Here is a 57,671-nt window from a genome sequence, read left to right as displayed (position 1 = left end):
TGTGAAGGTTGTCATAGCGACAACCTTTTGTTGTCGGTTCATACATCGAACCATGAAGTATTACCGGGTATTATAAAGAAGTCAAGAGGACAAACCGGTTTGCCAAAGACATACATCAGATTCAATAGGAGGAATAAGAGTATGGCTGAGGCTAATGTATTAGAAAAATATGCAGGTTTAACACCTGAGAAGAGAGTGGATTATATCTGTAAGAACTATTCAAGATTTACAGGAATCATTGAGAGCTATACACAAGGATTAGTGTACATGATTGAGGAAGAGCAGGACTTCAATCGCAGAGAAGACAGAGGAGATTTAGGAGTACGTGTTCAAGGTGGAGGCTTCCATAGTGACCGTACAGCAAACCAGGCTATTAGAAATGTATCATTAAGAGATGCAATTATAGCTTGTGATTTCTCAGATGGAGTGCTGGATGATACAGATCATGATGAGGAATTCATGAGAGATGCAGCAGTGCTTCGACAGATGCGAAGAGACTTTGAATTGTTTAACAGCCAGATGCAGCAGCTGAAGGAGAATGACATGTTGTTGATTCAAAGCTTCTTATTAAAGGAAAAGGATTTAACAGCGATAGCAGACGAGCGAGGCATTCAGTACGAGTCAGCATATCAGAGGGTTAGAAGAATTAAGAAAGAAATAAAGGCAAATGTAATAGCGTTTACAAGCGTGAGATATTCAAAGGTGCAGGGGGTATAGCAAATGGATCAGGAAATCAAAAACAAGAAGTTTGTAAGATATAAAGAAGGTGCAGAAATGTACTCCATGTGTCAAAAGAAGTTTGAAAGAATGGCCCATGATGCAGGCGCAGTGTATAAGCTGGACAAGCTTTGTTTGGTAAACACAGAGGTGTTCGACCAGTATTTGGAATCATTTAGATTGTAGAAAGAAACTCTTGCGTTATTGTATTACAAAAACTATAATATTTGTTGTAGGAGGAATATTGATGAGCGAGGAAAAGAACAAGGGTGGAAGGCCTAAGGCTGATGATCCTAAGAACAGAATAGTGACGCTTCGTTTAACAGCGGAACAGTATTCTCGCTTAGAAGCATATTCCAAACAGAAATCATTAACAAAGACACAGGTTATTTTGGAGGGACTTGAAAAGGTTTATTCAGAATAGCTAAGGCAGGAGCTTCTTTCTTATTAGTAAGAAGGAGGCAGTTATGGCAAAGGCCAGAAAGGATAATAAAGGAAGAGTACTTAGAACAGGTGAACAATATAGACCAAAGGAAGGTCGCTATCTGTACACTTACCTAGACTCACGTAAAAAGCGCAGGACTATCTATTCAGTAGACTTGATGAAGCTGCGCGAACGAGAAGACGAAATCAAACGAGACCAGCTAGATGGGATTGATAATTATATAAGAGGACATGTTACAGTAAACCAGGCATTCGACAGATACATGGCAGTAAAGACCAATCTGAGAATGACAACTAAGACAAACTACGAGCTTATGTATAATGCTCATGTTAGAAAAGGCTTTGGTGAAAGGCTGATTGGAGATATCAAGTTCTCTGATGTTAAGAAGTTCTATCAGCAGCTAGTCGAGGACGACAAGATAAAGCCTAATACAGTAGGAACCATACATTGCTGTTTGCATCCTACATTTCAGATGGCAGTTAGGGATGAAATAATAAGAAGTAATCCATGTAATGATGCTTATCATGAGATGTCAGCTGAGCTTGGTAAGAATAAGGGTGTTAGAAATGCTCTTACTATCAACCAGCAGAAGGCTTTTATGGATTTCATTGATGGTCATCCAGTATTTGATCATTGGAGTCCAGCTTTTACAGTATTATTAGGTACTGGTTGTCGTTGTGGTGAGTTTATAGGGCTTCGTTGGGAAGATATCGATATGGAAAATCGAATGATTAGCATTAATCACGCATTGGTTAGAGCTAAGAAAAGTCGATTTAATAAGAAGGAAAGAATGACGGTATCACTTCCAAAGACTGAGGCAGGTATTAGAACAATTCCGATGCTGGATCAGGTATACGAAGCATTTGATAGAGTGTACAAGGAACAGTGTGAGACAGGCTTCAATGAAACAGAGATAGATGGAATGAGCGGTTTCATTTTTAAGAATGAACAGGGAAATGTTCTATCAGAGCAGAATATCAATGCAGCTATCAGACGTATCACAGAGGCTTACAATATGAAGGAAGAGGTACGAGCAGCCAGAGAGCGAAGAGAGCCAGAGTTGTTACCACACTTCTCATGTCACTATTTGAGACACACCTTCTGTACTCGATTTTGTGAGAACGAAACTAATTTAAAAGTGATTCAGAGTGTAATGGGCCATAAGAACATCAAAACCACTATGGAAGTATACGCTGAATGCACTGATGAAAAGAAGAAGGAAGCGATGCAGAATCTATCTGCGAAATGGAAGGATTTTTAGAAGGAGCTCTTTCTTCGGACATATATATAATGAAAGTACATATCTATAGACCTATTTTTTATGGTTTATAAAGACTAATAGTACTTAATAATGCTTTTATCTATTTACGAGTCGGGGGCATAGTTACCAATAGTGACTGAGAATGCGTCCTTATTATTGGACAGTAAGTCGCGTTGCACTTATGCCATACGTACAGGATTAGAAGCGTAGCTACGAGAAGTAGCAGCATATAAAAAGAGGAGTCAAATCTGATGGAAATTTATTTCCAAGAGGGTTTGGCTCCTCTTTTTATGTGGGGTACGGCGACAGCAGTATCCTCTGAGAAATTCGAAGCATTTCTCAGAGTGACTGCTATATTTTAGTATGCTAAAATTATAGAAAGATAGTTTTGGCACACGTGTGTGCCAAAATAGAAAACGTATAACATAAGAACCTAAAACTGACATAATTTTATTGTATTATTAAGCTGTTACTATATATTGTCTGTAAATTATGAGGGAATCTTATGGTCATAAAAAATATAGTTAAACGTTCTGATATGATTAGTTGCGTATTATGTTATGACGGACCATGCAATATGGCCTGCGTATTTATGCAGCCAGGCGAGATATTAAGACATGTTTGGTTTGGTAATGAGGACATCGCTGCTCTTGAAATTCCATTAGAGAATCCCTGTGCTAATTGTGCTGCACCATGCGAAAAAGCATGTGTAAAAAGCGGTGATGTAAAAATAAAAGATTTGATGACAAGACTGCATGAGACAGTTCGACCTGAAGTAGAGATTGAGATACCAGCAGATGAGAACAGATTAAAGTGTGAATTATGTGGAATTCCACTGGATAATCCTTTTATGCTCTCTTCATCGGTAGTGGCATCAACTTATGATATGTGTGCCAGAGCCTTTGAAGCGGGGTGGGCCGGAATATGCTTTAAGACCATTTGTTCCTTTGAGATACATGAGGCTTCGCCTCGTTTTTCAGCAATAACAGGAGACAATGGAAGTATAATCGGTTTTAAAAATATCGAGCAGCTTTCTGACCATAGCGTAGCTGAAAACATGGAGATTTTTAGGAGATTAAAGAAGAATTATCCTACAAAGTTCATTTTGGCTTCTATCATGGGACAGGATGAAGCAGAGTGGGGGGAGTTGGCGCGATTGTGCCAGGAAAATGGAGCGGATGCCATCGAACTTAATTTTTCCTGCCCGAATATGCAGGAGGATGGACTAGGCTCGGATATAGGGCAGATTCCAGAGCTTGTGGAACAATACACCAGGGCTGCAAAAAGCAGTTGTTCAATTCCAGTTCTTGCAAAATTAACTCCTAATGTTGCCACAATGAGTCCAGCGGCTGAGGCTGCTCTTAGAGGGGGCGCAGACGGAATCGCTGCTATAAATACAATCAAAAGTATTACTGGTGTTAATCCTATTACATTTGTTCCTGAACCAGCAGTGCATGGGCAGTCTGCATTGGGTGGATATAGCGGAAATGCGGTAAAACCAATTGCTCTGAGATTTATATCAGAAATAGCTCAGAATCCAAAACTCAAGAGCATACATATCAGTGGAATGGGTGGTGTTGAAACCTGGAAAGATGCTCTTGAATTTATTACCCTAGGAGCAGGGTCAATTCAGATAACTACTGCAGTAATGCAGTATGGATATAGAATAATTGATGATTTGAAGGCTGGATTGAATTACTATCTTACTCAGATGGGATACAATTCAATAAAAGATATAATTGGAGCGGGAATTGATTTAGTCAGCGATAGCACCGACGTTTTGGAACGAGATACGATTCTGTTTCCTAAGTTCATTTCGGATAAGTGCATTGGCTGTGGACGCTGTATGATTTCCTGCAATGATGGTGGCCATCAGGCTATCAAATTTGAAAATCGTATACCAAAGCTAGATGGCAGCAAGTGTGTTGGTTGTCATCTTTGTCTATTAGTGTGTCCACAAAATGCGATTACTCCTGCTAAGAAAAGAATTAAAAGAACGAAGTCTCTATGAAGTTGACAGCAGCTCTTCTAATCCATTAACAGCAATATCGTGGTTTTTATTTTCAACCCAAACCGCATTCATTCCAAATTCTCTGGCTCCGATGACGTTTCTTTCACTGTCATCAAGAAATACACATTCTGAGGGATTAAGATTGTACTTATCAACAATGGTCTGGTAGATAGCGTGGTCTGGCTTGATAAGTTTCACTTCGTATGAGAAGACACCACCATCAAGAAGAGGCAGGAAATCAAGCTGCTTTACTGCAAGCTCTCTTAAGTGTGATGACCAGTTGGAAAGGAAAAGGACTTGATAGCCTCTATTTTTAAGTTCATTTATCCAATCTTTTGCAAAATCATACTGCCAAAGGGCATTTCCAGCAGTATGCCAAAAATGAAGAATTTCTTCTTTAATCTCGGGAGCATCTTTGGTAAAGAGCTGTTCAAGTTCTTCGTTCGTAAGAACACCTCTATCTACTTCATCCCATTTATGATTGCCAAATACATTAGCTTTAATTTTTTCTACAAGAACTTCATCATAATCAAATTCCTTCATCAGATATTTAGTCCAGTCGTATCCGATTAGAACGCCACCAATGTCAAAAATTATTGTTTTAATCATAATGTACCTCTCAAGAATTAGTTTATTCAGTGAAATTATAGGTATTATTTCTTTGAATTACAATTACGGAATAGCTATAATTTAAGGAACAGATTTGGAGATAAAGTATAGACAGAGAAAATAAGGAGGCACCAGGTGAAGCTTATCAAAAGATTTATCCCATATTACAAACCATATATAGGTGTATTCGTTTTAGATTTGATATGTGCTACAGTACTTTCAATCATTGATCTTACATTTCCGCAGTTTCTAAGGATATTAAGAGCTACTCTTTTTCTTGAGGCTCCAGAGGTAATCCTCAGTAAGCTTGGAATGATTGCGTTTCTGTTGCTTGCTATGTATATCGTTAGAAGCGCATGTAGATATTATGTCAGTTATCAAGGGCATATGATGGGAGCCCAAATGGAATCTGGGATGAGACGTGAGCTTTTTGAACGATATGAGGCATTCTCTTTTTCATATTATGACAATCACAACACTGGAGAGATGATGAGTAAGCTGGTATCTGATTTATTTGATATTTCGGAGCTTGCACATCATGGCCCAGAGAATATTTTTATTTCAGTAATTAAGATAATTGGTTCATTAATTCTTTTGATGAGAATTAATGTGCCAATGACTAGCTGTCTGATGGTAGTGGTATTCTTTATGGCGATATTTGCAATTAAGCAGAATAGGAAGATGCGTGCTACATTTGCAGATAATCGCAAGAAGATTGCTGGAATTAATTCATCACTTCAGGATACTCTTGGTGGAATCAGAGTAGTAAAGTCCTTCACGGGTGAAGATATTGAGACAGAAAAGTTTGATAAAAGCAATATATCATTCCTATCTTCTAAGAAACAGAATTACATCCTTATGGGAACCTTTAATGCGGGAAACAGCCTCTTTGAAGGACTTATGTTTATAACGGTATTAGTGGCAGGAGGATGCTTCATTGCTAAAGGACAGCTGACGGGCGAGGATTTGGCCATTTATGCCCTTTATATTAATATTTTTATTAATCCAGTAAATGTACTTGTGGAATTTACAGAACAGCTCCAAAAGGGGTTGGCTGGATTTGAACGTTTTATAGAGGTCATGGATACAATGCCTGAAATAGTAGATAGACCAGATGCTAAAGAGCTTAAAGATGTTACTGGTGTGATTGATTTTAAGAATGTGTCATTCTCTTACGAGGAAGAGGAGACAGTTCTGGAAAATATCGATCTCCATGTTGATGCAGGAAAATCAGTGGCCATTGTAGGACCTTCTGGAGGAGGAAAGACTACACTTTGTGCTTTGATACCAAGATTTTATGATGTGACTGGAGGACAGGTGTGCATAGATGGAGTAGATGTAAAGACGGTTACACAGAAATCCCTTCGTTCCTACATTGGCATCGTACAGCAGGATGTTTATCTGTTTAACGGAACTATAAAGGAGAACATAGCTTATGGAAAGCCAGATGCCACAATGGATGAAATAGTAGAGGCTGCAAAGAACGCGGACCTTCTTGATTTCATAGAAAGCCTTCCAAATGGTTTTGACACAGAGGTAGGTGAGCGAGGAACAAGGCTTTCTGGAGGACAAAAGCAACGTATATCTATTTCACGTGTATTCCTAAAGAATCCGCCGATTCTTATTTTGGATGAGGCCACTAGCGCCCTTGACAACGAAAGTGAGCGATACATACAGGAAAGCCTTGATAAGCTTGCAGTGGGAAGGACAACTATAACTATTGCTCATCGCTTATCAACAATCCTTGGTGCAGATGAAATAATTGTATTAGATGGTGACGGAATAAAAGAACGTGGAACACACAAGCAGCTGATAAAAGAAGGCGGCTTATATGAAAAATATTACAGAATGCAGTTAGGGGCTATTTAATGAAGTATAAAGAAATTGTTGAAGCAAAATTCTTATCTAGGCCAAATCGATTTATTGCACAGGTTGAAATAGAAGGCAAGGAAATCACAGTTCATGTGAAAAATACAGGCAGATGTAAGGAACTATTAATTCCTGGAAGGACAGTATATTTAGAAAAGGCAAATAACCCTGAACGCAAAACACTTTATGATTTGGTGGCAGTAGATACCCCAATTGGGATAATAAATATCGATTCACAGGCCCCAAATGCGGTAGTAAAAGAATGGCTGATGAAGCAGGATTATGATTTGGTTATTCCTGAATACAAGCATGGAAATTCAAGAATTGATTTTTATATGGAAAAGGGCGAAGACAAGTATTTGCTTGAAGTGAAAGGCTGCACGTTGATAAAAGACGGAATTGGTTATTTTCCAGATGCTCCGACAGAACGTGGAGTAAAACATTTACGAGAGTTGGCTGGGGCAACTAAAAAGGGATATAAAGCCATGGTTGCTTTTGTGATTCAAGTGAATAGCATAACGGAGGTGAGACCTAATATTGAAACACATCCAGAGTTTGGAGTTGCATTAAAAGAGGCTATAGATATTGGAGTAGAGGTATTGAACCTCCCTTGCCATGTGACAGAAAATGAAATAGTGATATTAGAAAAGCTGCCTTAAATAGGCAGCTTTTTGAATAGGATAGGATATAAAATTGTGGAGATAATAACTCCAAACATAGCCTGAATTATATTTGGAATGATACTCGCAGCAGAAGCTATTGTTGAAGCTTCAAGACTTGTATCATTCAAAACTGATAGCATAAAAATTTCAAAAAGAAAATACCCAGCAACCATAATGAACTCCCCTGCGATACCGCCTAAAATAAGCTGCGGTGCATTAGTATTAGTACCAATAAGTCGAAGTAGAAAATGAAAGACATAGTAACCAACTAAAGCTGTGAGGGATTTAATAATAAAGGTGGCAGGAACATAAATGAAATAGCCTCCAATCAAATCTGAAAGGGCTGAGCCGATACCAGCTGCAAGAGTTCCCCAAACTGGACCAAGCAATAAACTGCTAAGTAGAACAAATCCGTCTCCTGGATGAATGTAGCCATTAGTAGGTGTAGGAATTTTGATAATCATCGTAGAGACACAGGTAAGTGAGGCAAAAAGCGCTGCAAAAATCATTTTTCTAGTCTTATCAGTGTTTGTAATAGATAATGTTGTGTCGCTCATGATGAATCCTCCTATGTCGTAAAATGAAAAAGTACTTTTCCTGCTCTTATGTTGGAGCTATAATACCATCAAACTGTTATCGAAGAAATGCTCAAATACAATTATTTTTTAGGGGACAGATATGAAGATATATGAAAAAGTATATGAATATTACATAAATCAAATACGTAATGGAGGGCTAGAGATAGGGCAGAAAATGCCATCTATAAGAGAGTGCGAAAAATCACTTGATGTAAGTAAGACTTCAGTTGAAACAGCATATCAACAGCTCGCAGCAGATGGATATATATATTCTGTAGAGAAAGTCGGTTTTTTTGTTTCGGAGATGGCTAAACGCAACCATCTGGAGGATAAAGCAGCCACAAACTCAAAAATAAGCGAAGACAGAATAATAAAATATGATTTTGCTACTATTGGAGAGGATAAACTGGTGTCATGCCTTGATTTGTGGAGACGGTATATGAAATCTGCTCTGAGACAGGAAGACAGGCTTCTTTCATATGCCGACAATCAAGGAGAGGAGGATTTGAGGGAGGAGATTGTAAAATATGTGCGTCGCACTAGAAATATAATCTGCACAAAAGAGGATGTTGTTATTGGAGCTGGCTTCCAAAATCTTTTGCAAATACTAATTGCTTTGGTACCAGGTGAGCGCACTATTTCTTTTCCTACAAAGGATTTTATCGAGGGTGCCACAACCTTTAAAAATGCAGGATTCGAGGTGGCATACAGAAATAAAGAGTCTCATGTAATTTATGTTGCTCCATCTTATATGACAAAATGGGGAGAGGTTATGACCATGAAGCGTAGGAGAGAGCTTATTAATCATGCAATTAAAAATAATCATTTGATAATAGAGGATGATTATCAAAACGATTTTGTATTTTCAACGAAAGCCACACCAAGCTTATATGCTCTTACCGGAGGTGAGAATACTGCTTTTTTGGGATCATTTTCAAGAGTATTATTACCTAGTGTGCGAATTAGTTACCTCATTTTGCCTAAGGGGGTAAGAGAAAAATATCAAGGGATAAAACCATATTATAATCAGACGGCATCTAAGGCAGAACAGATTGCTTTAAGTCAATTTTTGCGAGATGGTCATCTGAGAAGGCATTTGAAAAAGATAAAAAGGCTGTACGGAGAAAAAAGGCAAAGATTGCAGCAATGTGTTGAAAAGAAATTTGGAGATAACACAGAGATTCTATTCGGGGATAGCGGAATGGAGATGGGAATACTTATCCGCGAACCTAATGTGAAGGAGAGATTAGAGAAATCGTCAGTGAAGGTAACAATCTTGCAAAAAGAAAAAGATGATGTGCTAATATTGTTGTCTTGTAGTAAAATTTCAGAAGAGAATATAGAAAAAGGTATCGAGGAATTACAAAAATCAATTTCTAAAGAGTAATTAAGAGAGGTAGATTATGAAGATAGTATTTTTAGACAGAAAAACAATAGGAGAAGATATTGACTTATCGGCTTTTGAAAACTTTGGAGAAGTGGTTATCTATGATTATTCATCTTCTGAGGAGGTACCTGAGCGAGTAAAAGATGCAGATATTATTGTACTAAATAAGGTGCTTGTAAATGAGGCTACAGTGGGACAGGCCAAGAATCTTAAGCTTGTATGTGTTACAGCAACTGGTACTAACAATCTGGATAAGGAATTTCTTGCAAGCAGAGGAATAGAATGGCGCAATGTGGCTGGATATTCTACTGAGGCAGTGACACAGCACACATTTTCATTAGCTTTTTATTTGCTGGAGCATCTTAATTACTATGACAACTATGTTAAGAGTGAGAAATATGTAGGTGACAAGATGTTTACCCATTTTGAAAAGCATTTCCACGAGCTTAGTGGAAAAAATTGGGGAATCATCGGTCTTGGGGCTATAGGAAAGAGAGTTGCACAGGTGGCAACCTGCTTTGGTGCAAATGTTTCTTACTACTCGACTAGTGGTAGAAATCATAACAATGAGTTCAAGGAAGTGGATTTTGATACACTTTTGAAGGAATCTGATATTATTTCAATTCATGCACCATTGGATGAGAATACTATGCATCTTATGGATGCAGCAGCTTTCTCAAAAATGAAAAAGTCAGCCATTCTAATAAATGTTGGCAGAGGTCCAATTATTGTGGAAAAAGATCTTGCAGAGGCTTTAGAAAGTGGACAAATTGCTGCAGCAGGCTTGGATGTACTTGATGTTGAGCCTATGTCACCAGATAATCCTTTGGTAAGAATCAAAGATAGCGATAAATTTATTATTACACCTCACATTGCATGGGCTGCAGTTGAAGCCAGACAGCGTTTGATGAAGATTATTGAGGGACAGGTTGAAGAGTTCCTTAAATAAAGAGATAAAGACATCATTTCTTCAAACTAATTTGTTAGACTAGTACTACTGGGAGAACTCTAGAGGTATTATTCTATGGGTTGGAATTTTGAAGATGAGAGTAAACCATATAGTTCCGACGATGCTTACGAAGATTTGGAAGCTATAAAGGCAATGCTTCATGAGGCTAAGAAAAAGATAAATCGAAGTAAGCTTGAAGATAGTGGTATAGACATAAGTTTAAATATAGAATTAGACGATGATAATAATCATTAAAGGGCAACTGTTCACAACGTTACAACAGTTGCCTTTTTTTACACTTTTTTCACAGTTTGTACGTAGTTATAGGCTATAATCCAAATAGTCGGTTTTCTAGCCTTGTAGAGTAATACTGTTCAATCGGCCAAGGGAGAGAGTAAACGGAGGTCGAATATGGAGAGCAAGGAAAATGTACGGACAATGGATAAACTAGCCAAAATGGTAAAGCTTTCGTCATTGAGAACAGCTATTTTGGGTTTATTAATTGCGTCGTTAGTATGTGTAGGCGTGGCAGCCACAATTGTTGGTACTACAAATATGCGTCGAGGCATGGAATACGAAGTTGAAACTGGCGTAATGGCCACTTGTGCATCATATGCCCAGGTATTAGGCTATATGGCAGAGACCGTAACTGCAGAGGATGCAGTAAGCATTACTCTTGAGCAGGAAATGCATGAAGAAACGGGTTATGATTATACTTTCTTTAGAGGGGACACTCGTGAGCGCTCAAGTATCGAAGGCGCAGTAGGTACAAAAGCTGGCGACGCTATAATCGAAGAAGTATTAAATAAAGGAAACCGATATTCTGCAGAAAACGTAATGATTAATGAGCAGCCATATTATGTAGCGTATATTCCTTTAAAGGATAATGATGGTGCTATTTATGGAATGGCATTTGTTGGTTTAAGAAAAATTGAAGTTACAGAGTACATAAGTAAGAAAGTAGCTTGGACTGTTACTATTTCATTTGGAATTATTATCGTATTTGCAATAATTGCAGTGCTTTACATTATACAAATCATTAAGGCTATTGATGAAAACGTTAGAGCTGTTCGTCAGATGTCAACAGGTGATTTGGAAATCAGACTTTCCGATAAGGTTAAAGATCGAAAAGATGAATTGGGTGAGATGTCTAATGCTCTTTTCGATATGGCAGCAAAGATTCGAGAAGTTATTGGAAATGCCAGGGTATCATCGAATGAGGTGGATGATTCAGCAGGATATCTTAACGAAACTGTTCAGACTATCGCCGAAACAGCAGATAATGTAACAATAGCAGTAACTCAGGTTGCAACTGGTGCTTCAAGTCAGGCAGATGCCCTTCAGGAAGCAGTTGAGAATGTCAATGATATCAATGACGCAGTTCAATTGATTACAGCTAATACTGAGGAGATGCAGGGCCTTGCAGATTCTATGCAGGAGAACTCAAAGGCCAGTCAGGATAAGCTTACTGAGCTTAGAATGTCAACACGAGAAAGTATTGCAGCAATTGATGGTATTGTTGATTTGATTGGAAATACAAATACTGCTGTTACAACTATTAGTGAAGCAGTTCAGATTATTGATGCAATTGCAGCCCAGACAAATCTTCTTTCGTTAAATGCAAGTATTGAGGCAGCAAGAGCTGGTGAAGCTGGTAAGGGCTTCGCAGTAGTAGCAGATGAAATTCGTCAGCTGGCAGATCAGTCTGCAGCAGCGGCTCAGAATATTCAGGAGGCTATGAAGGGTCTTGCATCAGATTCTAACAAGACCATGGCTGAGGCCGGTAGTGTACAGGAAGCTATCAGCAAGCAGCGAAGCACAATTCACAGAACAATCGAGCAGGTTGACTTATTGATTGACGATATTAATAAGTCAGTTGCTCTGACAAAAGAAATTGTTGAAAATGTAGACAAGACAGAAGCAGCAAGTAATTCTATCTCAGATACAATTACAAACCTGTCATCTATTTCACAGGAGAATGCAGCAAGCTCTGAGGAAACAAGGGCTTCAATGCAGGATCTTTCAGACACAATGGAGGTTCTTTCAAGCAAAGCTAATGGCTTGAATGAGATTGCTAAAGTATTGGATGAGGAGATGTCATTCTTCCGCTAGAGGGACAAGATGGATAATAGTGGAAAAGATTTGATGGGTAATGCTGAATTTTCAGCTCAGGATATTCTATATATGCTCAGAGATTTGCCTGATGCATGCTGTGTTTTTAAAGTGGTGACTGATCCTTTTGGAACGGTTAAGGATATGTTGTTCCTGTTTGTTAACGAGAAATATGCCTCGCTTGTTGGAAAACCGACAAGCGAGCTTATTGGTTCAACTTATTATACAACCGTAAGCAATCGCGATGAGGATTGGATTAAACTCAGCTATCAGGCAGCTATCATGCGCCAATCGGTAATTAACAGCACCTACAACACACAATTTAACAGATGGTTTGAATTTTGGGCAGTCCCAGTTTATCAAAAGGGATTTTGTGCCTTTATTATTCATGATGTAACCGCAGAAAAACGTAAGGAAGAAAAGCGTGTAATTACAACGAATTCTACTAACGTTATTTTAGATTGCGCAAAAGAGCTTTCAAGAAATGAATTCAAAAAAGGTGTGAAGCATGCGTTAAATGAACTTGGCAAGGTTTTACATGCTGATAGAGTTGGAATCATTGAAAGCAAGCATGGTAAGCTGGGAGAAATACATTTCTGGTCAGACAGGGTAAGTGGAATAGGACTGCCAACAAAAAAGGTTTTTGAGGAGTGTGATTTCTTTACACTCTGGAATCATCAATTGAAAGATAAGGATGTTTATTTTGCTGAGGATATAACGGAGATAAGTGGTGAGGATGTTGCGGCCTATCGCTCAATTCTGGAAGGTTCAATTTCACGATATATTGTTTCTGCACTTAGGGATAAGAGCCATATAATTGGGTATCTTGTGGTGGACAATTATTCTCTTGATTTAGATGTCAATGTCAAAGAGGTGGTAGAATCAATTAGCATTTTCCTGTCTGAGGAAGTGAAAAACTATAGACTGGCTCAGGAAATGGCGCACATTAGTGCCCATGATGAGTTGACAGGACTGGGAAATAGGAATGCATATGCAGCTGCAGACCACATGCTTGAGGAATTAAATGTGTCTATTGGTGTATGTTTTATAGATATAAATGGTTTAAAGATGTACAATGAGGAGCATGGACATGATGGTGGTGATAATGTTATAAAAGAAGTTGCAACCATTATGGGTTCGGCCTTCAAGAAAAAATATTGCTACAGGATAGGCGGAGATGAATTCGTTGCTTTGATTCCTCAGATTAGTGAGGAGCACTTTTATGAGCAGGTAGATAAGCTGAAAAAGAAAGCAAAAAATGTTTCCATTGCTGTTGGTGCGGTATGGGCGGATACTGCAGAAGATGTTAAGGGGCTAGTCAATCAGGCAGATAGATTGATGCACGTTGACAAGACCGACTATTTCAAGGAGCATGACAGAAGGCATAAATAGAAGACAGTAGAATTTGGTTTAGGCTAGAAAGGGAGAGAATGTCATGATTAACAAGTCGTATAAGAAGATGCTTGAGGGGAAGTCTATCATCAGAGAGCTCAGTGAGTATGCAACAGCCCGTGGCAAGGAGATTGGTTACGAGAATGTATTTGATTACAGTCTTGGTAACCCAAGCGTTCCATGTCCAACAGGCTATACTGATGCTGTTGTTAAGATGTATCAGGATGAAGATCCAATGGCAATTCATGGATATAGCCCATCTCTTGGTATAGAGGATGTCAGAAGTGCTGTGGCTAAATCCATCTCTAGGCGTTTCGGAATTTCTTATGAGGCAAAGCATATTTTCATGGCAATCGGTGCAGCAGGAGCATTGGCACATGCTTTTAGGCTGGTTACTGAACCGGGAGATGAGATAATTGTTTTTGCACCTTTCTTCCCAGAATATAACGAGTATATAGGCAGGACTGGGGCAATAATGAAGGTTGTCCCTCCTAGTACTGCGGATTTCCAGATAAACTTTGATGCTTTTGTGGATATCCTAAATGAGAAGACAATGGCTGTGTTGATAAACACTCCAAACAATCCTACTGGAATAGTATACAGTGAGGAGACAATCAAGCGACTTGCTGGTATTTTGGAGGAAAAGCAGCAGGAATACGGTCATGATATTTTCCTTATCAGTGATGAGCCATATCGTGAAATTGTCTTTGATGGAAAAGAATGTCCATATCCTGCAAAATATTATGACAACACGTTGACCTGTTATTCGTTTTCAAAGAGTCTTTCACTTCCTGGAGAGCGTATAGGCTATGTAGCTGTAAATCCAAAGGCTACAGATGCGGATATACTGGCAGTTATTATGGGTCAGATTAGCCGTGGAATAGGCCACAACTGTCCAGCATCTACATCTCAGCTGGCAGTGAGCAAGGTTCTTGACGAGACAAGTGACCTTAGCGTATACGAGCGTAATATGAATATCATTTATGACTCTTTAGTGGATATGGGATTTGAGGTGGTTCGTCCAGGCGGAACCTTTTATATTTTTCCAAAGGCTCTTGAGGAAGATGCAAATGCCTTTTGCATGAAGGCTAAGAAATATGATTTAATACTAGTGCCTGCTGATAATTTTGGATGTCCAGGATATTTCAGAATGGCATATTGCATAGATACAGAAAAGGTAGAAAGATCGATAGAGGTATTCAGGCGATTTGTGAGGGAAGAATACCAGAAATAAAGGCGGTTTAGAACAGGGAGATTATGGCAAAGCAGAAAAAACAGATTGAATACAGATACTATGAGATTCCTGACGGGCATTATGTAATGGCTCTTTTGGGAAATACTTGGGTTCGCAGTTACGGTGCAGAGAAGGAGAACCTTTTGCATTTCCACAATTACATGGAAATAGGATACTGTTATTGGGGAAATGGTATGCTTACAATTGAGGAGTCAAATGTAGCCTATAAGGGTGGAATTATCACGATTATTCCTGAGAATATTCCCCATGAAACAAAAAGCTTTAATCACGGAATCTGTAAGTGGGAATACCTGTACATTGATTTAGACAGCTACATTCGAAATGAAATGCAGTTTAAGCGAATGCTTCCAGAGGAAGTTATTAAGAGAATCAATAATCAGGGCTATATTGTCCAGTGGAATCAGAATAAGGCTCTGACGAATATTGTCAGGAACATCATTGAAGAGTACAGAGAGAAAAAACCATATTACAAGGATGCGGTAAGAGGTTATCTTAGGGCATTTGTTGCAGAGCTTCTTCGCATAAATGAGGATATGAGCTCAAGCCTTACCCTTGAGGAAAAGCGTTTAAGCAGCTACATCGAGAAGAGTGTAAGCTATATTTCAGAGCATTACGCTGAAGATTTAAAAATGTCGGATGTGGCCCATGAATGCGGTTTGTCTGAGAGTCATTTCAGACGTATTTTTGAAGAGAGCATGAGCATGAAGCCTCTTGATTATCTGAATATGGTGAGAATAGATAAGGCCTGTGAGATAATCCAGAATAAGGATTACGCAATGGAAGAGGTTGGTTTTAGGGTTGGTTATCAGACGCCGTCCACATTCAACAGGAATTTCAAAAAATTGACGGGAAAGACCCCGTACCAGTGGAAGAAAGAGGAAAATACCCTTGGAATAACCAAGAAAAATTATAAAATTAGTGCAAAGAAGGGATGGTAGAAACCATCCTTTTTTTAGTGGATTTTAGTGGTTTTTCTTCATATTTTCGCCACATTTTAGTTGAAAAACACTTATACACAGATGAGTAAATAGTCGAATTTGCAATTTTTTAGCGCATTTCTATTGGACACAAAAAAGGCTTAGACTAGTATTATGACCATATGAGGGGCGTTAAAACAGTTGATAATTGTGCAAGGTGCACAATTAGACGCCAGAATTTTTTACAAATAAGGAGAAGGAAGAGAAATGAAGAAAAAGTTACTTTCACTCATGCTTGTTGGAGCAATGGCAACATCAATGGTTGCTTGCGGAAGCTCAGAAACAGCTAGCACAGACACAACAACAGATGCAGCAGCTACAACAGAGGAAGGCGCTGCAGCAGCAGATGTTCAGTCAGCAGACGAGAACACACTTACAGTTTACGCTTGGGACGAGAACTTCAACATCCCAGCACTTCAGGCAGCTGAGAAAGATTATCAGGATGTAAACCCTGATTTCAAGCTTGAAATCATCACACAGTCACAGTCTTCAGATGTTGAAAATGCAATTACACTTGCAGCAGAAGCTGGTGACTACAGCACATTACCAGATATCGTACTTTTCCAGGATCACTATTTCCAGCAGTACGTTACAAACTACCCAGATGCATGGCAGGATGCTAACGATGCAAACTGTGATTGGGCAGGACTTGGAGCAGAGAAGCTTTCATACTCTACAGTTGATGGCAAGCACTATGGCTTCCCTGTAGATGCAGGTACAGCAATCTTTGCATATAGGACAGATCTTCTTGAGCAGTGTGGTTACACAATTGATGATGTAACAGGTATTACTTGGGATAAGTTCGATGAGATTGGTAAGAAGGTATACGCTGAGACAGGCAAGTACCTCCTTTGCATGGATGGTGATGGAAACGACTTATTCTACATGATGCTTCAGGAGGAAGGCGTTTCACAGTTCAAGGATGGAAAGCCATACATCACAGAGAATGAGACACTTGTTAGCGTATTCAACACACTCGTAACACTTGCGCAGGACAACGTTCTTTACCTTGCAAATGACTGGTCAGATTACACAGATCAGGCAATCCAGGGCGACATGGTTGCAGGTGTATTCAATGGTAACTGGATCATCCCAACAATCAAGAAGGTTGATTCAAACAAGGGTAAGTGGGCTATCACAACAGCTCCTACACTTACAGGTAAGGAAGGCTATGCTTCAAATGGTGGTTCTTCACTTTACATCACAGCTAACTGCACAAAGGCAGACCTTGCTAAGGATTTCTTAGCTTACACATTTGGTGGTCGTTCAGCTGAGGACGGACAGTCTACAACATATGATGATGCTCTTCTTAACGGTGGTGTTATCGGAACATGTGCAGCAGCTGCAAACTCAGATGTTTACCAGCAGGGTGTTGAGTACTTCAACAATCAGGCTATCTATGCTGACATCGTAGAGTACACACAGCATGTACCAACAGTAGAGCAGTCAGATTATCACTATCAGGCAAGAACAGCTCTTGCAACAGCTCTTATCAATGTTCTTCAGAACGGATACACAGCTGACCAGGCTCTCGAAGAGGCTGAGACAAACCTTAAGTTCGAAATGGGACTTTAATCAAAACAAATAACTGATTATTAGATTTTCATTGGGAAGTGGTTAGCCCACTTCCCATTTTTAAAGAAAGGGGATGCCAAAGTGGAAAAGAAAAAACATGGAATGACACTTGCTAACAAGCAATTGGCAGCCGGCTGGTTGTTTCTTACTCCAGCAACAATTCTCATTTTCATAATGAGCTTTTATCCAATTATTCAGGCTTTTATTACATCATTTAAAACAGGTAAGGGTGTAAACATCCAGTTTGCAAACCCACTTACATACAATTACTCTCGAATGCTACAGGATGTAATTTTCAAGACATCTATGAAAAATACATTCCTTTATTTAATAGTAGAAGTTCCTATCATGTTAATTCTGGCTATTCTTTTAGCACAGCTTCTTAACAACAAGGATCTCAAGTTCAAAGGCTTATTTAGAACAGCAATCTTCTTACCATGTGCAACATCGCTTGTATCATATTCATTGATTTTCAAGTCAATGTTTGCTACACAGGGTCTTATCAACACAGTTCTTATGAACCTAGGATTAATTCATGAGAATATTAATTTCCTTGGTACAGCAAGCACAGCAAGAGCTGTAATTATCATCGCTCTTATTTGGAGATGGACAGGTTATAACATGGTATTCTATCTTGCAGGTCTTCAGAATATTGAATATTCAGTATATGAAGCAGCAAAGATCGACGGAGCAAACGGATGGAAGACCTTCTGGAACATTACCGTACCACTTCTTAAGCCAACAATCGTTATGACAGCAATCATGTCAATCAATGGTACATTACAGCTCTTTGATGAGTCAGTAAACTTAACAAGTGGTGGTCCTGCAAACCAGACTATCACAATGTCACATTACATTTACAATCAGGCATTTGGACAGGGCGTTGGTAACTTCGGATATACATCTGCAATGTCATTTGTAGTATTTATCATGGTTGCAATCCTTGCATTCATCAATTTGAAAGTAGGTGATACACGTGACTAAGAAAAAGAATAAATCAATGATTCAGCGTAGGCTTATCCCTACATATATATTTCTTACAATCTGCTCACTCATTTCGGTATTTCCACTTTACTGGATGTTCGCAGCAGCAACAAATGACACAGTTTCAGTTGCAAGAGGTTCAATAGCATTTGGAAATCAGCTTATGGTCAATTTCGAGCACCTTAAGGCAGCTGTACAGGGAACACTCTGGAGCAGTATGGGAAATTCATTCCTCTACTCAATTGTGCAGACAGTATTTACACTTTTTGTATGTTCAATAGCAGGTTATGGTTTTGAGCTTTATCATGACAAGGGCAAGGACAGACTTTTTGGAATCCTTCTTCTTGCAATGATGGTACCAGCAGTTGCAACTATGGTTCCATTGTATGGTTTGGTTTCAAAGGCAAAGCTCCTCAATACAGTTTGGGCTTTCATCCTTCCTGGTATTTCGACACCATTTATGATTATGATGTTCAGACAGAATTCTCGTAATTTCCCACCTGACATCATGGAGGCAGCACGTATTGATGGACTTCCTGAATGGAAAATCTTTTTCAAGATGTATGTTCCAATTCAGAAATCAATTTATGCTGCAGCAGCAGTTATTACATTCATGAACGCTTGGAATGCATATATGTGGCCAAAGGTAGTAATGAGTGACAATAGAGCACAGACAATGCCAATGTTTATCGCAAATATTTCTAGTGGTTACACAGTAGATTACGGTATGACAATGCTTGGCGTATTGTTCTGCTCACTTCCTACAATGATTGTATTCTTCGTATTACAGAAGCAGTTCGCAGAAGGTATTACAGGTTCAGTCAAGTAATAAGACTATATTGAGGGCAGGGAGACCTGCCCTCAAGTAAAATAAAGGGGAAATGATATGTCTGAATTTAACTATGCAATAGTAAAGGACCCAACGATTTTTCAACAGAATAGATTAGAAGCACATTCAGACCACGAATTTTATGACGGTGAAGGTTATACATACGGGGAGAAGTCTAGCTTCAAGCATTCATTGAATGGAATGTGGAAGTTTGAATTTGCAAAGAATTATGAAAGCTGCGATAAGACCTTTTATGAAGAGGATAGAGATTGCCGTAGCTGGAATGATATAAAGGTACCTGCCCATATTCAGATGGAGGGCTACGATAAAATAATGTATGTGAACACCCAGTATCCTTGGGATGGTCACGAGGACCTTGAGCCAGGGGATATTCCTACAGAGGAGAATCCAGTTGGTAATTATGTAAAATATTTTGAAGTACCAGAATTCATGAAGAAAGGCCCTGTTTACATTTCGTTCCAGGGTGTTGAAAGCGGATTTGCTCTTTGGCTTAATGGAAAGTATGTAGGTTATAGTGAGGATTCTTTTACACCATCAGAGTTTGATTTGACTCCATTCATCAAGGAAGGAGAAAACAAGCTGGCAGTACAAGTGTTTAAATGGACCTCAGGTAGCTGGTGTGAGGATCAGGATTTCTTTAGATTTTCAGGCATTTTTAGAGAAGTATATCTATATACCATTCCTGCAACACATATTAGAGATTTGCGAATCCAAACATTGTTGGATGATGACTACAAGGATGCTACTCTTGTAATTGATATGGACGTAGTTGGAAACGGACTTGTTCAGATGATTTTGTCTGATGATGATGCAGATATCCTTAACAAGGTAAACGTAACAGAAGGCAAAAATCACATGGAAATGCCAATCAAGGCACCAAAGCTTTGGAGTGCAGAGAATCCTTATCTTTTTGATTTACAGCTTAACGTTTTTGGTGAGACTGGGCGTTTGACTGAAGTCATAAAAGAAAAGGTTGGATTTAGACGCTTTGAGATGAAGGATGGCATGATGCACATTAATGGAAAACGAATTGTTTTCAAGGGTGTAAATCGTCACGAATTCTCATCATCCACAGGTCGTGTTTTATCTGAGGAAGAAATCCTTCAGGATATTATCACCATCAAAAAGAATAATATAAATGCAATACGTACAAGCCACTATCCAAATCAGACTGTATTTTACAGATTATGTGATATTTTCGGATTATATGTAATTGATGAGACAAACCTTGAGACCCACGGAACATGGCAGATTCCTATTCTTTTTAGTAAGCGTAAGGATAATAGTTATGCGGTTCCTGGAGATAGACCAGAATATACAGACAACGTGATTGACAGAGCTCACAGTATGTTTGAACGTGACAAGAATCACCCATGTATCCTGATTTGGTCACTTGGAAATGAAAGCTTTGGAGGTTCAAACCTTCGTAAGATGCAGGATAAGTTCCATGAGTGGGACAATGGCCGTTTGGTTCATTATGAGGGTGTATTTAACGATAGACGTGTTGATTTATCTGATATGGAATCTACCATGTATGCTAAGGTGGCAGATATCAAGGAATGGCTTAAAGTACATCGTGATAAGCCATATATAAATTGCGAGTACATGCATGCAATGGGAAATTCACTGGGGGCAATGTTTAAATACACAGAACTTGCCTATGAAGAGCCATTATTCCAAGGCGGATTTATTTGGGATTATATTGATCAGGCTATTACAACAAAAGACTGCTATGGCGTAGAATTCGAGGGCTACGGCGGTGATTTTGATGATAGACCAAACGATGGTAGCTTTTCAGGCGATGGTATCTGCTATAGCAAGGGCAGAGTACCAAGTCCTAAGATGCAGGAAGTAAAGTACGATTATCAGAATATCAAAATAACAATAGAAGAAGGAAAGGCTCATATCGAGAACAGAAATCTGTTTACAAATACTAATGAGTACACAGCAATTCTTACAGTTGAAAAGATAGGTGAGATAATAGCAGAGGAGGAGCTTACAATTGACTGTCCCCCTCTCGAGAGTATTGATTATGAGCTTGAACTTGAGCTTCCAAAGGATAACGAATATGTGGTAACAATTTCATTTGTACTTTCTGAGGATACACTTTGGGCTAGAAAGGGACATGAAGTCGCTTATGGACAGGCAACTGTTGGTCATTTCACTTATGAGAGAGGGCGCAAGCAGCCTCTTAAGGTGACAACTGGTTTCCACAATGTGGGAGTAAAGGGTGAGGATTTTGAAGTATTGTTTGTTTACCAGAAGGGCCTTAGCTCTTATAAATACCATAGCAAGGAGCTTTTAAAGAGATTTGTTCTTCCTAATTTCTGGAGACCAATGACTGAAAATGATATTGCTAATCAGCTGCCATTCAGAGCAGGACAGTGGAAGCTTGCCAGCAAGTATCTTTCAACATCAGTGATGGATGAAAACATTAACGAGAATCCAGAGATTGACGTTAAAGAGGATGTAGTAAAGGTTACATATACTTATCATCTTCCTACTAGACCAGCAGGAAAATGCAGAGTTGAGTACATGGTTCATGCAGATGGACTGATTGATTGCACGCTGAAATTACCAAAGTCAGATGAAATTGGTGAAATTCCAGAGCTTTCAATGGCATTTGCACTGGATAGAAGCCTTTCAAATCTTGAATGGTATGGCAAGGGTCCGGAGGAAACTTATAACGATAGAAATCATGCAAAGCTTGGAGTATACAGAAATAAGGTCGAGGATAATATGACAAAGAACCTTGTGCCACAGGAATGTGGAAATCATCAGGAGGTACGATACGCATCTCTTACAGATGATAAGGGCGATGGAGTGTTATTCTTCCCAGGAGAGCTTGGTTTTTCAGCACTTCCATATACAGCACATGAAATTGATGAGGCTATGCATCATACAGAGTTACCTAAATCCCATTTCACACATGTCAGAGTGGGCAAGCAAATGGGTGTTGCAGGAGACGATACCTGGGGCGCAAAAACACATCCAGAATTCATGCTCGATAATAGCCGCGAAATGCAAATATCCTTTAGTTTTAGGGGAATCTAAGATATAATAATTGTCGACTGTTATTGTAACAGTCGGCAATTGTTTATATGGAGGGACGAATTATGTTTGAATCAAATGATACTTTTGTAGAAGAGGCGGTAAAGGTAATTGAGACAGCTCAGGAGCGAAATAGAAAACTTGGGCTAATGGCAATGTGCCTAGTTTCTTTAGGCTCATTCACTGTTATGAATAATCATTTAAAGTACATTTTTCTTATCGCATTTATTGTATTAATGCTCATTGATTTATTTTTAATTGTTAACAATAAAAATGTAGAGTACGAGTACGATTACACAAATGGAAGCCTTTCAATTGCAAAGATAATTGATAATTCAAAAAGAAAAGAGCTTTTAACAGTCGAATCTGCACAATTAAAGATGGTTGCTGCAGTGGGAACAAATGAATCTTTAAAGTATGATCATGTTAAGCTTAAAACATATGACTGCAGTGCCCATGATGAAGAGATAAAAGATTACATCTTAGTAGCTCATAACGAGGAAAAAGGCTACGATTTTAAGGTTGTTTTCTCGCCTTCTGATAAATTATTGGACGCCATGTCTAGATACAATAAGAGAGATATTTATAGAGGTTAAAAATGAACGAAAAAGAACTAAAAGTTATATTCGAAGAGAAATTTGGTGAGGGTGGAGACATTCGCACATACTTTGCTCCAGGCCGTGTTAATCTTATCGGCGAGCATACTGATTACAACGGAGGCCATGTATTTCCATGCGCTCTCACAATTGGAACTTACGCAGTAGCAAGAAAGAGAGAAGATAGAGTAATCAAGCTATATTCAGCAAATCTTGAAAGTGTAGGAGTAATCGAGAGCAGTCTTGATGACCTCACAAATAAGGATGCATATCACTGGGCAAACTATCCACTTGGTGTGGTTTGGGCTCTGAAAGAGAAAGACTCTGAAATTAAATCAGGATTTGAAATGGCTGTTTGGGGCAATATTCCTAATGGCTCAGGCCTTTCCTCATCTGCCTCTTTAGAGGTACTTACAGGTACAGCACTCAATGATATTTTTGGTCTTGAGAAGACTATGACAGAGCTTGCCCTTATCGGACAGTACTCAGAGAACAATTTTAATGGATGTAATTGCGGTATAATGGACCAGTTTGCGGTTGCTATGGGACAAAAAGACCACGCCATTTTCCTTGACTGTGCAGATTTATCCTATAAATATGCATCAGTTAAGCTTCCAAATGCTAAGATTGTTATCACAAATTCAAAGGTTAAGCATTCACTAGTAGACAGTGCTTACAACGATAGAAGAAATGAGAGCTCACAGGCACTTAAAGATCTTCAGACTGTATGCGGTATCAATGAGCTTGGAGAGCTTACAAACGAGGAATTTGAAAAGTATGGAAGCGCTATTAAGGATGAGGTTTGCTATCGTCGTGCAAAGCATGCTGTAGCTGAGAATCAGCGTACCATCACAGCTGTAGAAGCCCTCAACAATAACGATATCAAGAAATTTGGTGAGCTTATGAATGCCAGCCATGTATCGCTTCGTGATGATTACGAAGTTTCTTGTGAGGAGGTTGATTTTCTTGTGGAGACTGAGTGGAGTGTACCAGGAGTTATTGGCGCTCGTATCACTGGCGGCGGATTTGGTGGCTGCACAGTTGCAATCGTAGAGAATGATGCTGTAGAAAACTTCAAGGAAGTTGTAGGTAAGGCATACAAAAAGAAGTTTGATTTAGACGCTGAATTCTACGTAGTAGATATTGGCGATGGCGCTCGTCGTCTTTCATAGTGATATATAATATAAAGGGAGCTGGTAGGTGACAAGCTTTTAGGTTTCTTAAGCGAAGCATTGTTAGCTGAGCATAGAAACACTAAAGCTTGTAGCCGTAACCAGCTCTTATTTTTTATTGTGATTTTATATAGTTATATAGCATCAATGAAATTTTTACAGTGATGGCATCACTGAATTTTCTTACATCATATCCTGTTAAGTCTGCGAACTTATCAAGTCTATATATAAGTGTATTTCTGTGAATAAACATCTTACGGCTTGTTTCAGCAAGTGATAAATCATTTTCAAAGAAAGAATCTAATAAATTCAGGGTTTCTTCATCAATTTGCGAGAGAATATCAGCCTTAATATGTCTTTCTATGTAGGTTTCTACTTCAGTTCTTGGCACATTAAATAGCAAACGGCCAAGGCCTAATGATTCATAATCATAGATTCGATAGTTATGCTGGAAAGTCTTTCCAATCTGCATTGCAAGAACAGCTGATTTATACGCCTGAGGCATTTCTTTAAAGCTCTCAACAGGACTGCAATAGCTTAGTTTAAATGAAGTAAAGGCTTCTGCTTCCAACATATCAAGGAACTGATTGGCATTTTGCTTCACGCTTTCCTCATTAGGAGTAATCTGATAATTAAGGATAACAATCAAGTGCTTAGCATCTAATTCAATAACAACATCGTGGGATTCCGGAAGCATACTCTTAAGAAGCGAAACAGATTCTTTAGTGTAGCTTTGATGACTTTCCATATAGAAAACTTGTCTTGGAATATTTTCCTCAATGTGAAATCTGCTAAGGGATGAAACAGCATCAGAATATGCCAGCTCACCAGTAAGATAGAGCCTGTATAAGCCTGTTTTAGAATCAATTACATTAAAATGGACAACCAGTTCTTTTAGTTTATTGATGGTTTCTTCTTCGGAAAGTGAAGAGTCCGTTATATCAAAATTAATTCCAGTTGCTTTATTTAATTGTTCTAGTAGTTTTTCTTTTTTACTATTAAAATCCATAAAAAAAGAGGTACCTTTCAAAAAGATACCTCCATCTTAAATCAATAATTACAGGTTTGCAATTAGTTTGCAATTGTAAGCTCTGTATCCTTATCGAAGAAATGAGCCTTCTCCATATCAAGAGCAAACTTAACTGTGTCGCCACCTCTAGCTGTTGTACGTGGGTCAACTCTTGCTGTAACCTGTGTACCAGCATAATCAAAGTATAAGTAAACCTCTGCACCAAGAAGCTCGTATACAGAAATCTTAGCCTCGATAACTGAAGAAGCCTGTGTATCAACGAAAATCTGTGAATCGTGAATATCCTCTGGACGGATACCAAGGATAACTGTCTTTCCACCGTAGTTCTTCTCTGAAAGAGTCTTTGCCTTTGCAGGTGGAACCTGAAGGCTTGCACCGTTAACCTGGATAGCTGTGCAATCAGCATTAAGTGTTCCCTCAAGGAAGTTCATCTGTGGTGATCCAATGAATCCAGCAACGAAGAGGTTGCAAGGCTTCTGGTAAAGGTTAGCTGGTGTATCGATCTGCTGAACAACACCGTCCTTCATAACAACGATTCTTGTACCAAGTGTCATAGCCTCTGTCTGATCGTGTGTAACGTAAATCATTGTAGCTCCAAGTGAATCATGAAGCTTAGAAATCTCTGTTCTCATCTGAACACGAAGCTTTGCATCAAGGTTTGAAAGAGGCTCATCCATAAGGAATACCTTAGGATTACGAACGATTGCACGACCCATAGCAACACGCTGTCTCTGACCACCTGAAAGAGCCTTTGGCTTTCTGTCAAGAAGCTTCTCAAGGTCAAGGATTCTAGCTGCCTCACGAACCTTCTTATCGATTTCGTCCTTTGGTACCTTGCGGAGCTTAAGTCCGAATGCCATGTTATCGTAAACTGTCATATGTGGATAAAGAGCGTAGTTCTGGAATACCATTGCGATATCTCTGTCCTTTGGCTCTACGTCGTTCATAAGCTTTCCATCGATGAGAAGCTCACCAGAAGAAATCTCCTCAAGACCAGCGATCATACGAAGTGTTGTAGACTTACCACAACCTGAAGGACCTACGAAGATGATGAACTCCTTGTCCTTAATGTCAAGATTGAAATCCTTTACAGCGTGGAAACCGTTTGGGTATTTCTTGTTAATGTCTTTTAATACAATGTCTGCCATAATAAAATATCCTCTCTTTTATTTTGTAAAAATTCGGGTCACCCCTTAACTAATAACGATTATAGAAAATGAAGAAATTGTGAACAATGTTAGAATAACCAAAAAATACAAAAAGCTTTCGTTATTTTACCAACCCATTGGCAGAAGTGCACAATTTGGATCAAAGATAATTGAACAAATAGCCTATACTTCAAGAATAAATAGCATATATCAAGAGGTGTTGTGATATAATATTGTCCAAAGGATGATTTTTTGAAATCGGGAGAATTTTCATATGGAAGCATTAAAATATAGGAATCGGTTGAAGAGATATCTAAGATTCCCTCTATACATGCTAATTATATTTTTAATAGGATGTATCGTCGTTGGCTTTGTAAACACCCGAATTGCCGGAGTGATGACTATTTTTGTGCTTATTTACGGGATAGTCGCTTATATCTATTACAGAGCAAATCTCAAAGCATTTAAAAACACAATAATTGAATATGCAGTACATTATGGCACTGTGCAGAAGGAATTGATTAAGAATTTCAGACTTCCTTATGTACTTTTGGATTCCACAGGACGAATCATGTGGATGAACGAGGAGTTTAGAAAGCTTGTTGAGAAAAATAAGACTTACAACAAATCAATTACTACAATTTTCCCAGAAATTACTCGAGAGGGTATCGACCATGCCAAGGATGACAGCTTTGATATTCACATTGAGTATAATGAAAGAAAATATCTTGCAAGCCTTCAACGTCTTGATATGACAGAACCACTTTCAGGTAGCAGAATGATTGCTAGCCTTGATGGAAGTGCAGATGGACTTGTTGCAATTATTCTCTTTGACGAGACTGATGTTCAGGAAACAAAGGCAAAGATTAATGACCAGGCTATGGTCATGGCATTACTTTATATTGATAATTATGATGAAGTGTTTGAGCAGGTTGAAAATGCAAAGCGCTCAATGCTATTGGCACTTTTAGATCGAAAGATTAACAAGTATTTTGGAGAAGGTGATGCAATAGTTCGCCGTCTCGAGAAGGATAAGTATTTAATAGCTTTCCAAAGGAAATATCTGGATGCTTTTGAGAAAGATAAATTCTCTATTGTAGAGGATATTACTACTATAAAAATGGGCAACGACAGAGACATTACAGTCAGCATTGGTGTAGGTCTTGGAAGTGACAGTTACGCACAGAAAGCGCAGTATGCCCACATGGCTATCGATCTTGCTCTTGCACGTGGCGGTTGCCAGGTTGTTGTAAAAAATGGGCAGAACGTTTCTTATTACGGAACACATGGCAAGGAAGTTGAGAGAACCACTCGTGTAAAGGCCCGTGTAAAAGCACAGGCTCTTCGTGAGATTATGGAGTCCCGAGACAGAATAATCGTTATGGGACACAATCTTTCAGATGCAGATTGTATAGGTACATCAGTTGGTGTATTTTGTGCAGGACGTGAAATTGGAAAGCCAGTAAATATCGTTATCGACACAATTACAAGCTCCATGAGGCCAGTTGTTGAAAGTTTCACAGAAAAGGATGAATATCCTGATGATATGTTCATCACAAGTGAGCAGGCAATTAATCTTTGTAACGACAATACACTTATCATGGTTGTTGATACAAACCGACCAAGCTATGTTGAGTGTCCTGCACTCTTATATAAGAATAAAAACATTGTCGTAATTGATCATCATCGTCAGGTTGAGGAAATTATTGAAAACCCAATTCTTTCCTACATTGAGCCTTATGCATCATCAGCCTGTGAGATGATTGCAGAAGTTCTTCAGTATTTTGCTGAAAAGATTAATATTAATTCTACAGAAGCAGATGCTATATACGCTGGTATCCTTATTGATACCAACAACTTCATGACAAAGACTGGTGTCAGAACTTTTGAAGCTGCGGCATTTCTTAGAAGAAACGGTGCAGAGGTTACACGAGTTCGTAAGATGCTTCGTGAAAACATGGAGACCTATAAGGCTAGAGCTGAGGTGGTGAGAAATGCTAAGACTTATCGAGGAGCATTCGCAATTTCAGAGTGCGAGCCAGATGGACAGCTTGAATCACCAACAGTCATTGGAGCTCAGGCTGCAAATGAACTTCTCAATATTGTAGGAATAAAGGCGTCCTTTGTTCTTACAAAGTTTATGGACAAGATTTACATTAGCTCTCGTTCAATCGATGAAATCGATGTTCAGAGCATAATGATACGCCTTGGAGGCGGTGGACATGTTAATATCGCCGGTGCACAGATTCAAAACAGAACTCTTGAAGAAGTGCATAAGGATTTGGAAGAGACTATTGATAAAATGCTAGAAGAAGGAGAAATCAGACTATGAAGGTAATATTACTTCAGGATGTAAAATCACTTGGAAAGAAGGGAGAGGTTGTTGAAGTTAGCGAAGGCTACGCACGCAACATGCTCTTTAAGAAAAAGCTTGGTGTAGAGGCTACAAATGCAGCTCTCAATGATTTAAAGCTCCAAAATAAGCACGATGAAAAGGTTGCGCAGGAAAATTACGAGGCAGCCGTTGCATTTGGCAACGAAATCGAAGAGTGGAAGGTTGAGACTACAATTAAGACCGGCGAAGGTGGAAGAACTTTCGGTTCAGTTTCAACAAAGGAAATTGCTGAAGCTGCAAAGAAGCAGTACGGCAAGGAAATTGACAAGAAAAAGATTGTATTAGAAGATCCAATCAGAGCACTTGGTACCTATGAGGTAAAGGTTAAGCTTCACCCAAAGGTTACAGCTACACTTAGAGTTCACGTTAGTGAGGGAAAATAGGGGAATAATTACTTATGGATGACGTAATACGCAGACAGATGCCCAATTCCTTGGAGGCTGAGCAGTCGGTAATCGGTTCAATGATTGTTGATAGAGATACAATTATCGAATGCTCGGAAATCCTAATAAAGGATGATTTTTATCATCAACAGAATGGAATTATTTTTGAGGCCATAGTAGAGCTGTTCAATGCAAACGTAGCTGTAGATGAGGTTACACTTCAGAACAAGCTTAAGGAAAAGGGTGTTTCTCCAGAAGTGGCATCAATTGAGTATATTCAGCAGCTTATCCTCAATGTGCCAACAACAGTAAATGCTAAGAATTACGCCAATATCGTTAAAGATAAGGCAATACTTAGAAACATTATCAAGGTAAATCAAAATATTGAAAATATGTGCTTTGAGGGCGCTGAAGAAGTGGATTCTATTTTGAATCAGACTGAGAGAGATATTTTCTCATTGGTTCAGAACAGAGGAAATACAGACTATGTCCCAATCAAGCAGGTTGTAATGAATGCCATTGCAAAGATTGAGCAGGCTTCAAAGCAGAAGGGTGTTGTTACAGGAATACCAACTGGATTTATTGATTTGGACAGACAGACTGCCGGCTTGCAACCATCGGATCTTATATTGATTGCGGCTCGTCCTTCAATGGGTAAGACAGCATTTGTATTGAACCTGGCACAGCACATTACTATCCATGAGCATTTGTGTGCTGCAATATTCTCACTGGAAATGTCAAAGGAGCAGCTGGTTAACCGTATGTTTGCACTGGAATCCAGAGTAGACGCGCAGAAGCTCCGTACAGGTAACCTTCAGGAGGCAGATTGGGAAAACCTTATTGAAGGTGCTGGAAAGATTGGTAATTCAAAGCTTATTATCGATGATACACCAGGTATATCAATAGGCGAGCTTAGGAGTAAATGTCGAAAATTCAAGATGGAAATGGGATTATCCATTATCATCATTGACTACCTACAGCTTATGTCTGGAAATGGTAAGTCAGAGAGTAGACAGCAGGAGATTTCGGAGATTTCACGTTCGTTAAAGGGCTTGGCCCGTGAGCTTAATGTACCAGTTATTGCACTGTCACAGCTTTCTCGAGCTGTTGAGCAGAGACCTGATCATCGTCCTATGATGTCTGACTTGCGTGAGTCTGGAGCCATCGAGCAGGATGCAGACGTGGTAATGTTCATATACCGTGATGATTATTATAATCATGATTCGGAAATGAAGGGTGTATCAGAAATCATTGTTGCCAAGCAGCGTAATGGTCCTATTGGTACCATCGAGCTTACATGGCTTCCTGAATACACAAGATTTGCTAATAGAGATAGAAGTCAGTACTCGAATAGAGAAGAATAAGAAAAAATGGCCTGCATAGGCAGGCCATTTTTTATGCTTTTGAATCTAAGAATGTGTTAATCTCTTCAACGAGGTCATCAGCATCAATACCGTGTACCATAGCTGCCTCCTCGATTGTCTCCATCTGTGATGATGGGCATCCAAGGCAGTGCATACCGATATTAAGTAAAATAGGAGCTACATCAGCATCAATCTGAAGGAGCTCGCCAATCATTGTTGACTTTGAAACTCTTGCCATTTTTATATTCCTTCCTTTCACAAAATTCTTAAAAATAATAACACGGTTCGTAATAATAAGCAATGATATCTGATAATTAAGTTGTGTACACAATTTGAACTAAAGTTAGTATAAATCAACATGGATTAGAAGCCAAAAACCACAGTAAGTCCTGATTTTCTAGGTATTTTGAAAAAAACAATTCTGTTCTTGATTTGGACACAATTAAGGTGTATGATGATTTCATCACATGAAATTGATAAAATATTATCAATAAGAGTTTAAGGAGGATTTTAATTATGGCATATGTAATTTCTGATTCATGCGTATCTTGTGGAACATGCGAGCCAGAGTGTCCAGTAGGAGCAATCTCACAGGGCGATTCACAGTTCCAGATCGATGAGACAGCTTGTGTTGAGTGTGGTACATGCGCTGGCGTTTGCCCAACAGGTGCTATTTCACAGGGCTAATAGTTTCTCGAAGAAACTCGGTTAAAAAAATGACCTGCTTTCGCAGGTCATTTTTTATATAAGAGCAAGCTCTTGAATTGCGTTATTTTGAACCATTGTCTCGTAGTGCTCAGACATATACGCATCAGTACCAACTACATAATTCTGTTGATCACTGTACTCTGAGAGGATGTTGCAGACCTTATTGTAGGTTTCCACACTGTCCTTGGATTTGCTCACTACTAAGTAATATCTATCATCAAATGGACTCTTATAAAGAGAATTCTTTCCTGTATAGAATGGAGCCAGGATTCCTGAAAGCTTTATGACATCCTCGAGATTGTCGAAAACGAACATCTTAGTGATATCAACTGGCAAGCCTTTTGCAGCTGCCTTTTCAGGAGATGCCTTGATGGCTTCCTCTGCTTTTTGAAGTAAACTGTTGAATATGTTTAGAATGTCATCTGCTGCTGCCTCGTTAAATGGCTTTGATGGAGCATCAGTCACATTCATATCGTCATCATCATAATCGTCATCGTCCTCAGAGAATCGAGAAAAACGAGTGTCTAGCTCGTCTGGACTGTCGACTTTTGTAACTAAAAGTACGATGGATTCTGATGAAAGCGGTATAGCCTCTATCATAAGTGGAATATCTTCCGCTTCAAAACCATATTGGTACGAAGCTTGCTCCATAAGCTCTCTAAAAAGCTCTCTGGCCTTTGCTGAGCCATAGGCTAGCTCTGAAAGTTTGATGTGACGGCTAATTAAATCTTCTCTTGAAAGAGTGCATCTGATCTGGTTCTCGTTGATTTTTTCAATTTTCATAAAATCACCTCCCGAATCGAAAAAGATGCTGTAGCTTGTCTTGTTCGAATTATTATATATATATTATATCGGAAAGTAAAGGAAACTTACTATAAAAAATGATGATAAATGTATAAAATTTTTATTAAGAGAATATTACAGAAAAATTATAAATTTCAAAATAGGGGTTGCAATATAATTTTATCTGTGATATAAAATTATCCGCGAGATGCTTTTTCCGATATTTCAAAACGGAAGGAGCTGATGTAATTTGATACCAAAAGGTATTGATGACAGGTACGAAGTAATTCGGGTACTGCGCGAGTCAGCAGCTACGGCAGTCATACTTGTCAATTACAAAAAGATAGGAGCATTAAGGATTCTTAAGGCTATTCACAGAGCCCATCCTGATGCGAACAGCATCCTATCCGAAGCACATCTTTTACAAGGGATTAAATCATCCCAAATACCCACCATTTACGAAGTAGAAGATACAGAAGAAATGATTTATTTGGTTGAGGAATATGTAGAGGGAATTTCTCTACGGGAGTATTTGCTGAAAACCAAAATAACAAAAGAAAAGCTAATAGCGATTGCTATTGAGATATGTAAGGTTGTTGAAACGCTGCATACAGCAGGAAGTGAGCCTGTGCTTTACAGGGATATGAAGCCTGAACATTGTATTATGCAGCGGAACACAATAAAACTTATCGATTTTGGCATTTCCATAGCAAAGTCTGAGGCTGATAGGGCAAAGCCCGTTGGAACGAAAGACTGGGCAGCACCGGAGCAACAATCGGGACGTTGTTTGGATGAACGTTGTGATGTGTACGGCGTTGGAAAAGTTATTGGTTTTATGCAAATTAATAGTTATGCAAAAGATGATTTCAGGATTAAACGAATTGTAGAATGCGCAACTGAAGTTGATGTAGAAAGACGAATTCAGTCTATTACAGAACTGAGGCGGCTGCTTGAAAATCTACAGGGAGACAGAGTTTATGACGGAATCGGAAAAACGCATCTCGATAGAAAAATCGCGGTGATTGGCGGAACCCATGCAGTGGGTACAACCCGCATTGCCATATCCATGTGTAGATTTTTTAATAAGAGAAAAATCGACTGTTATTATAAGGATATAGAGAGAAACACAGTACTAAATCTATGGAGAAATCTTAAAAATACCAAATTGGATAGAGGTGTTTTATACCACGAAGGCTTTAGGGGAATTCCTGAATATGGAGAGAACGTAGAGCATTTTAGACCTCCTGATGGTTTGTATATTTATGACTGTGGAACGAATATAAATGTGCCAGTTGACACAGATTTGATTATATATGTGATGGGCGGAGCACCCTGGCAGATGGCTGAAGATTATCCAGAATGGATAAAAAATGAAAACGTGTATGTCGTAACGAATTTTTCTGACAGGTTAACAAGTGTACTGCTTGCAAAGGATATAGGGAAAAAAGTATATAAGTACCCAACAGTTAAAGGAAATGGTTTATCTAAGGATGAGGAGAAGTGTTTTTCGGCGATTTTTAAAAACAATAAAGATTTTATTATCACGTAATAATAGAGGGAGACAAAACAAAAAGACTTGTATAGTAGGTGTTTGTCCAAAGGCAGGTGTCACACATCTTTGTCTTTGCTTGGCAAGCTTTATAAGTTCAGTATTGAAGAAAAAAGTGATTTACATAGAACTGAGTGATGAAAGCAAGCTTCTAAGCGTAGTAGGATTGAATGGGACGAAGTTGAACGGGCACAAAGCATATAAATACGGGGGTGTTTACTATATTTTGACAAGCAATCTGGATGAGGTAAACCAGCTAATAGATGATAAGAAGGCTTGGATAATCATAGATATGAAACAACTCGATGAACAGACACAGACTATATTTGAAAGATGTGATAACAGGATCGTAATAGGGCCTTTGAGTCCCTGGTGTAAAAGTGAGTATTATGAATTCGTAGAATTAAAAATAAAAAATAATACACGAATAAATCAAGTGTTGTATTGTTCGAGGACAATACAAAATAGAAAAGAAAACGATAGTCATAGACGAATTCTAGGATGCAATATCTATACAATACCATGTATTGAAGACCCTTTTTTATTGAAAGAACAGGAATTTGAAACTTTATTAAAGATTTTACAGTAGCTGCGGAAAGGAGGCGCCATAGAGAAAAATGTATAAAGAACCGCTTGGAAGATGTAAGTATCATCAATATTTACGTGATAACTTTTGGGAAAAAGACGGTTATCCTTTTGATTGGAATTCAACACACGAAAAGACAAAAAATAAGAAAATGATTAAGTTTGTATATAAATGTTGAATATGAAAGTGGTTATAAATTTGAGCGGCGCTTGCCGCTCTTTTTTTAGATTTTTTTAAGATTTGAGACGACCCTAAAAGTAGAATTTAAGGGTGTCATTTGCTATACTTTACAAGGAAATCTAGATTTAAAGGGGGAAGCTATGGGCTACCGAAGGAGAAAAAAAAGACACTATATCCCTAGAGGATACATATATATCGCAGTAGGAATGTTGGCAGTGATGCTACTGATTGGAGGAGCATATTACATCAAAAAGTATGCACCCACAAAGGAGCACATGGAGCTTAGCGATTATTTCACAAATTCGCATGATAACGAAGCGGTTGTGATTTTAAATGGTGAATACAAGACTGTTTCAGAAGAGGAGTCTGCAGGATATGCGATAGTAAAGAATGATAATGTATATCTGGAAATTGGCTTCGTGAAGGAATACCTTGACGATGGTTATGTTTATGATCCGACAGAAATTACATTAAGATATGCAACTGATTCAGAGATTTACACAGCTACAGTTGGAAGCAGCGATTATACAATCGATAAGAGCAATAATAGTCTTGGACATGAGGTTATGCTGGCACAGGACGGAACTGTTTATATTGCCACAGACTATATGAAGCTTCTGACAGATTTTGACTGTATGTATTACTCTTCACCAGACAGAGTATTTGTAAATACAGTCGGTTATGAATGCAGTTTGGGGCAGATAAAGCATAAGTCTCAAATTAGAAAACTAAACGGTCCAAAGAGTCCTGTTCTTGAAGATACGACAAAAGGAGAAGTCCTTTATGTGCTTAGAGACACTGGAAAGTGGAGCTTTGTAATATCTGAAAAAGGTGTAATGGGTTACATCAAGAATAGTGCTTTTTCATTAAATGATGATGAAAATTATGTGGTAGCTGCCTCGTTACCAGAGCGCAATTACAAGCATATTTCTGCTGGGAAAGATATAGCTCTTTTGTGGCATCAGGTTACATCTCAGGCAGCTAATGGTGATATCGCAAATATCCTGTCAAATTGTGGAAAGGTGACAGTAATGTCACCAACATGGTTTTACCTTAATGATAATAAGGGCGGAATAGCATCAATTGCCAGCAGTAGTTATGTGAGCGTTTGTCATGCAAATAATGTTCAGGTTTGGGGCCTTATTAGTAATCTTGAAGACGATAGTGTTGATACAACTACTGTGCTTAATACAACATCCGCAAGAGATACGCTAGTAAACAATTTGATTGCACAGGCAATTACCTATGGTTTGGATGGAATTAATATTGACATAGAGCAGCTCTCAGGTGCAGCAGCGGACGGATATATCCAGTTTATTAAGGAACTTTCGATTAAGTGTGAAAAGAATGATATCGTTCTTTCTGTCGACAATTATGTTCCTACTGCATCTTCAGCAATCTATAGTAGAGCAGAGCAGGCTAAGTATGCGGATTATGTGGTAATAATGGGTTACGACGAGCACTACGGTGGTAGTGAGGAAGCTGGCTCAGTGGCATCTCTGGACTGGGTTAAGCAGGGTGTTGAGGATACAGTGAGTGAAGTTCCAGCAGAGCAGGTAATTCTTGGAATGCCATTTTACTGTAGAGTTTGGGAAGTAGCATCTGATGGCAGCGTAAGCAGTACAGCGTATGGTATGAATGCAATCCAAAGCTATTTAAAGACTAATGGTGTAACTACAAATTGGGATGAGACAGAGGGGCAGTATTACGGAGAATATACTAAGGGTGATACTACCTACAAGATTTGGGTTGAGGATGAAACTTCAATAGAGGAAAAGCTTAAGGTTATGAAAGAGGCCGGCTTGGCTGGTGGAGCCTTTTGGAAGAAAGGCTTTGATAGTACAGGAGTATGGAATATCATAGCTAAATATTTCTAAATTGGTGTAAAGTCACAGAAAAATCATAGTTTACCCGTAGCGACGGGTGTTTCACAGTGTTAAAAAGATTGTGTTCTAAGGGAAAAGTGATATAATTTTGAGTATGATTACTAGGATTATGGATGTTTCACAGGAGCCAATCAATATAGAGCATATCAGAGAGGCTTCTGAGATTCTAAAAAATGGTGGGCTGGTTGCATTTCCCACTGAAACAGTTTATGGATTAGGCGGTGACGCCACGGACAAAGAGGCCTCAAGAAAGATATATCAGGCAAAGGGTCGTCCGTCGGACAACCCTTTAATTGTACATATAGCAAAGTTTGAACAGCTTGAGCAGATTACAAAGGATTTACCAGACACGGCACGAAGGCTTGCGGATGCGTTTTGGCCAGGTCCACTTACAATGGTCTGCAACAAGAATGAGGTCATTCCTTACGAGACCACGGGAGGTCTTGATACGGTGGCAGTTAGAATGCCAAATAATCCGGTGGCACTTGCTCTTATTGAGGAAAGCGGCTGTATGATTGCAGCACCAAGTGCAAATACATCAGGAAGGCCTAGTCCTACCAAGGCAAGTCATGTATATGAGGATTTGTCTGGAAAGATAGAGGCAATTCTTGACGGTGGTGCAGTTGATATAGGTCTTGAGTCCACAATTGTTGATTTGACAGAGGATGTTGTTACAATACTTCGTCCTGGTTATATCAATATGGACATGCTAAGAGAGGTGGTTGGAGAGGTTCGAATCGATCCGGGTATCGTGTATAACGACAAGGGTACCACAGGCGGAGCGAAGCCAAAGGCACCAGGTATGCGCTACAAGCATTATGCACCGAAGGGCGATTTGACAATCGTTTCAGGAGAAGATAATAAGGTTGTTGAAACCATTAATAGGCTTGCTTTAGAGGGGACTGAAGCTGGCAAGAAGGTGGGAGTTATTGCCACCGAGGAGACAAAGGACAAGTATAAATGCGGAGAAGTGCTTGTCATTGGTGACAGAGCGGATGAGAAGTCCATTGCTCACAACCTTTACAATATTTTGAGAGAATTTGATGAGCTGGACGTTGATTTGATTTATTCAGAAAGCTTCGTTACTCCAAAGATGGGACAGGCAATTATGAATAGATTGCTCAAGGCTGCGGGACAGAAAACCTTGGAGGTCTAGCAAGAGGATTGAGGGATGAATAATATTAACAGAGTGATTTTTGCGTCGGGTAGTGGAACGTCGCGGGCACCTATGGCTACGGCTATATTCCATGCGATTCCACATTCCAGGCCTATAATTTGTGAGGCCAGGGGATTGATAGTTCAGTTTCCAGAGCCCCTAAATCAAAAGGCGGACGCAGTTCTTATCAGCAATGGAATAGAACTTAAGGACTATTCCTCTAAGCAGCTTCAGGATACCGATTTTTCGGAAAACACCCTTGTAATAACAATGGAAGAGGCAGGGCTGCGTAAGATTTTAAGTGAATATTCAAATGCCACCGAGGAAAACACCAGACTTCTGAATGAGCTCGTTGGGGACGAGCTTGAAGTAATGGATCCTTACGGTGGATCAGTGCAAACCTACGGTTTGTGTTATGAGGTTTTAAAGGTATCAATAGAAAAGCTTATTAAGTTATTGGAGGCATAGACCACCAAATATTATTACTAAAAACTAGGGCACAAATGTATTGGAGGAAGGACCATGAGTGACAAGAGACTAGATTACATTAGCTGGGATGAGTACTTTATGGGCGTTGCAGTATTATCGGGTATGAGATCTAAAGACCCAAATACACAGGTTGGAGCTTGTATTGTTAGCCAGGATAACAAGATTTTATCAATGGGCTACAATGGTTTTCCAAATGGTTGTTCAGATGATGAGTTCCCTTGGGCAAGAGTAGGGGACCCTCTGGAAAATAAATATTTCTACACAACACACAGCGAGCTGAATGCGATTTTGAACTATAGGGGAGGTTCACTTGAAGGCTCAAAGTTGTATGTATCACTTTTCCCATGTAACGAATGTGCTAAGGCTATAATTCAGTCTGGCATCAAAACTATCATCTACGATAGCGATAAATATGAAAACACACCTTCAGTTATTGCATCAAAGAGAATGCTTAGAGCAGCTGGAGTAGAATTCTATCAGTATGAGCACACTGGTAGAGAAGTAAAGATAGTAATGTAGTACTAAGTGACGACACTAGTATGAGAGATAAAAAGCAATATAAGGCTGTTGCCAATTCATTGGTGATGGTGCTTCAATTTGGAATAAATGTAATTGTACCGATTCTGCTTTGTACTTTGATAGGAACTTTTATTACATCAAAGACTGGAAAGCAGGGATTTGCTATAGGCGGAATACTAATCGGTATTGTAGCAGCTTTTAATGGGGCCTACCGGTCGGTTAGGGGGTATCTTAAAAATGAGGAATCCCCAGGACAGCGGGCAAGAAGACTGGAAAAAGAGGCTCTTGATAATAATAAGGCTCAGGGAGAACTAAATAGGGAATAATTAGACATGATTAAATGGATGAAGCGTCTGAATCAGGCATTGCCAATGCTTGTTTTAGGAATACTTGCTTACGGACTACTTGTAGAGTTGATTGGAGTTTGGTTTGTCAGCGACAAAATCAGATATACAACTGGACTTTTAATCGGAATAGCCTGTGCGGTTGGAATGGCCATTCATATTTCTATGATTATTGAGGAATCAGTAAGAATTGGACAGGGACATGAAAAACTATTGTCCTTTAAGTCGGTTATGAGATATCTGGTATTGTGTGCAATTATGATTACGATGACGTACTTTAAGCTGGGAAATATGTTTACAGCACTCATCGGTGTTCTTGGGCTCAAGGTTAGTGCCTACGCACAACCTTTGCTAATAAAGGCTTTCCATATCAACAAAGTTGATAAAGATATAGAAAGGGAAGTACTTAGTTAGGAGAAATTTAATAGTAGGAGGAGGTGAAAGTGTGACAGAAGGAATTTTACTGGCCTCAAGCGATACTGTAGACATGATAAAAGGATTGTTCTCTTACACAGTCTTCGGACAGGAAGTATGGATTACCACGTCTCATGTTTGCATACTAATCGTATGGCTGTCTTTAGTGGTTTTCTCCATAATCGCTAACAGAAAGCTTAAGCATGCCACTGAAGTTCCTGATACCTTCCAAAGCATCTTGGAGTTGATTGTTTCACTTTTAGATGGAATGGTGGAAGGCAGTATGGGTAAGCACGCACCAGTGTTTGCAAACTGGATTTGTACGATATTCTGCTTCATCTTGGTATCTAACTTATCTGGTTTGGTTGGACTAAGACCACCAACAGCCGATTACGGTACAACACTTGCGCTGGCATTAATTACCTTTGTTTGCATCCATGTAGTTAAGATTAGGCATCAGAGTGCAAAGGACATTTGGATTGACAAGTGTTCTCCATTGCCACCATGGTTGCCAATTTGGATGCCTATCAATGTCATTTCCGACATTGCGGTACCAATTTCTATGTCACTACGTTTGTTTGCAAACGTTCTTTCAGGAACTATCATCATGGGTCTTGTGTATGGATTGCTAGGAAAGTTCGCCCTTGTATGGCCTGCAGCATTGCATGTCTATTTCGATATTTTCTCAGGTGCAATCCAGACCTACGTATTCTGTATGTTAACTATGACGTACATAACTCAAAGTTATGGGGATTCGTAAAACTTTGAGAACAAAGGAATATTGCTAATATTACTTTTAGGAGGGAAACATTTATGAACACTATTTCAGGTACAGACTTAATTAAAGCTTGTTCAGCAATTGGTGCTGGTCTTGCAGTTATCGCAGGTATTGGTCCTGGTATCGGCCAAGGTATTGCAGCTGGTCATGGTGCAGCAGCCGTTGGACGTAACCCTGGAGCACAGGGACAGATTATGTCTACTATGTTACTTGGTCAGGCCGTTGCCGAGACAACAGGTCTTTACGGACTTGTTATTGCCCTTCTGTTACTCTTTGTACAGCCATTAGTTGGTTAAATATATCAAGGAGGGACCCTTTAGGGAGGTTCCTTGATATCCAGAAGTGCCCATTTGCGAAGCAAATCTTTAATGGCACTTCTTCAATAAGTTAGAGTAATAAATTTTTAGGAAGTTAAGGAGGGGCTAAAAGTTGGAAAGACTATTTGACTTAGACGTTCAGTTGGTGAACGACGTAGTACTTTTAGCCATAGCAGTATTCTTCCTATTCCTTATAATGTCAAACAAGCTTTTCAATCCAGCAAGAAAGCTTTTGCAGGATAGAAAGGATGGCATTGCAAGGGACATCGCAGATGCTAAGAAAGATAAGGAAGAGGCAGAAAAGCTAAGGCTTGAGTACGAGGCAAAGCTTAAGGATATCAACAAAGAAAGAGATGCTATCCTGGCTGAAGCAAGACAAAAGGCCTTGAAGAATGAAACCAAGATTGTAAGCGATGCTAAGGAAGAGGCAGCCGCAATCGTTGCTCGTGCTAACGAAGAGGCAGAGCTTGAGAAGAAGAAGGTTGCAGACGAGGTTAAGCAGGAGATGATTTCTGTTGCTGCAGTTTTAGCACAGAAGGTTGTTGCTGCTAACATGGATACAACTATTCAGAATACCTTAGTAGAGCAGACACTTAAGGAAATGGGTGAAAAAACATGGCTAAATTAGTCTCAAACGTATATGGTGATGCGTTGTTTGAGCTAGCCGTGGAAACAGGAAAGGTCGACGACTTCTTACAGGAAGCCGAGGGCGTAATAGAAGTTGTAAAAACAAACGACGGCTTTTCTCAAATGATGAATCATCCTAAGATCAATAAAGAAGAAAAGCTTCAGATTATCGACGAGATTTTCAAGGGCAGAGTAAGTGGTGAAATGGTTGGTCTACTTAGAATGCTTGAGGAGAAGGACCACATTAAAGATATAGAGGACGTATTAAAATACTTCATCGAAAGAGTATACGATTATAAGAAAATCGGACGTGCCTTTATTTCAACACCATTTGAGCTTACCGATGCTCAGAAAAATGATGTCGAGAAGCGTTTATTAGAAACTACCGCTTATAGTTCATTTGTTATGGATTATACAGTAGACCCTGAGTTAATCGGGGGCATGGTAATTCGCATTAAGGATAGAGTCGTTGATAGTTCTATCAAGACTCAAATTAGTAAATTGTCACACGAGTTATCAAATATTCAATTGAAAGTAGGTGAATGCGCTCCATGAATTTAAAACCAGAAGAGATTAGCTCGGTTATTAAAGAGCAAATGAAACGCTATGCAGCGCAGCTTGACGTGGCAGATGTAGGAACTGTTATTCAGGTTGCCGATGGAATCGCACGTATTCACGGATTACAAAACGCTATGCAGGGTGAGCTTTTAGAGTTCCCTGGCGAAGTTTACGGCATGGTCTTAAACCTTGAGGAAGACAATGTTGGTTGTGTTCTTTTAGGAAACGATAAGAATATCAACGAGGGCGATCAGGTTAAAACAACAGGTCGTGTTGTTGAGGTTCCAGTTGGAGACGCAATGCTTGGACGTGTAGTTAATGCATTGGGACAGCCTATCGATGGAAAAGGACCTATTGATTCTTCAAAATTCCGTCCTATCGAGCGTGTTGCATCAGGCGTTATCTCTCGTAAATCCGTAGATACTCCGCTGCAGACAGGTATTAAAGCTATCGACTCCATGATTCCTATTGGACGTGGACAGCGTGAGCTTATTATCGGTGATAGACAGACTGGTAAGACTGCTATTGCTATTGATACAATCATCAATCAGAAGGGGCAGGGCGTAAAGTGTATTTACGTTGCGATTGGCCAGAAGGCATCAACAGTTGCAGCCCTTGTTAAGACTTTGGAAGAATATGGTGCTATGGCTTGGACAACAGTAGTTGCAGCTACAGCATCAGAGCTTGCACCACTTCAGTATATCGCTCCTTATTCAGGATGCGCTATCGGTGAGGAGTGGATGGAGAATGGACAGGATGTACTTATCATCTATGATGATTTAAGTAAGCACGCTACTGCTTATCGTACACTTTCATTACTTCTTCGTCGTCCACCAGGACGTGAGGCTTATCCAGGTGATGTATTCTACCTCCACTCAAGACTACTTGAGCGTGCAGCTAGACTTTCTGATAAGTTGGGCGGAGGCTCACTTACAGCATTACCTATCATCGAGACACAGGCAGGAGATGTATCTGCATACATCCCTACAAACGTTATCTCAATTACTGATGGTCAGATTTATCTTGAGACAGAAGCATTTAATGCAGGTTTCAGACCAGCCGTAAACGCAGGTCTTTCAGTATCCCGTGTAGGTGGTTCTGCTCAGATTAAGGCTATGAAGAAAATTGCAGCTCCTATCCGTGTAGAGCTTGCTCAGTACCGTGAGCTTGCTGCTTTCGCACAGTTTGGTTCAGAGCTTGATGCAGATACAGCTGAAAAGCTTGCTCAAGGTGAAAGAATCAAAGAGATGTTGAAGCAGCCACAGTATGCTCCAATGCCAGTAGAGTATCAGATTATGATTATCTATGCTGCTACTAAGAAATATTTGCTTGATATTCCAACAGCAGACATTCAGGCTTTTGAGAAGGCTCTGTTTGATTTGGTTGATACCAAGTATCCAGAAGTTCCAGAGGCTATTAGAAGCACTAAGGTCCTCGAGGACGACATGGAAAAGAAGCTAATTTCGGCTATCGAGGAGTGTAAAAAGACCTACAACAAGTAAGGAGGGTGATCTGTTATGGCCTCAATGAGAGACATAAAAAGAAGAAAACAGAGTGTAAGTAGCACTCAGCAGATCACTAAGGCCATGAAGCTTGTTTCTACGGTAAAGCTCCAAAAGGCTCGTGCTAAAGCAGAGCAGACTACACCGTATTTTAATGCAATGTACAATACGATTTGTAGTATGCTCGCAAAGGCTGGTTCAGTAAACAATAAGTATCTTAGGGACAATGGCTCGGAAAAGATTGGTGTTATCGTCATCACATCCAACCGTGGTCTTGCAGGTGGATACAATTCAAATATTGTAAAGATGATTACTGGCTCAGACTTAAAGGCCGAGGATGTTAAGCTTTACGTAGTAGGTCACAAGGGCGGTGATAGCCTTGCCCACAAGGGATATGAGGTGGCTAAGGACTATTCTCCAGTAATGGAGGCACCAACCTATGCAGATGCCATGAACATTTGTAAAGATGTTCTTACGGCTTATGCAAGTGGGGAAATTGGACAGATTTATCTTGTTTATACTCACTTCAAAAACACAGTTAGCCAGATTCCAAAGCTTATGAAGCTACTTCCAGCAGAGATTGCAGAGGAGGATGTTGAGGCAGCTAAGTCTTCAGCGGCTGAAGCTCTTATGAACTTCGAGCCGAACGAAGAGGAGGCACTTGATCTTATCGTTCCTAAGTATGTAACCTCACTTGTGTACGGTGCATTGGTTGAAGCTATTGCTTCAGAAAATGGCGCTAGAATGCAAGCCATGGATTCAGCCACAAATAATGCTGAGGAAATCATTAGTGATCTATCATTAAAATACAATCGTGCCCGCCAGGGATCAATTACTCAGGAGTTGACCGAGATTATCGCTGGTGCAGAAGCACTTTCGTAACTAAAGAACAGATAGGAGTGAAAAAATGGCAAATAATATTGGTAAAATCACTCAGATTATCGGTGCGGTACTTGACGTAAAGTTCGCCGAAGGCGAGCTTCCAGAAATCAATGATGCTCTTGAAATTACCAGAGCAAACGGAGAGAAACTGGTTGTTGAGGTAGCACAGCACTTGGGTGACGATACAGTTCGTTGTATTGCCATGGGTCCTACAGATGGTTTGGTACGTGGAATGGATGTAACCGCCACAGGTGCACCTATTACGGTTCCTGTTGGTGAGGCTACATTGGGACGTATCTTCAACGTACTTGGTGAGCCAATCGATGAGCAGCCAGCACCGGAGGGTGTTGAGCACAGCCCTATTCACAGAAAGGCTCCAACCTTTGAGGAACAGGCAACTTCAACAGAAATGCTTGAAACAGGTATTAAGGTCGTTGACCTTCTTTGTCCTTACCAGAAGGGTGGTAAGATTGGACTGTTCGGTGGTGCCGGTGTAGGTAAAACCGTACTTATCCAAGAGCTTATCCATAATATTGCTACAGAGCACGGTGGATACTCAGTATTCACAGGTGTAGGTGAGCGTACCCGTGAGGGTAATGACCTTTACTATGAAATGAAGGAGTCAGGCGTTATAGACAAGACCTGCATGGTTTTCGGTCAGATGAACGAGCCACCAGGAGCCAGAATGAGAGTTGGTCTAACTGGACTTACAATGGCTGAGTACTTTAGAGATAAAGGTGGAAAGGACGTACTTCTTTTCATCGATAATATCTTCCGTTTTACTCAGGCTGGTTCAGAGGTTTCAGCCCTCCTTGGTCGTATGCCTTCAGCCGTTGGTTATCAGCCAACTCTTCAGACAGAGATGGGTGCTCTTCAGGAGCGTATCACATCTACAAAGAACGGATCTATTACTTCGGTTCAGGCCGTATACGTTCCTGCCGATGACTTAACAGATCCAGCTCCAGCTACAACCTTCGCACACTTGGATGCTACCACAGTTCTTGAGCGTTCTATCGCTGAGCTTGGTATTTACCCAGCGGTAGACCCACTTGGTTCTACATCTCGTATTCTTGACCCACGTATTGTTGGTCAGGAGCATTTCCAGGTAGCACGTGGTGTACAGGAGATTCTTCAGAAATATAAGGAACTGCAGGATATCATCGCTATCCTTGGTATGGATGAGCTTTCAGAAGAGGATAAGCTTGTTGTTAACCGTGCTCGTAAGATTCAGAGATTCTTGTCACAGCCATTCTTCGTAGCTGGTCAGTTTACTGGTCTTGAAGGAAAGTATGTGCCAATCGCTGAGACAGTACGTGGCTTCAAGGAAATTCTTGAAGGTAAACATGATGATATTCCAGAAAGTTACTTCCTCAATGCAGGTACAATCGACGAGGTTCGTGCCAAGATGAACGCAAAGTAGGAGGTGGCTTATGGCAGATAACACCTTTAAAGTATCAATCATTACACCTGAGCGAACCTTTTATGAGGGAGAGGCTGAAATGGTTGAATTTAATACGGTGGAGGGACAGATTGGTGTATATCCAAAGCACATCCCTCTTACCACTGTTATTGCGCCGGGCATTTGCACAATACATGAGGCAGAAGGTCAGAAGAGAGCAGCTGTTCATGCGGGCCTCGCTGAGGTTTTGCCAGACAAGGTAACATTGCTTGCAGAGATAGCTGAGTGGCCTGAAGAAATTGATTTGGAAAGAGCCCGCAGCGCAGAGGATAGAGCTAGAGAGCGCTTGGCAAACAAGGCCGAAAACGTAGATTTGCTTCGCGCAGAGATTGCTCTTAAGAAGGCCTTAGTACGACAGGATTTAAAGGCTTAAGTTAGTTAGGGGAGGGGTTGCAACATGATAGATGCTGATACAAAAAGAGACATCGAGGATTTAAAAAGACAATTAAAAGTATTCGAAGATGAGGAAGCTCAATTATTAAAGGAGCTTGAGGTTTGTCGGGCGCGGAAAAAGGATATTAAGGATAAACTCAAGATTCTGAGCAATGACGAGAAGTACCAGCAGGATATGCTTACTATGGTCTATCAGCAACGTCATGGTAAACCTGCAACTCCGCCAAGTGAATAAAGTATGTGATAAGGCACCGCTACATAGCGGTGCCTTTTGGTTCCTTTAGGCTTTATTTATACGAGTTATAGCATTATAATGAGACAGTATAAAAGTATTAAAGGATATAATAATGGATAGAAGTCAATTAAAGAAGGCGTTTTGGATGTTCTTTACCACGGCTCTTTCCGTACTGACAGTGTGGGCTTTGCTGAAACAAAGTGAAAGTATGTCGGTGGAGACGCTGATAGAGAAAATTTCAAATGCTGATAAAAAGTGGATAGTTGTGGCAATGGTCAGTGCAGCTTGTTATGTGGTTTTAGAGGCCGTGGCGCTGTGCTCTATATTAAGGGGAATAGGTTATAAAGTTGGATTCAGAAAAGGAATTATTTATAGCACATCTGATGTTTACTTTTCTGCAATCACTCCGTCAGCTACTGGTGGGCAGCCCGCTAGTGCATTTTTTATGTTAAAGGATGGAATTCCAGCAGGTGTCACATCTGCAGCATTGATATTGAACCTGATGATGTATAATGCATCCATTGTATTCTTAGGGATTCTGGCGATAATAATTGCGCCTAAGAGTTTCTGGGGATTTCATATCACTTCAAAGGTGTTTATTGTAATTGGATTTGTTGGATTGAGCATTCTTAGCTTTTTCTTTTTAGCAGTACTAAGAGGAAGTGAGAAGATATTCTCATTAATCAGGAGATTCCTAAGATACCTTCATTCGAAAAAGATAATGCATCGACTGGAGCCAAGACTTGAGAAGCTGGACAAAATAGAGGCTGATTATGAGAACTGTTCTCAGCTGATAGCAGGTAAGACTACCATTATGGTAAAGGCTTTCTGTTGGAATGTTCTTCAGCGTGCATCACAGATTATTGTTCCATCGCTGGTATATTTCGCATTTGGTGGACATTGTAAGCTTTTGCCAGTTTTGTTCTCAAAGCAGTGTCTGATTACTATCGGCTATAATTATGTGCCAATTCCAGGCGCTCTTGGTATTGCAGATTACTTGATGATAGACGGCTTTTCAAGTATAATGCCAAAGGGAATGGCTTTTGAATTGGATATGATAAGTCGAGGATTTACATTCTACATTTGCGTAACCCTAAGTGGAATTATTACGCTGATAGGTTATTTGAAAGGAAGAAAGAAAAAATGATAGGCGTTTATGATTATACAGTTATCCTGACATATTTATCCACCATCTCGGGTGTGGTTGGTATCATTGTTACCATGACAGGTATTGGTCATCCATATTGCGGTACATTGTTCCTTATGTTATCAGGACTTTTGGATGGCTTTGATGGCAAAGTTGCCCGAACAAAGAAGGACAGAACAGAGATGGAAAAGGAATTTGGTATTCAGATTGATTCCCTATCGGATTTGATTTGCTTCGGTGTTCTTCCTGCATCTATCGGAATTGCACAGCTTAGAGTTAGTGGCATTCTTACAGATCTTGGACGTAAGGCAGAGAAGCCAGATCACTATTCAATGATTCTTTTACTTATTTCTATCGCTGCGTTCTATGTACTTGCTGCACTTATCCGTTTGGCATATTTCAATGCAACTACAGACGAGCGTGCAGAGGAGGCTAAAATCAAAGGAAAGTCGTACTTTACAGGACTTCCTGTTACAACAGCAGCTTTGATTTTCCCATTAATCTTAGTAGTACACTGGTTTACTAACGCAGATTTAACAATCGCTTATTTTTGGCTTTTATTTATTGTGGCGATTTTTTTTGTCAGCAATTTCAAAGTTCCAAAGCCAAATAAAAAGCAGTTTTCAGTTATATTGGCAATAGGATTTATTGAACTTATTGGAACATTATTGATTTTATTTTACGAATAATAAATGAGCGCATTACATTTTTTATATAACACAAAACCAGGGCGAATTTTACTTCGCCCTTTATTATTAAAACCAGTATCGGATTTCTCGGGATGGCTTTTAGATTCCAAAATTTCAAAGTGTATCATCAACAAGTTTGCAAGTTCAAATGGAATAGAGCTTGAGGATTATATTTTAGATGATATTAATTGCTTCAACGATTTTTTCTGCCGAAGAATAAAGCCAGAGCTTAGACCTCTTGATATGGAAAATGAACATCTTATGGCACCTTGTGATGGACTATTAAAGATCTACCCTATTGAGGACGGGCTTGTTATGCCGGTGAAGCAGAGCAGGTATTCGATTACAGATTTGCTTGAGAACAGGGAACTGGCAGAGTCTTTTGATGGTGGATATTGCCTTGTATACAGACTTTGTGTAAACCATTATCATCGATATGCTTATTTTGAGTCGGGAGAGAAGTCTAAGGATGTGATAATCCCTGGATTTTATCATACAGTTCAGCCAGTAGCCCTCGAAGCAGGACCAGTATTTGTTCAGAATGCACGTCAATACACAGTGATTGATACTGAGAGATTTGGACGCTGCGTGCAGATGGAAGTGGGGGCTATGCTTGTTGGTCGAATTGTGAATGAAGAACCTCAGGCTTGTCCTGTAACACGTGGGTCAGAGAAGGGACATTTCGAATATGGTGGATCGACAATAATTGTTCTTGTTCCGAGAGAGAAAGTTGAGATAAAAAGCGATATACTTGAAGCGTCTGAAAAAGGTGAAGAAACTCCTATTAAGATGGGAGAATGTGTAGGAATAGTAAAATAAAAAGAGCATCCTGTAGCTATCAAACTCTGTATCTTACTCAAGCAAAGCATTTTAAGCTGAGCGGAGTAAGATGCAGGATTGAGAGCGTAACAGGATGCGTTTTTTAATATCGCTTAATCTGGTCGTCTTCATCGGTAGTTGAGTTGTCAATTTTGCGAATCTCAACTTCGTAAGAATAGTCATCGTTAACTTTTACTATAGCTTTGTCACCAACATGTTTGCCACGTATTGCAGATCCAAGAGGCGATTCAATGGAAATTAATCCTTTAAGAGAGTTACCACGGATGGAAGTAACAAGCTTGTAGGTTTCTTCGCAGTCATCCTCTGGAATATAGATGGTGACTGTGTTGTTAATCCCAACCTCATCATCGTTACTGGTATCATCCACAACCTCAGCGTAGCGGAGCATCTTCTCCAAGTAGCGGATACGACTGTCGTTCATGTTCTTAGCGCGCTTTGCCTCATGATACTCAAAATTCTCAGAAAGATCCCCCTGAGCACGAGTTTCTTTAACCTCTTCAAGAAGCTTAGGTCTAATAACCAGCTTTCTTTCGTCGATTTCAGCCTGAATTTTATCAATATCCCCTTGGGTAAGTCTTTCGCCCATAATAAACCTCCAAAAATTCAAATAGAATAATAATATACTAGCAAATTGACATTTACTAAGTCAAACAGGAAAAAAGGACATCGATTGGATAGAATTTACCAATTGAAAATGCTATAGTAAATAAAGGAAAATCTTGCAAAAGACAAGTAATAAAGGAGAATATAAATGGCAGTTTTAAGTAATTGTAAGCCAGAGAGAGTATTTCATTATTTTGAGGAGATTTGTAACATCCCTCACCCAAGCTATCATGAGGAAAAGATTAGTGCATATCTTGTAAATTTTGCAAAGGAGCACAATCTCGAATATTACACAGACGATTTATACAACGTTATTATGATTAAGGAAGCATCTGAAGGAATGGAGAATGTTTCACCAATCATCCTTCAGGGGCACATGGATATGGTTGCAGAACAGGAACCTGATTGTAAGAAAGATATGCTTACAGAAGGCCTTGATCTTGAGGTTGTAGATGGTTATGTTACAGCAAAGGGCACAACACTTGGTGGTGATGACGGTATTGCTGTTGCTATGGCACTTGCTCTTTTAGAGGATGAGACACTTAAGCATCCACGTCTCGAGGTTATTATCACTGTTTCTGAGGAAGTTGGTATGGAAGGTGCAGCAGGCATTGATGTGTCAATGATTCAGGGCCGTAAGCTTCTCAATCTTGACTCTGAGGAAGAGGGACATTTCCTCGCAGGCTGTGCAGGTGGATGCAGAATGGAGCTTGAATATCCTGCAAAGAAGGAGCAGGTAAAGGGAACTCTCGTTTCTGTAGAGGTTAATGATTGTACAGGTGGTCACTCTGGCACAGAGATTGACAAGGGTCGTGCAAATGCATCATATATGGTAAACAGAATTCTTGCAGCGGCACTTGAGGTTTCAGATGTAAACCTTGTTGAGTTTATTGGTGGAACAAAGGACAATGCAATTCCTCGTGCTACATCAGCAAAGGTTATCGTTTCAGCTGATGCTATCAAGGCTATGGAGACAGAGGCTGCAGCTATCAAGAATGAGTATGCTGTTACAGACCCAGAGATGAAGATTGATATTAAGAGCGAAGGCGATGCAACAGTAGACGGTGTTGACGCTGAAGATACAAAGAGAATGATTCAGCTTCTTTCTTGCATGCCAGATGGAATTCAGGCTATGAGTCACGATATTGAAGGACTTGTGGAGACATCACTTAACCTTGGTATTCTTAAGCTTACAGATGAGGGACTTAATTTCTCATGTGCCCTTAGAAGCTCAGTAGATAGTGCTAAGGCTGCTCTTATGAGAAAAGTGACTATGGTAGGACATGCATTTGGTTGCAAGATTTCTACTCATGGTCAGTACCCAGCATGGGAATATAAGAGAGAGTCAACTTTCAGAGACGAGCTTGTTGCTCTTTACGAGGAAATGACGGGGGAGAAGGCGCTTGTTGAGACTCTTCATGCAGGTGTTGAGTGCGGCCTTCTTGCTTCAAAGCTTCCAGGACTTGATGCTGTATCAATCGGACCAGAAATGCATGATATTCATACTCCAAAGGAGCGCCTTGGAATCGCTTCTACAGAGAGAATATATAACTACGTAAGAAGAGTTATTGAAACAAGTAAGTAATAGCAATTTAACGGTAAGGGGTTTTTCTTTAGGGAAGGAGAAGATTTCTATGATGAGAATCGGATTGCTTACAAGTGGTGGAGATTGTCAGGCGCTTAATGCAGCTATGCGAGGAGTAGTAAAGGGCTTGGCAGCCAATGTTAAGGATTTAGAGGTCTACGGCTACTTCAATGGCTATAAAGGTCTTATTTATGGAGACTACAGACTACTTACAAGCCAGGACTTCTCTGGTATCCTTACACGAGGTGGTACAATCTTAGGTTCCAGCCGTCAGCCATTCAAGCTCATGCGTGAGCCTGACGAGAATGGCCTTGATAAAGTAGAGGCTATGAAGTCAAACTACTACAAGTTGAACCTTAACTGCTTGGTAATCCTTGGCGGAAACGGAACACAGAAGACCGCCAATCTTCTTCGCGAGGAAGGCCTTAATGTAATTCATCTTCCAAAGACTATCGATAACGATATCTATGGCACTGATTTGACCTTTGGTTTTCAGAGTGCTATTGATATCGCTTGCAATACAATTGATTGTATTCATACCACAGCCTCATCTCATAGCCGCGTATTTATCGTTGAGGTTATGGGTCACAAGGTTGGTTGGCTGACACTTTACGCAGGTGTAGCATCAGGAGCAGATATTATCCTGCTTCCAGAGATTCCTTACGACATCAAAAAGGTCGTAAAGGCTATTAATAAGCGTGCTGAAGAGGGAAAGGGCTTTACAATCCTTGCTGTAGCCGAGGGCGCTATTTCAAAGGAAGATGCAAAGCTTTCAAAAAAGGAATATAAGAAAAAGCTAGAGGAATCAAAGTATCCTTCAGTTTCATATGAGATTGCAGACCGCATCCAGAAGGAGACTGGCATTGAGGTACGTGTTACAGTGCCAGGACACATGCAGCGAGGCGGTAGCCCAGATCCATTTGACAGAGTGCTTTGTACGCGTCTTGGTTCAGCAGCAGCCCAGGCTATTATGGATGGCGATTACGGAAATATGATTGCCATGGTAAATGGCAAGACAAAGAGAATTCCTCTTGAAGACGTGGCTGGTAAGCTTAAGATGGTTGAGCCAGACTGCCAGATGATAGAAGAGGCTAAGCGAATCGGAATTAGCTTCGGTGACTAAGATTAATAAGGGTAGGTAATTGTTATGTCCTATATGGCATTATATAGAAAGTTCAGACCCCAGGTTTTCAGTGATGTTAAGGGTCAGGACCATATTGTAACCACACTTCAAAATCAAATTAAGACAAATCGTATAGGACATGCGTACCTATTTACAGGTACACGAGGTACAGGTAAGACTACTGTAGCAAAGATTCTTGCGCGCACCATCAACTGCAGCAATCCAAAGGAGGACGGAAGTCCTTGTATGGAATGCGAAAGCTGTATGGCAATTTCCTCAGATAATTCAATGGATGTCAGGGAAATTGATGCGGCTTCAAATAATGGTGTAGACAGCATCAGACAGATTGTTGAGGAGGTTAAGTACACACCACAGCTTGGAAAGTATAAGGTGTATATCATTGACGAGGTACATATGCTTTCCATTGGTGCTTTCAATGCTTTGCTGAAGACCTTGGAGGAGCCACCTTCATACGTGGTGTTCATACTTGCTACTACTGAGGTTCACAAGATTCCAATTACAATCTTAAGCCGTTGTCAGAGATATGATTTTCATCGTATATCAATCGATACTATTGCGGCACGTTTGCAGGAGTTGATGGACAAAGAAGGTGTGCAGGTAGAGGATAAGGCAATTCGTTATGTGGCGAAGGCTGCAGATGGTTCTATGCGAGACGGACTGAGTCTTTTGGATCAGTGCATAGCATTTTACATAGACCAACCCCTGACCTATGACAATGTTCTGAAGGTTCTTGGTGCAATTGACACTGAGGTATTTTCAAGACTGCTTCGCTTTATTGTGAATGGGCAGATTACAGAATGTATCGGGGTCATTGAAGAGATAATGACTCAGGGGCGTGACCTGAATCAGTTTGTAAATGATTTCACGTGGTACTTGAGAAATCTGATGCTTTTAAAGAGCTCTGATGATATGGAGGATGTTTTAGAAATGTCATCAGATAATATTGCTCTTTTAAAGGAAGAGGCGAAGCTTGTTGACACAGAAGTGTTAATGAGATACATTCAAGTACTGTCAGCACTTTCAAATGATATTAAATATGCAAGTCAGAAGCGTGTGCTTATAGAGATAGCGCTTATCAAGCTTTGTAAGCCACAGATGGAGGCGGATATTTCTGCTCTCAACAATCGTATTGCAAATCTTGAAAAAAAGGTTGAGGAGGGTGTTCCAGTTGTTATGGCTGCACCTATAGCAGGAAGTGCGCCTGCTCCCAGCTCAGCTCCAGTAAAGAAGGAGCCATTGCCAGCAGCAATACCAGAGGAAGTAAAACAGGTTGCTCAGAACTGGAGCACAATTTTGGGAAAGGTTCCAGTAAATATAAAGATGTATCTGAAAGAGGCGACCACACGTACAGTTAATGAGGCGGGAGAGCTGGTGCTTATCTTCGACCAACAGGATGGCTCTGAGAGGATGGCGGGAGATTTCGTTAATCGACCAGAGGTTATTGAGGAGATTAACAAGGCTATCGAGGCCACAATTCAAAAGACTGTAAATGTAAAAGTTGAAATCAATTCCAGTGGAATAAGCTCAAAGCAGACCAGAACAGATGCTGTGGATTATTTTGCAAGTATGGGAATTGAGATTGAACAGGACCAAGACTAATTTTTGATAGGATTAGGTTATAGGATATAGAAAGAGAGGATTATAAAATGGGAAAAGGTAGAGGTGGATTTCCAGGAGGCGGAATGCCAGGTAATATGAGCCAGCTTATGAAGCAGGCACAGCGTATGCAGCGTCAGATGGAGGAAGCTCAGGCGCAGCTTGAGGAAACAGAGATGACAGGTACTGCAGGTGGCGGTGTTGTTGAAGTAACTGTTTCAGGTAAGAAGGAAATCACAAAGATTAAGATTGATCCAGAGGCTGTAGATCCAGAGGATGTTGAGATGCTTGAGGATCTTGTTATGGCAGCAGCAAATGAGGCTCTTCGCAAGGTTGACGAAATCAGCGCAGCTTCAATGTCTAAATTCACAGGTGGATTGGGACTTTAATTAGCCATGGAATATTACAGCAAAGAAATTAGCAATTTAATAGCAGAGCTAAGTGATTTGCCTAGCATTGGAAGTAAGTCAGCCCAACGGCTGGCTTTCCATATATTAGGCATGGATGAAGAAAAAGTAAATGATCTGGCAAATGCTATTGTACAGGCCAGGAAGAATGTGCGCTACTGCAAGGAGTGCTTCACTCTTACAGATGATGAGCTTTGCCCAATATGCTCAAATCCAAAGCGCAACAAGAATGTTATCATGGTCGTGGAAGATACCAGAGACTTGGCTGCTTACGAAAAGACTGGAAAGTTTGACGGTGTTTATCACGTGCTTCACGGAGCAATTTCTCCAATGGCTGGTATTGGGCCTGGTGATATCAAACTCAAGGAACTTATGGTTCGGCTTCAGCAAAATGATGTGCAGGAAGTCATCGTAGCCACAAACTCGTCTCTCGAAGGCGAAACTACTGCGGCGTACATAAGTAAATTGATTAAGCCAACTGGAATCCGTGTAAGCCGAATTGCGTCAGGCGTTCCTGTAGGCGGTAACCTTGAATACATCGATGAAGTAACGTTACTTCGTGCATTGGACGGACGCACGGAGTTGTAAGTTAGACCCTAGTAGCTATCAATCTCTGTATATTACTTTAGCGAAGCATTTTCGCTGAGCGGAGTAATATACAGGATTGAGAGTGTAACTAGGGTCTTTATTTTTTCCTGGAAGCGTCCGACATATATGATGTAAGTAAATATACCGTGGAGGAACTGTATGCAGATAGAAGGACTCAAGGTAACGGATTACATCAAAACAGAAGGCGCAAACGACCAGATGATGGGCGTTGGCACCAGCGGTATCAAGGAAGATAAGAAAGCAAATTTTAACACCGAACTTAGAGCATTGTCGGTGGATAATGCATTTTATGATAACAAGGGAAAGCTAGCTGATGAAGATTTCGCCAAAGAGGTGAATGAAGCATCAGCTCTTGGCATGTCTACAATTGACGCAGTGAAAAATGTGGAACGTGCCTGGGACGAAGAGGCAACAGCAAAGGTGTCTGAGGATGGACATAACCCTATGGACATGGACGCAGAAACACTTGTTACAGTTGTAGATGAAATCAAAATGAATTTGGCAAAAGGGGGAGCAGATATCTCAAAAATGGGAGGGCTTTCTACAGCTGAAATCGAGGCAATGTCTGGCTCAATTGCACAGGCGGTGTCAATGACAAAGGGGCTGGGTGATACACTTCCAGTTGAAGCACAGGCCTTTCTTGTTAAGAATGAATTGGAACCTACAATTACTAATATTTATAACGCTACATATTCTGCGCCTGTAAAGGCAACAGATGATACAAACTCTGACGAGATAGATGCGTTATTGAAGGATTTAGGAGATACTATTGATTCGATAATTCAGTCTGCACAAAGTACTGAGCCACAAATTGATTTAAAAGAAATTGTGGAAACCATGATGAGACAGGATGTTCCTATTACACGGGAGCATCTTGAATACATGGTTGGACTACATAATTATGAAAAGCCAACAGATGAGCAGATTGAAACTGCAATTAAAGATATTGTGGCAGAAGGAAAAGAGCCAACCGATGCGTATTTGTTGCCGGGATATTCCTTGATGGATCAGGCAAAAAAGACTTTCGCAGAGGTAATGGGGATGGATGCGGAAGCGTTGCCTACTATCACAATGCAACGTCAGCTTACAGAAATACAGCTTACAATGACAGTGGAGGCCACCTTTACCATGATGAAAAATGGTATAGAGGTGAATACTAATGACCTTTCAGATTTGTTGGATAAGCTAAAGTTTCAGGAAACAAGCTTACTCCAAATATTAATGAAGAATGATAAAGGGGATGTTGGTAAGAATGTTGAGCTGTTCAAGCAGGTAATGAACAGCATAGCCGAAGTGAAGGCAGCTCCAGCAGCAATGCTTGGAAGATTCTCAAATATCAATGCTGAAACATTCTCCTATGTGCATGAGGTCAGCGTTTCTGTGACAGCGGAGTATTCCCGCATGGAGATGACCTATGAAGCTGTAGGAACTGAGGTTAGACATGATCTTGGAGACAGTATGTCAAAGGCCTTTAGGAATGTGGATGATATTTTAGAGGATCTTGATATTGAATCAACAGAATCAAGCCAAAAGGCAGTAAGAATTCTTGCCTATAACCAGATGGAGATAAATGCTCAGTCTGTTACAACAATGAAGGAATCAACTGAAATGGTTTCACGAGCCTTCAAGAGTATGACACCGGCGGTTGTTTCAGAAATGATAAAGCGCGGAGACAATCCTCTGGATATGAAGATGGGAGATCTGAAGGCAAAGGCTGAGGAAATCAAGGCAGAGCTTGGTAATACGTCTGATGAGGAAAGCTTTTCTAAGTTCCTATGGAAAGCAGAGCATAATTCAGAGATTACAGAGGAGGAGAGAGAGGCTTATGTTGGTGTGTACAGGCTCCTTCACCAGGTGGAAAAGTCTGATGGGGCAGCTATTGGTGCGTTGATAAGTCAGGGGACGGAGGTTACTCTTCGAAATCTTATGACTGCAGTTCGTTCAAGTAAACACAGTGGCAGAGAGTATGAAGTCAATGATAAGTTTGGGCAGCTGGATGAGATGGTAGTTAGAGACTTATCTATCACAGAGCAGATTGAAAAGGTATTCCTGACAAACAGATGCCGTGATGCAAAAGAGGCTATGACTCCAACAAAGATGCAAACACTGGGTGAAGATACAATTCTTGATATGAACCCTGATGAATTTGCAATAGCAATGGAGAGCAGTCAGGATGATATATCAGAAGCAGAGTACAATAGTTATGTAACAGAACAGATTAGAGCTGCAATGCATAACGCTTCTAATGTGGAAGAGATTTTAGAGGAATTTAATATACCGAATTCTGCAAATATGATTAGTGCCGTGGAAGCAATTTCTCAGAATAGCAATCAGGTATTTAAGGATTTATACGGTCGGGCAGCCAAGATTCAGGATATGAATATAGACGATCTGATTGACCTGGCTTATATGAGATTTGAAGAAGCCTGCCATAGCCCAGAGGCAATGCTTGAGGCACAGGAGGCTCTTGGTGATTTAGCTGAAAGCATAATGAAGGATATGATTGAAACCGAGGATGTTCAGTCTATAGATATGGATGAAATAAAGCTTGTTGTGCAGCAATCAAAAGTATTCAAACAGATGGCTGCAAGCAATGAAACCTATCATATCCCAATTACGCTACAGGGTGAGGTTGGCGATATGAACCTGAGAATCGTTAGAGGAGAGCGAGAAACAGGACTTGTCAAAATGGCTGTTTATCTACAACAGACAGGAACAATCTCTACAACCTTTAGATATGAAGCAGGAGAAGTTAAGGCTAGTGTTGAGTGTGAGACATCCCAAACAAGAGAAATGTTTGCCAGCCAGGCACCAATGATAGCACAGGCCATGCAGCAGGAAACAGGATATAGCTTCAGCTTCACGTTTAGCCGTGAATCAGGAGTTAGTGTAAACGATATTTATAATTGGCAGC

At 40.0% G+C, this 57,671-nt stretch carries 57 protein-coding genes (1 of these 57 cut by a window edge); 50 read left to right on the top strand and 7 right to left on the bottom strand.

The window, feature by feature from the left end; genetic code table 11:
* Positions 1-141 precede the first annotated feature (141 nt).
* The 5 genes from FXF36_RS04225 (at position 142) to preA (ending at position 4,434) form a co-directional block, all read left to right on the top strand.
* Positions 142-717, top strand: coding sequence for a sigma-70 RNA polymerase sigma factor region 4 domain-containing protein (locus tag FXF36_RS04225; protein WP_151622628.1), 576 nt, complete (start codon positions 142-144; stop codon positions 715-717).
* Between the two features lie 3 nt (positions 718-720).
* Positions 721-903 (top strand): DUF6462 family protein, encoded by a 183-nt coding sequence (locus FXF36_RS04220; protein WP_151622627.1) that lies wholly within the window; start codon positions 721-723, stop codon positions 901-903.
* A gap of 61 nt (positions 904-964) precedes the next feature.
* The gene (locus tag FXF36_RS16220) at positions 965-1,141 is read left to right on the top strand and encodes a hypothetical protein (RefSeq protein WP_167511284.1); all 177 of its coding nucleotides are present in this window, start codon (positions 965-967) and stop codon (positions 1,139-1,141) included.
* Positions 1,142-1,184: 43 nt separating this feature from the next.
* Positions 1,185-2,423 (top strand): site-specific integrase, encoded by a 1,239-nt coding sequence (locus FXF36_RS04215; RefSeq protein WP_151622626.1) that lies wholly within the window; start codon positions 1,185-1,187, stop codon positions 2,421-2,423.
* 505 nt (positions 2,424-2,928) lie between these two features.
* Positions 2,929-4,434, top strand: a complete 1,506-nt coding sequence (gene preA / locus FXF36_RS04210) for an NAD-dependent dihydropyrimidine dehydrogenase subunit PreA (RefSeq protein WP_151622625.1) — start codon at positions 2,929-2,931, stop codon at positions 4,432-4,434.
* Here preA and FXF36_RS04205 read toward each other — a convergent pair.
* The gene (locus FXF36_RS04205; RefSeq protein WP_151622624.1) at positions 4,429-5,043 is read right to left on the bottom strand and encodes an HAD family hydrolase; all 615 of its coding nucleotides are present in this window, start codon (positions 5,041-5,043) and stop codon (positions 4,429-4,431) included. The genes preA and FXF36_RS04205 overlap by 6 nt on opposite strands.
* Positions 5,044-5,178: 135 nt before the next feature.
* Here FXF36_RS04205 and FXF36_RS04200 point away from each other — a divergent pair, with 135 nt between their 5' ends.
* Entirely contained in the window at positions 5,179-6,912 is a 1,734-nt protein-coding gene (locus FXF36_RS04200; protein WP_151622623.1) for an ABC transporter ATP-binding protein, read from the top strand.
* Positions 6,912-7,571, top strand: a complete 660-nt coding sequence (sfsA, locus tag FXF36_RS04195) for a DNA/RNA nuclease SfsA (protein ID WP_151622622.1) — start codon at positions 6,912-6,914, stop codon at positions 7,569-7,571. Before FXF36_RS04200 ends, sfsA begins: the two co-directional genes overlap by 1 nt.
* On the opposite strand, the gene FXF36_RS04190 is transcribed toward sfsA, so the two are convergent.
* A complete protein-coding gene (locus FXF36_RS04190) occupies positions 7,568-8,131 on the bottom strand; it encodes an ECF transporter S component (protein WP_151622621.1) in 564 nt (187 codons plus the stop codon). The two genes, sfsA and FXF36_RS04190, sit on opposite strands and share 4 nt — an antisense overlap.
* Before the next feature lie 121 nt (positions 8,132-8,252).
* Between FXF36_RS04190 and FXF36_RS04185 the strand changes: the two genes are divergently transcribed.
* The 13 genes from FXF36_RS04185 to FXF36_RS04125 all read left to right on the top strand — a co-directional run bounded on the left by FXF36_RS04185 (position 8,253) and on the right by FXF36_RS04125 (position 24,452).
* Complete coding sequence (locus tag FXF36_RS04185) at positions 8,253-9,539, top strand: aminotransferase-like domain-containing protein (RefSeq protein ID WP_151622620.1); 1,287 nt, start codon at positions 8,253-8,255, stop codon at positions 9,537-9,539.
* A gap of 16 nt (positions 9,540-9,555) precedes the next feature.
* The gene (locus FXF36_RS04180) at positions 9,556-10,488 is read left to right on the top strand and encodes a D-2-hydroxyacid dehydrogenase (RefSeq protein ID WP_151622619.1); all 933 of its coding nucleotides are present in this window, start codon (positions 9,556-9,558) and stop codon (positions 10,486-10,488) included.
* A gap of 75 nt (positions 10,489-10,563) precedes the next feature.
* On the top strand, positions 10,564-10,743 hold the full coding sequence (locus FXF36_RS04175) for a hypothetical protein (protein ID WP_151622618.1): 180 nt from the start codon (positions 10,564-10,566) through the stop codon (positions 10,741-10,743).
* A gap of 156 nt (positions 10,744-10,899) precedes the next feature.
* On the top strand, positions 10,900-12,600 hold the full coding sequence (locus FXF36_RS04170; protein ID WP_151622617.1) for a methyl-accepting chemotaxis protein: 1,701 nt from the start codon (positions 10,900-10,902) through the stop codon (positions 12,598-12,600).
* Between the two features lie 9 nt (positions 12,601-12,609).
* Positions 12,610-13,992 carry a sensor domain-containing diguanylate cyclase gene (locus FXF36_RS04165; RefSeq protein WP_151622616.1) on the top strand — a complete coding sequence of 461 codons (1,383 nt, stop codon included), beginning with the start codon at positions 12,610-12,612 and terminating at the stop codon, positions 13,990-13,992.
* A 43-nt stretch (positions 13,993-14,035) separates the two neighbouring features.
* Complete coding sequence (locus FXF36_RS04160) at positions 14,036-15,226, top strand: pyridoxal phosphate-dependent aminotransferase (RefSeq protein WP_151622615.1); 1,191 nt, start codon at positions 14,036-14,038, stop codon at positions 15,224-15,226.
* A 23-nt stretch (positions 15,227-15,249) separates the two neighbouring features.
* On the top strand, positions 15,250-16,185 hold the full coding sequence (locus FXF36_RS04155; RefSeq protein ID WP_151622614.1) for an AraC family transcriptional regulator: 936 nt from the start codon (positions 15,250-15,252) through the stop codon (positions 16,183-16,185).
* A 246-nt stretch (positions 16,186-16,431) separates the two neighbouring features.
* Entirely contained in the window at positions 16,432-17,799 is a 1,368-nt protein-coding gene (locus FXF36_RS04150; RefSeq protein WP_151622613.1) for an ABC transporter substrate-binding protein, read from the top strand.
* A gap of 102 nt (positions 17,800-17,901) precedes the next feature.
* Positions 17,902-18,783 carry a carbohydrate ABC transporter permease gene (locus tag FXF36_RS04145; protein WP_174819764.1) on the top strand — a complete coding sequence of 294 codons (882 nt, stop codon included), beginning with the start codon at positions 17,902-17,904 and terminating at the stop codon, positions 18,781-18,783.
* A gap of 16 nt (positions 18,784-18,799) precedes the next feature.
* On the top strand, positions 18,800-19,612 hold the full coding sequence (locus tag FXF36_RS04140) for a carbohydrate ABC transporter permease (protein ID WP_151625667.1): 813 nt from the start codon (positions 18,800-18,802) through the stop codon (positions 19,610-19,612).
* A 57-nt stretch (positions 19,613-19,669) separates the two neighbouring features.
* Entirely contained in the window at positions 19,670-22,687 is a 3,018-nt protein-coding gene (gene lacZ, locus FXF36_RS04135; protein ID WP_151622611.1) for a beta-galactosidase, LacZ type, read from the top strand.
* A gap of 62 nt (positions 22,688-22,749) precedes the next feature.
* The gene (locus FXF36_RS04130) at positions 22,750-23,280 is read left to right on the top strand and encodes a DUF6106 family protein (RefSeq protein ID WP_151622610.1); all 531 of its coding nucleotides are present in this window, start codon (positions 22,750-22,752) and stop codon (positions 23,278-23,280) included.
* 2 nt (positions 23,281-23,282) lie between these two features.
* Entirely contained in the window at positions 23,283-24,452 is a 1,170-nt protein-coding gene (locus FXF36_RS04125; protein ID WP_151622609.1) for a galactokinase, read from the top strand.
* A gap of 115 nt (positions 24,453-24,567) precedes the next feature.
* On the opposite strand, the gene FXF36_RS04120 is transcribed toward FXF36_RS04125, so the two are convergent.
* Complete coding sequence (locus FXF36_RS04120; protein ID WP_151622608.1) at positions 24,568-25,461, bottom strand: PucR family transcriptional regulator; 894 nt, start codon at positions 25,459-25,461, stop codon at positions 24,568-24,570.
* A gap of 62 nt (positions 25,462-25,523) precedes the next feature.
* Positions 25,524-26,630, bottom strand: a complete 1,107-nt coding sequence (locus FXF36_RS04115; protein WP_151622607.1) for an ABC transporter ATP-binding protein — start codon at positions 26,628-26,630, stop codon at positions 25,524-25,526.
* Positions 26,631-26,904: 274 nt separating this feature from the next.
* Here FXF36_RS04115 and FXF36_RS04110 point away from each other — a divergent pair, with 274 nt between their 5' ends.
* The 3 genes from FXF36_RS04110 to dnaB are packed head-to-tail and all read left to right on the top strand — an operon-like array spanning position 26,905 to position 30,772.
* A complete protein-coding gene (locus FXF36_RS04110; RefSeq protein ID WP_151622606.1) occupies positions 26,905-28,962 on the top strand; it encodes a GGDEF domain-containing protein in 2,058 nt (685 codons plus the stop codon).
* The gene (gene rplI, locus FXF36_RS04105; RefSeq protein ID WP_151622605.1) at positions 28,959-29,408 is read left to right on the top strand and encodes a 50S ribosomal protein L9; all 450 of its coding nucleotides are present in this window, start codon (positions 28,959-28,961) and stop codon (positions 29,406-29,408) included. Before FXF36_RS04110 ends, rplI begins: the two co-directional genes overlap by 4 nt.
* Positions 29,409-29,422: 14 nt before the next feature.
* Entirely contained in the window at positions 29,423-30,772 is a 1,350-nt protein-coding gene (gene dnaB, locus FXF36_RS04100; RefSeq protein WP_151622604.1) for a replicative DNA helicase, read from the top strand.
* A 31-nt stretch (positions 30,773-30,803) separates the two neighbouring features.
* Here dnaB and FXF36_RS04095 read toward each other — a convergent pair whose 3' ends face one another.
* Positions 30,804-31,010 carry a DUF1858 domain-containing protein gene (locus tag FXF36_RS04095; RefSeq protein ID WP_090299570.1) on the bottom strand — a complete coding sequence of 69 codons (207 nt, stop codon included), beginning with the start codon at positions 31,008-31,010 and terminating at the stop codon, positions 30,804-30,806.
* 278 nt (positions 31,011-31,288) lie between these two features.
* On the opposite strand from FXF36_RS04095, the gene fdxA reads away from it, so the two are divergent.
* Positions 31,289-31,459: a 4Fe-4S ferredoxin gene (gene fdxA, locus FXF36_RS04090; protein ID WP_015550587.1), complete on the top strand. Its 171-nt coding sequence runs from the start codon at positions 31,289-31,291 to the stop codon at positions 31,457-31,459.
* A gap of 54 nt (positions 31,460-31,513) precedes the next feature.
* Here fdxA and FXF36_RS04085 read toward each other — a convergent pair whose 3' ends face one another.
* The gene (locus FXF36_RS04085) at positions 31,514-32,263 is read right to left on the bottom strand and encodes an adaptor protein MecA (RefSeq protein ID WP_151622603.1); all 750 of its coding nucleotides are present in this window, start codon (positions 32,261-32,263) and stop codon (positions 31,514-31,516) included.
* A 250-nt stretch (positions 32,264-32,513) separates the two neighbouring features.
* Between FXF36_RS04085 and FXF36_RS04080 the strand changes: the two genes are divergently transcribed.
* From FXF36_RS04080 to FXF36_RS03985, 20 genes are all read left to right on the top strand, one after another.
* On the top strand, positions 32,514-33,812 hold the full coding sequence (locus tag FXF36_RS04080) for a serine/threonine protein kinase (protein ID WP_151622602.1): 1,299 nt from the start codon (positions 32,514-32,516) through the stop codon (positions 33,810-33,812).
* Positions 33,813-33,927: 115 nt separating this feature from the next.
* On the top strand, positions 33,928-34,401 hold the full coding sequence (locus FXF36_RS04075; RefSeq protein WP_167511283.1) for a hypothetical protein: 474 nt from the start codon (positions 33,928-33,930) through the stop codon (positions 34,399-34,401).
* A gap of 317 nt (positions 34,402-34,718) precedes the next feature.
* Positions 34,719-36,455 carry a glycosyl hydrolase family 18 protein gene (locus tag FXF36_RS04070; RefSeq protein ID WP_151622600.1) on the top strand — a complete coding sequence of 579 codons (1,737 nt, stop codon included), beginning with the start codon at positions 34,719-34,721 and terminating at the stop codon, positions 36,453-36,455.
* A 103-nt stretch (positions 36,456-36,558) separates the two neighbouring features.
* Complete coding sequence (locus FXF36_RS04065; RefSeq protein ID WP_151622599.1) at positions 36,559-37,620, top strand: L-threonylcarbamoyladenylate synthase; 1,062 nt, start codon at positions 36,559-36,561, stop codon at positions 37,618-37,620.
* A 15-nt stretch (positions 37,621-37,635) separates the two neighbouring features.
* Positions 37,636-38,088 (top strand): arsenate reductase/protein-tyrosine-phosphatase family protein, encoded by a 453-nt coding sequence (locus FXF36_RS04060; protein ID WP_151622598.1) that lies wholly within the window; start codon positions 37,636-37,638, stop codon positions 38,086-38,088.
* Between the two features lie 54 nt (positions 38,089-38,142).
* Entirely contained in the window at positions 38,143-38,628 is a 486-nt protein-coding gene (locus FXF36_RS04055; RefSeq protein ID WP_151622597.1) for a deoxycytidylate deaminase, read from the top strand.
* A 20-nt stretch (positions 38,629-38,648) separates the two neighbouring features.
* The gene (locus tag FXF36_RS04050; protein WP_151622596.1) at positions 38,649-38,954 is read left to right on the top strand and encodes an AtpZ/AtpI family protein; all 306 of its coding nucleotides are present in this window, start codon (positions 38,649-38,651) and stop codon (positions 38,952-38,954) included.
* 6 nt (positions 38,955-38,960) lie between these two features.
* Complete coding sequence (locus tag FXF36_RS04045; RefSeq protein ID WP_151622595.1) at positions 38,961-39,386, top strand: hypothetical protein; 426 nt, start codon at positions 38,961-38,963, stop codon at positions 39,384-39,386.
* Positions 39,387-39,417: 31 nt separating this feature from the next.
* Complete coding sequence (atpB, locus tag FXF36_RS04040; protein WP_174819710.1) at positions 39,418-40,146, top strand: F0F1 ATP synthase subunit A; 729 nt, start codon at positions 39,418-39,420, stop codon at positions 40,144-40,146.
* 53 nt (positions 40,147-40,199) lie between these two features.
* Positions 40,200-40,460 carry an ATP synthase F0 subunit C gene (gene atpE / locus FXF36_RS04035; RefSeq protein WP_151622594.1) on the top strand — a complete coding sequence of 87 codons (261 nt, stop codon included), beginning with the start codon at positions 40,200-40,202 and terminating at the stop codon, positions 40,458-40,460.
* A gap of 133 nt (positions 40,461-40,593) precedes the next feature.
* Positions 40,594-41,109 carry a F0F1 ATP synthase subunit B gene (atpF, locus tag FXF36_RS04030; RefSeq protein ID WP_151622593.1) on the top strand — a complete coding sequence of 172 codons (516 nt, stop codon included), beginning with the start codon at positions 40,594-40,596 and terminating at the stop codon, positions 41,107-41,109.
* The gene (atpH, locus tag FXF36_RS04025) at positions 41,097-41,663 is read left to right on the top strand and encodes an ATP synthase F1 subunit delta (protein ID WP_151622592.1); all 567 of its coding nucleotides are present in this window, start codon (positions 41,097-41,099) and stop codon (positions 41,661-41,663) included. The genes atpF and atpH overlap by 13 nt, the downstream gene beginning before the upstream one ends.
* Positions 41,660-43,168, top strand: a complete 1,509-nt coding sequence (gene atpA, locus FXF36_RS04020; protein ID WP_151622591.1) for a F0F1 ATP synthase subunit alpha — start codon at positions 41,660-41,662, stop codon at positions 43,166-43,168. Before atpH ends, atpA begins: the two co-directional genes overlap by 4 nt.
* 15 nt (positions 43,169-43,183) lie before the next feature.
* The gene (gene atpG / locus FXF36_RS04015; protein ID WP_151622590.1) at positions 43,184-44,050 is read left to right on the top strand and encodes an ATP synthase F1 subunit gamma; all 867 of its coding nucleotides are present in this window, start codon (positions 43,184-43,186) and stop codon (positions 44,048-44,050) included.
* Between the two features lie 25 nt (positions 44,051-44,075).
* Entirely contained in the window at positions 44,076-45,470 is a 1,395-nt protein-coding gene (gene atpD / locus FXF36_RS04010) for a F0F1 ATP synthase subunit beta (RefSeq protein ID WP_151622589.1), read from the top strand.
* A 10-nt stretch (positions 45,471-45,480) separates the two neighbouring features.
* Positions 45,481-45,882: an ATP synthase F1 subunit epsilon gene (gene atpC, locus FXF36_RS04005; protein ID WP_151622588.1), complete on the top strand. Its 402-nt coding sequence runs from the start codon at positions 45,481-45,483 to the stop codon at positions 45,880-45,882.
* A 24-nt stretch (positions 45,883-45,906) separates the two neighbouring features.
* Positions 45,907-46,137 carry a hypothetical protein gene (locus tag FXF36_RS04000; protein WP_151622587.1) on the top strand — a complete coding sequence of 77 codons (231 nt, stop codon included), beginning with the start codon at positions 45,907-45,909 and terminating at the stop codon, positions 46,135-46,137.
* Positions 46,138-46,249: 112 nt separating this feature from the next.
* On the top strand, positions 46,250-47,284 hold the full coding sequence (locus FXF36_RS03995) for a lysylphosphatidylglycerol synthase transmembrane domain-containing protein (RefSeq protein WP_151622586.1): 1,035 nt from the start codon (positions 46,250-46,252) through the stop codon (positions 47,282-47,284).
* Positions 47,281-47,973 carry a CDP-alcohol phosphatidyltransferase family protein gene (locus FXF36_RS03990; RefSeq protein WP_151622585.1) on the top strand — a complete coding sequence of 231 codons (693 nt, stop codon included), beginning with the start codon at positions 47,281-47,283 and terminating at the stop codon, positions 47,971-47,973. The genes FXF36_RS03995 and FXF36_RS03990 overlap by 4 nt, the downstream gene beginning before the upstream one ends.
* 3 nt (positions 47,974-47,976) lie before the next feature.
* Entirely contained in the window at positions 47,977-48,792 is an 816-nt protein-coding gene (locus FXF36_RS03985) for a phosphatidylserine decarboxylase (protein WP_151622584.1), read from the top strand.
* Positions 48,793-48,895: 103 nt separating this feature from the next.
* Here the strand turns inward: FXF36_RS03985 and FXF36_RS03980 are convergent, their stop codons facing one another.
* Entirely contained in the window at positions 48,896-49,399 is a 504-nt protein-coding gene (locus FXF36_RS03980; RefSeq protein WP_151622583.1) for a transcription elongation factor GreA, read from the bottom strand.
* Positions 49,400-49,564: 165 nt separating this feature from the next.
* On the opposite strand from FXF36_RS03980, the gene FXF36_RS03975 reads away from it, so the two are divergent.
* The 6 genes from FXF36_RS03975 to FXF36_RS03950 form a co-directional block, all read left to right on the top strand.
* Complete coding sequence (locus FXF36_RS03975; RefSeq protein ID WP_151622582.1) at positions 49,565-51,001, top strand: aminoacyl-histidine dipeptidase; 1,437 nt, start codon at positions 49,565-49,567, stop codon at positions 50,999-51,001.
* A gap of 49 nt (positions 51,002-51,050) precedes the next feature.
* Entirely contained in the window at positions 51,051-52,124 is a 1,074-nt protein-coding gene (locus tag FXF36_RS03970; RefSeq protein WP_151622581.1) for a 6-phosphofructokinase, read from the top strand.
* Positions 52,125-52,148: 24 nt separating this feature from the next.
* On the top strand, positions 52,149-53,744 hold the full coding sequence (gene dnaX, locus FXF36_RS03965) for a DNA polymerase III subunit gamma/tau (RefSeq protein WP_151622580.1): 1,596 nt from the start codon (positions 52,149-52,151) through the stop codon (positions 53,742-53,744).
* A 47-nt stretch (positions 53,745-53,791) separates the two neighbouring features.
* Positions 53,792-54,130, top strand: coding sequence for a YbaB/EbfC family nucleoid-associated protein (locus tag FXF36_RS03960; protein ID WP_151622579.1), 339 nt, complete (start codon positions 53,792-53,794; stop codon positions 54,128-54,130).
* 6 nt (positions 54,131-54,136) lie between these two features.
* Positions 54,137-54,736 (top strand): recombination mediator RecR, encoded by a 600-nt coding sequence (recR, locus tag FXF36_RS03955; RefSeq protein ID WP_151622578.1) that lies wholly within the window; start codon positions 54,137-54,139, stop codon positions 54,734-54,736.
* A 159-nt stretch (positions 54,737-54,895) separates the two neighbouring features.
* Positions 54,896-57,671, top strand: the 5' portion of a protein-coding gene (locus tag FXF36_RS03950; protein ID WP_151622577.1) for a DUF6240 domain-containing protein. 104 nt of this gene lie beyond the right edge of the window; the window shows 2,776 of its 2,880 coding nt (coding positions 1-2,776); the start codon lies at positions 54,896-54,898; the stop codon falls past the right edge of the window.

The organism is Pseudobutyrivibrio xylanivorans (genome assembly GCF_008935055.1).
In the GTDB taxonomy this organism is placed as follows: Bacteria; Bacillota; Clostridia; order Lachnospirales; family Lachnospiraceae; genus Pseudobutyrivibrio; species Pseudobutyrivibrio xylanivorans_A.
The sequence above is the reverse complement of the archived record's forward strand: the minus strand, read 5'-3'. Positions and strand labels throughout refer to the sequence as shown.

Bases quoted from the DNA above. Each gene is read 5' to 3' on its own strand.
- FXF36_RS04160 (WP_151622615.1), top strand. From the start codon at position 14,036: ATGATTAACAAGTCGTATAAGAAGATGCTTGAGGGGAAGTCTATCATC.
- dnaB (WP_151622604.1), top strand. From the start codon at position 29,423: ATGGATGACGTAATACGCAGACAGATGCCCAATTCCTTGGAGGCTGAG.
- preA (WP_151622625.1), top strand. From the start codon at position 2,929: ATGGTCATAAAAAATATAGTTAAACGTTCTGATATGATTAGTTGCGTA.
- FXF36_RS16220 (WP_167511284.1), top strand. From the start codon at position 965: ATGAGCGAGGAAAAGAACAAGGGTGGAAGGCCTAAGGCTGATGATCCT.
- FXF36_RS03970 (WP_151622581.1), top strand. From the start codon at position 51,051: ATGATGAGAATCGGATTGCTTACAAGTGGTGGAGATTGTCAGGCGCTT.
- FXF36_RS04145 (WP_174819764.1), top strand. From the start codon at position 17,902: ATGACACTTGCTAACAAGCAATTGGCAGCCGGCTGGTTGTTTCTTACT.
- FXF36_RS03975 (WP_151622582.1), top strand. From the start codon at position 49,565: ATGGCAGTTTTAAGTAATTGTAAGCCAGAGAGAGTATTTCATTATTTT.
- FXF36_RS04000 (WP_151622587.1), top strand. From the start codon at position 45,907: ATGATAGATGCTGATACAAAAAGAGACATCGAGGATTTAAAAAGACAA.
- FXF36_RS04095 (WP_090299570.1), bottom strand. From the start codon at position 31,010: ATGGCAAGAGTTTCAAAGTCAACAATGATTGGCGAGCTCCTTCAGATT.
- FXF36_RS04045 (WP_151622595.1), top strand. From the start codon at position 38,961: ATGATTAAATGGATGAAGCGTCTGAATCAGGCATTGCCAATGCTTGTT.
- recR (WP_151622578.1), top strand. From the start codon at position 54,137: ATGGAATATTACAGCAAAGAAATTAGCAATTTAATAGCAGAGCTAAGT.
- rplI (WP_151622605.1), top strand. From the start codon at position 28,959: ATGAAGGTAATATTACTTCAGGATGTAAAATCACTTGGAAAGAAGGGA.
- FXF36_RS04130 (WP_151622610.1), top strand. From the start codon at position 22,750: ATGTTTGAATCAAATGATACTTTTGTAGAAGAGGCGGTAAAGGTAATT.
- FXF36_RS04220 (WP_151622627.1), top strand. From the start codon at position 721: ATGGATCAGGAAATCAAAAACAAGAAGTTTGTAAGATATAAAGAAGGT.
- FXF36_RS04150 (WP_151622613.1), top strand. From the start codon at position 16,432: ATGAAGAAAAAGTTACTTTCACTCATGCTTGTTGGAGCAATGGCAACA.
- FXF36_RS04165 (WP_151622616.1), top strand. From the start codon at position 12,610: ATGGATAATAGTGGAAAAGATTTGATGGGTAATGCTGAATTTTCAGCT.
- FXF36_RS04215 (WP_151622626.1), top strand. From the start codon at position 1,185: ATGGCAAAGGCCAGAAAGGATAATAAAGGAAGAGTACTTAGAACAGGT.
- FXF36_RS04225 (WP_151622628.1), top strand. From the start codon at position 142: ATGGCTGAGGCTAATGTATTAGAAAAATATGCAGGTTTAACACCTGAG.
- FXF36_RS04110 (WP_151622606.1), top strand. From the start codon at position 26,905: ATGGAAGCATTAAAATATAGGAATCGGTTGAAGAGATATCTAAGATTC.
- FXF36_RS04120 (WP_151622608.1), bottom strand. From the start codon at position 25,461: ATGGATTTTAATAGTAAAAAAGAAAAACTACTAGAACAATTAAATAAA.
- FXF36_RS03995 (WP_151622586.1), top strand. From the start codon at position 46,250: ATGGATAGAAGTCAATTAAAGAAGGCGTTTTGGATGTTCTTTACCACG.
- atpA (WP_151622591.1), top strand. From the start codon at position 41,660: ATGAATTTAAAACCAGAAGAGATTAGCTCGGTTATTAAAGAGCAAATG.
- FXF36_RS04115 (WP_151622607.1), bottom strand. From the start codon at position 26,630: ATGGCAGACATTGTATTAAAAGACATTAACAAGAAATACCCAAACGGT.
- FXF36_RS04155 (WP_151622614.1), top strand. From the start codon at position 15,250: ATGGCAAAGCAGAAAAAACAGATTGAATACAGATACTATGAGATTCCT.
- dnaX (WP_151622580.1), top strand. From the start codon at position 52,149: ATGTCCTATATGGCATTATATAGAAAGTTCAGACCCCAGGTTTTCAGT.
- FXF36_RS04050 (WP_151622596.1), top strand. From the start codon at position 38,649: ATGAGAGATAAAAAGCAATATAAGGCTGTTGCCAATTCATTGGTGATG.
- FXF36_RS04060 (WP_151622598.1), top strand. From the start codon at position 37,636: ATGAATAATATTAACAGAGTGATTTTTGCGTCGGGTAGTGGAACGTCG.
- FXF36_RS04085 (WP_151622603.1), bottom strand. From the start codon at position 32,263: ATGAAAATTGAAAAAATCAACGAGAACCAGATCAGATGCACTCTTTCA.
- FXF36_RS03960 (WP_151622579.1), top strand. From the start codon at position 53,792: ATGGGAAAAGGTAGAGGTGGATTTCCAGGAGGCGGAATGCCAGGTAAT.
- sfsA (WP_151622622.1), top strand. From the start codon at position 6,912: ATGAAGTATAAAGAAATTGTTGAAGCAAAATTCTTATCTAGGCCAAAT.
- lacZ (WP_151622611.1), top strand. From the start codon at position 19,670: ATGTCTGAATTTAACTATGCAATAGTAAAGGACCCAACGATTTTTCAA.
- FXF36_RS04140 (WP_151625667.1), top strand. From the start codon at position 18,800: ATGATTCAGCGTAGGCTTATCCCTACATATATATTTCTTACAATCTGC.
- FXF36_RS04175 (WP_151622618.1), top strand. From the start codon at position 10,564: ATGGGTTGGAATTTTGAAGATGAGAGTAAACCATATAGTTCCGACGAT.
- FXF36_RS03990 (WP_151622585.1), top strand. From the start codon at position 47,281: ATGATAGGCGTTTATGATTATACAGTTATCCTGACATATTTATCCACC.
- FXF36_RS04070 (WP_151622600.1), top strand. From the start codon at position 34,719: ATGGGCTACCGAAGGAGAAAAAAAAGACACTATATCCCTAGAGGATAC.
- FXF36_RS04170 (WP_151622617.1), top strand. From the start codon at position 10,900: ATGGAGAGCAAGGAAAATGTACGGACAATGGATAAACTAGCCAAAATG.
- atpE (WP_151622594.1), top strand. From the start codon at position 40,200: ATGAACACTATTTCAGGTACAGACTTAATTAAAGCTTGTTCAGCAATT.
- FXF36_RS04190 (WP_151622621.1), bottom strand. From the start codon at position 8,131: ATGAGCGACACAACATTATCTATTACAAACACTGATAAGACTAGAAAA.
- FXF36_RS04055 (WP_151622597.1), top strand. From the start codon at position 38,143: ATGAGTGACAAGAGACTAGATTACATTAGCTGGGATGAGTACTTTATG.
- FXF36_RS04185 (WP_151622620.1), top strand. From the start codon at position 8,253: ATGAAGATATATGAAAAAGTATATGAATATTACATAAATCAAATACGT.
- FXF36_RS04125 (WP_151622609.1), top strand. From the start codon at position 23,283: ATGAACGAAAAAGAACTAAAAGTTATATTCGAAGAGAAATTTGGTGAG.
- FXF36_RS04205 (WP_151622624.1), bottom strand. From the start codon at position 5,043: ATGATTAAAACAATAATTTTTGACATTGGTGGCGTTCTAATCGGATAC.
- atpC (WP_151622588.1), top strand. From the start codon at position 45,481: ATGGCAGATAACACCTTTAAAGTATCAATCATTACACCTGAGCGAACC.
- FXF36_RS04065 (WP_151622599.1), top strand. From the start codon at position 36,559: ATGATTACTAGGATTATGGATGTTTCACAGGAGCCAATCAATATAGAG.
- FXF36_RS04180 (WP_151622619.1), top strand. From the start codon at position 9,556: ATGAAGATAGTATTTTTAGACAGAAAAACAATAGGAGAAGATATTGAC.
- FXF36_RS03980 (WP_151622583.1), bottom strand. From the start codon at position 49,399: ATGGGCGAAAGACTTACCCAAGGGGATATTGATAAAATTCAGGCTGAA.
- atpH (WP_151622592.1), top strand. From the start codon at position 41,097: ATGGCTAAATTAGTCTCAAACGTATATGGTGATGCGTTGTTTGAGCTA.
- atpG (WP_151622590.1), top strand. From the start codon at position 43,184: ATGGCCTCAATGAGAGACATAAAAAGAAGAAAACAGAGTGTAAGTAGC.
- atpD (WP_151622589.1), top strand. From the start codon at position 44,076: ATGGCAAATAATATTGGTAAAATCACTCAGATTATCGGTGCGGTACTT.
- fdxA (WP_015550587.1), top strand. From the start codon at position 31,289: ATGGCATATGTAATTTCTGATTCATGCGTATCTTGTGGAACATGCGAG.
- FXF36_RS03985 (WP_151622584.1), top strand. From the start codon at position 47,977: ATGAGCGCATTACATTTTTTATATAACACAAAACCAGGGCGAATTTTA.